Consider the following 57671-nt stretch of genomic DNA (forward strand, 5'->3'; position numbering starts at 1 on the left):
GAGTGATATGCGGGAGACAGACGGCGGGTGCTAAGGTCCGTCGTCAAAAGGGAAACAGCCCTGACCTACAGCTAAGGCCCCCAAATCGTATCTAAGTGGGAAAGCATGTGGGACTTCCAAAACAACCAGGAGGTTGGCTTAGAAGCAGCCATCCTTTAAAGAAAGCGTAACAGCTCACTGGTCTAAACAAGAGGTCCTGCGGCGAAGATGTAACGGGGCTCAAGATACGTGCCGAAGCTTAGGGTGTGCCATTTATATGGTACGCGGTAGCGGAGCGTTCCGTAAGCCTGTGAAGCGATCTGGTAATGGGTCGTGGAGGTATCGGAAGTGCGAATGCAGACATGAGTAGCGATAAAGAGGGTGAGATGCCCTCTCGCCGAAAGACCAAGGGTTCCTGCGCAAGGCTAATCCGCGCAGGGTGAGCCGGCCCCTAAGACGAGCCCGAAGGGGGTAGTCGATGGGAACCACGTTAATATTCGTGGGCCTGGTGGTGTGTGACGGATCATGTGTGTTGTCATCCCTTATCGGATTGGGATGGCTTCGAAATGGTTCCAGGAAATAGCCCCACCGTATAGACCGTACCCGAAACCGACACAGGTGGTCAGGTAGAGTATACCAAGGCGCTTGAGAGAAGTGTCCTGAAGGAACTCGGCAAATTGCCTCCGTACCTTCGGAAGAAGGAGGCCCTCACTATGCGCAAGCACTTTGAGGGGGCACAGGCCAGGGGGTAGCGACTGTTTAGCAAAAACACAGGGCTCTGCTAAGTCGGCTTCAAGACGACGTATAGGGCCTGACGCCTGCCCGGTGCCTGAAGGTTAAGTGGAGGGGTGCAAGCTCTGAAATGAAGCCCAGGTAAACGGCGGCCGTAACTATAACGGTCCTAAGGTAGCGAAATTCCTTGTCGGGTAAGTTCCGACCTGCACGAATGGCGTAACGACTTCCCCACTGTCTCCAGGACATGCTCAGCGAAATTGAATTCTCCGTGAAGATGCGGAGTACCCGCGGTTAGACGGAAAGACCCCGTGCACCTTTACTGCAGCTTCAGAGTGGCATTAGGAAGAAACTGTGTAGCATAGGTGGGAGGCTTTGAAGCATCGGCGCCAGCTGATGTGGAGCCATAGGTGAAATACCACCCTGTTTGTTTCTGATGTCTAACCTCGTTTCGTAAGCCGGAACAGGGACCCTCTGTGGCGGGTAGTTTGACTGGGGCGGTCGCCTCCTAAAGAGTAACGGAGGCGCGCAATGGTGGGCTCAGGACGGTCGGAAACCGTCTGTTAGAGTGCAATGGCATAAGCCCGCCTGACTGCGAGACTGACAAGTCGAGCAGAGACGAAAGTCGGTCATAGTGATCCGGTGGTCCCTCGTGGAAGGGCCATCGCTCAACGGATAAAAGGTACGCCGGGGATAACAGGCTGATAACCCCCAAGAGCTCATATCGACGGGGTTGTTTGGCACCTCGATGTCGGCTCATCACATCCTGGGGCTGGAGCAGGTCCCAAGGGTTTGGCTGTTCGCCAATTAAAGTGGTACGTGAGCTGGGTTCAGAACGTCGCGAGACAGTTTGGTCCCTATCTGCCGTGGGCGTCGAAATTTGAGAGGAGTTGACCCTAGTACGAGAGGACCGGGTTGAACATACCTCTGGTGTACCAGTCGTTCCGCCAGGAGCGCAGCTGGGTAGCTATGTATGGACGGGATAACCGCTGAAAGCATCTAAGCGGGAAGCCTCCCTCGAGATAAGATTTCATAGAGCCGTCGGAGACCACGACGTTGATAGATCGGATGTAGAAGTGCGGTAACGCATGGAGCTAACCGATACTAATTGCTCTATTCGCGCTTGAGAGTCTCACACCATCAATGACAACACTGGGTCACCAGCTAGCCATCAGATGCGTGCGGATGATTACCCAAGTCGAACGCCAGATTGCCAATCCCCTCGCCGTCGAGGGATTGGTTCAAATACACCAGCACTCGGTGTTCCGAGAGGCTGGCAACCAAAACGTGCACGGTATCGATTTTAAAACCCCACCAAGGCGAAAGCCAAAGTGGGGTACCCAAGCATTCCCCAACGTATCGTCGCACCGGCTCCATTGCCTGGTGGCTATAGCGTCGGTGTCCCACCCGATCCCATTCCGAACTCGGCCGTGAAACCCGCCTGCGCCAATGGTACTATCGCTCAAGCGATGGAAGAGTAGGTCGTCGCCAGGCATTGAAGCCCGTGCGACGATACGAACAAGGAACGCTCAAAACCCATTCACCATGTCTCATACCCCCTTCGCTAACGCGAATGTCGCGGGGTGGAGCAGCCCGGTAGCTCGTCAGGCTCATAACCTGAAGGTCACAGGTTCAAATCCTGTCCCCGCAACCAACCCCTCACATACCACAACCGCCGCCCTCACGGGCGGCGTTGTCGTTCACGGCAAACGCCAGCAAATCCGACACCTTCGCCACCACCCGGCCTCGGGACCATGTTTGCCATGCGGGTAGATCGTCACACTCTCGATCAGCGTCGCAAGCACTGCCGTCGCCTCGGAACGGATAGTGACACCGTTCGGCGACGTCCGGAGCGCGGTCACCTTCTCGCTGAAGCGCTGCAGCAGGACCGGATGCGGCAGGATATCCGCGGGTTTGCGCGCCGCTGCGCCGACAGCCGCGCGAGTTCAGCTTCGCGGTGCGAGATCATGTCCATCAGGATGGGACTGACAAGGCCGCCCAGAAGATTTTGCGTGAGGTTGGAAAGCTCCACCTCGAGTTGTTGACGCCGGACCTGCCCGGCTTCGTCCGCGTGGCTGTCCAGTCTGACCAACCGCGCTGCCTCTCGCTGAAACTCCTCGACGAAGATCCGCGCGTGTTCCTCCGAAAGGAGATGGCTTTGCAGGATGGCGAGGGTCGCCGTCTCGATGGGTTCCTTACGAACGGAAATCGTGTTCGTGCAGGTGCCACGTTCCTTCTGGCCGGCACACCGATAATAGTCCTTGCCGCTTATCGTGTAGCTCGACCCGCAAATCGAACATCGGATGAGGCGCGATAGCAGATGCTTCGCGCGCGGCTTGCCCGCCTGCGACGCTGAACTCGGCTGGCGCCGGCGTCGGGTCATTTCCGTCGTGCCAGCCCCGCGCTGCCGGCAGTTTACGCCCATAGCGGCGCTCGTCTCGCGTGGCATGATTGCATCAAAGCCGCTACAAATAGCTGGCAGGCGAGGCGGGGAAGGCGTGTTTTGCGGGGTCACAGGTCGGGGGCCGGTACCCCGTCCAGGGAGCCCGTCATGATCGATGGTTGCGCGCTTCGTCCTCACCCCTGACGTGCCGAAGGTGGCGACCTGTCACGGAGGCGAAGGAGGCGCGGGGATCGGGCATCGCCGGGCGCAAGAGCGGCGACGTTTCGGTGTCAGCCGCCACCGTGTCATTGCCGCTCAGCGTCAGAGGCGAAGGGCGCGCGGGGATCGCGGCATCGGCGGGCGCAAGAGCCGGCGATGTTTCGGTGTCGGCCGCAACCGTGTCATTGCCGCCCAGCGTCGCGATCGCGGCCGGCGGGCTCACCACAATGGGTACGTCGATGGTTCGCACCACCGGTGGCGGAGCCGGCTGATAATAGTCGCGCCATGCGCCATAGGCCGCGTAGAATTCAACGAACGGGCGGTCGAGCGGTAGCAGAGCCGTTCGGGCGAAGGCCGGTAGATCGTCATCGGCGACCTGACCGACCTGCGCGATCTCCACGCGTGCCACCGCGCGAAAGGCCGCCCGCATCGCCGGCTGCGCGTAGAAATTGTAGATGCGCGTCTGATTGTCATCATAGACACGCTGCCACTCCCACCAATCGGGCGCCTGCCATTCCCGAATGTAGGCTTGGTAGTAGCGACCGATCACGGCGGCATGCGTCTCGATCCACGCATTATAAGGCTCGACTACCCCGCCACCTGCCCGGTCGCAGCCGAGCGCGGCGAGGTTCAATGCGTCGCGCAGATGCCAAACGGCGGCCTGATCGGTATTGTCGAAATTGGGCGTGAAATCGGTGCCGTCGGCGCGCTTGGTCGGACTCTTCATGCCGATATAGCCACCTCCCGGCATCGGCGGGGGGGGGGGGCGGAGTTAGCGTCGCGACAACCGGTGGCGGCTGCACGGGAGCGGGCGGCGTGGCGCAGCCGGACATGGCGAGAGCCAGTCCGCCTATGGTTAGACTCATTCACAGCCAGAACGCGATGGCGGTTGCGATTGCCACGGCTGAGAGGAAGTTGACGGCGAGCTTGTCATAGCGAGTTGCGACGCGGCGAAAATCTTTGAGGCGGCAGAAGGCATTCTCCACGAGGTGGCGAGCGCGGTATCGCTCGTTGTCGTAGCGGACGGCTCGTTTTCGGTTGCAGCGTCCCGGAATGACGGGCGTGGCACCTACCTCACGGAGCGCGCGGCGGAGGCGATCGGCGTCGTATCCCCCATCGACAAGCTCAGGACAGGTTTGTCGCCAAGCAGGTATCGCATACGCCCGGCGCGTTTGAGCAGAGCGGGAGCAGCCTTGATGTCGCTGACGTTGCCCGGCGTCAGCATCAAGGCATGGGGACGGCCGACGACATCGGTGAGCGCATGGATTTTGGTGGTCCAGCCGCCACGCGATCGTCCAACCGCTTGCGTCGAGCGCCCTCCTTCGACACGCTCAGGGCAGGCTCTTTTGCGCCAAATGCCGCACGCTGGATCTTGATGTACGTGCTGTCGATCGCGGTGCTCTTGGTCACCACGCCTGCGTCGACCAGCGCCGCGAGCAATTGCAGCCAGAACCCTCGTTGCGACCAGCGGTTGAAGCGCCCTTCGACAGGCTCAGGACAGGATTGTAGATCGTCGTCGGCGGGCCATAGTCTGCCGGGCAGTCGCACCAACGACAGCCGACCTTCAACACGTGGACGATACCCGAGATCATCCGCCGATCATCCACCCGACGGGCACCAGGCTGGTTCTTTGGCAGGTGCGGCTCGATTGCTGACGTTCGCAACAATTGGGCTCGTTGTGTATGCAGATGGCATGGAACCGGACAGATATCGAGGATCAGACCCTCTATCGTGGGGCCTTGAGATCGGCTGTGGCGTCGTGCTGTTCCTGTTCCTCGGGGCCTACTGGACGGTGTTGTCGGGCTTCGCGGTTGCTCCAAAAGCACGTTGGATTGCTGGCATGGCGATCATCGCGCTAGCTGCTGGCCTACTCGCTAAAGGGGTTTCGGCTCTCACTCGAAAGCTAAGGCCTCGCTGCTGATCGAGGCACCCACGTATACCCGTACGCGCTGCAGTTGCGTTCTGGCGACGTCCGCTTTCCTCTCCTTTTAAGCCGTCCAGGCAACTGATCGGCCGCTGAGCGGTGCCGTCCAGCCCGATGAACGAATGGCTGAAGTTGGGAGGCGGGGAAGGGCACCTGAACGTCTGCTCATGGGTCCCCGCGGTCGGGATCAGCCGAAAGCCTTTCGACCCATTCCGGCCATTCGGTAGATCGGCGAGGCATCCCCAAACGGTCAACGCGTTTTGGGGGGAGATCAGGATGTAACCCGCATTCTCTAAACGACTAACCCGCTGCAAAGCGAGAAACCTCAACGAGCCGCTGATGCGCTTCCCGAAAGCTGCGGCCGGTCATCAGGTCATCCATCTGCGTGGCGAGATGCGTCCGTCCGTTCTGGAGCGCCCAGCGGCGCAGTCCCCACATGCCGGCCCACCCAACTACCCCGCTCACTAGGGTCGTGATGAGCCACGCACTGATGCCGATCGGAGCCAGCATGTCCGTGCCCCACAGCAGCCGGACGGACACGGCCGTGAATGGGGAGCCACAGCACCCACCAACTCGCGCCGACCATCCAGCCGGATACCAGCTTGATCCGGTGCAGCCGGGCCATATGCCCTTCGGTTTCAACGATGGGAGCGGCTACATCAACCCGCACGGCATGGGTGAGACCGGCTACTCCAAGAGCGATCATGGCTGCCCCGAAGAAATTGATGAGCAGCCCGTTGGCGAAGAGCAGTCCGGGTCGCGCCAGTAGGTCGCTCCACACCATTCCTCCCGCAAGGGCGATGATGATGCCGGCACTGATCTGGACGATCTGCCATTTGGTGAGAGCGCCGACGCTGTGCCTCGCCTTGCGCACAGCGAGCGTGCTCGGCAGGATCATTTCGCTGTTGTGGTCCTCAAGCGCCGCCATTGCAGCCTTCAGCGTGTCGGCATTCATTAGCCTATTCAGGGCCGGTACTTGCCGGTCCGCGGGTACACCCTTGCCCTTGGGAGCGTCGACGACGGTATCGGAAGTAGTGCGCCATCAAGGGGCCTTCGATCATGACATAGGCAAGTAGCCCCGTCGCCATCCCAGCTGCGAAATGAAGGGAGATAGCCAGTGTCGCGGAGAGGTGAAGGTTGGCCGCAATCATTGCTGTCACCGACATGGCGAGCGCATGCCAAAGATAGATGGAATAGCTCGCATCTCCAAGAAGCCGGAGCGCAGGCACATCGGTGATACCTGCGGGACGCCGTTCATAGGCAAGCATGGCGGCAACAGCGGAGAGCGCGGGCAAGCCATAACGCGCCGCCTTCGGCCATTCCAACGGCAGAGCCCGCGCGAGTACGAACAGTGCCAAGGTCGCCACGACGAAGATTGGTCCGGCAACCGCGCGCGCGAACATCGCGTTCCGCCAGCACTGCGCCAGCCACATGCCGCCGAGAAATTCAACGATATGGGGATCCGTATAGAAATGTAGCAGGACGTGATCGCTATCGATCAGAGGATGCAGGAGCGCGAGCGCAAGCAGCACGATCGTCAGCGCCGCGAGCTGTATCTGGCGTCGCAGCCAGAGTGCGGCGCCGAACAGCAGGTAGAACCCTGCTTCGTAGTTAAGTGTCCAACCCGGAACGAGCAGAGGCCAGACCTGACCATTGCTAGGTGAGACCGTCGGCACGAATGCGTAAGACGTGACGATATGGGCAATCGTGAGCCGGACGGCCGGGAAGAGCCCGGCGATCGCGCCGGCGAGCATGACGGACGTCACGATCCAGTAGCTCGGCACGATTCGCCTAGCGCGATCGGCGAGAAAGCGGCCCGGACGGCTCGTCGCGTCCGTGATCGCCCACATCAGGAAACCGCTAAGCACGAAGAAGAGGTCGACGCCTGCTTCACCGGCGACGAACGAAAGTCCCGCCCGGTCGGCCGCGTGATACGCTACGACACTGCACGCGGCGAGCGCACGCAGATATTGGAGACCGAACAAACGCTTCATTGCGGCGCAGCATAGGCTATCGTTGGTACGGCGTGACGCCCTCAAAGGATCGGTGCGTCGCGTGGTTCGGCTCCGGTGAGCGGAAAAAGCCAGGAATTCTGCGGTGAGCTCGAATGCAGCACGGTGCTTCCCGATCCTGTCGCCGGCACGCCTGCGTGGGGAATCGTGGTGCGGTGCGACAGTGCCAAGACAGATGTGCCTGATTGCGCTCACCGACGATTGAGACGGGAACACACGTGCACATCGTCTACTACATGCCGTCGGCAATTTTGGCGATGATCTGAACGAACTGATCTAGCCGAGAGTGCCGCCAGACAATGTGCGGGCAGCGCCGATACCGTGCTAATCGGCATCGGCAGCCTGCTGGACGAGGCCCGTTTCCGCGATGTTAAAACCGCCGACAAGCGGGTGTACGTTCTGGCTCGGGCGCCGCCTATGGTCGACTGCCCGACGATTACGCCCGCTGGACCTCTTGCGCAGTACGCGGCCCGCTGACCGCCAGCGTGGTCGGGCGTCCCGAAGCGTCCGTGACCGACCGCGCGGCCCTGCTGGCCAGATTGCCTGATCTCGTTCCGCGGTCCGCCCCAGCCGGACGAGATCCTGCTCATGCCCCATCACCGGACGTAGGTGAACAGTCGCTGGCAGGCCGCCGCCGAGCAGGCCGGCATGACCTTCGTCGATCCGCAATGGAAGCCTGGTCGCATCCTCGCCTGCTATGGCCGTGTCAAGCTGATCGTCACCGAGGCGATGCCCCGCGCGAGTCGTAGCCGACACACTGGGACCGGCGAGAGGATGTTCGAAAACATGGGTGATCGCGGGAGCGGTACCTTAATCTGTCACGAGATGGATGCTGGTGGCTGTTCCCCGATAAGATAGAAGAACGGGCCGAGTGGTGGGCAGCGACGACGAGCTGATCACGGCGACCGTCGATCTGGCGAGGCCAGACGTCGGCGCTCAGGCGGGCGGGCTCATCCATGCCGCGATCAGTGCCTCCGCGTTCGCGGGGGCGACGTGACCGTTAGATAACGCGATAACACAATTAAGGTCGGGCTTGTCTTCAGCCGAAATAAACCAGCATCAGAGCTGAACAAACGGCCAGTTTTGGACCGCTGCTAAGGAAGCATGAGCGACCGCAATTGGGTCCGTGTAGCGAGACGCAGCGTCTTCGATGCTATCCCTCATTGACGGCGTCCCGCATCTAAGACCATCGGGTGGCCCATGACCAAGAGCAAGGGACGCACCGGCGCGCACGCGCGCGCCAATATTCAACCTGCACCAACAGCTGCCGAGCTTGAGGCAGCTAAGCGAGAGGCTGCGCAGATAGAAGGGCGGCTTGCCAGCCTGGCGTCGGGGCATCCATCGGTGAAGATATGGAAGGCCCGCCTTCGTTCAGCCCAAGCAGTGATCGCCCGCGCTCCGCGCGACTGAAAGACGAGCGGCTTGGCCATTGCGACTGTCCACCTGCGGTAAGTGGGCGCGACGGCGCCGCTGCCCGTATCAACTGCTTGCACTCGCCTGCCGAGCCAGCGAGGATCGGGTATCAGCACCGGGAGCGTCCTCTATGCGTCGTCGAACTTTCCTTGCCGCCTTGCCGGGGGCCGTAGTGTTGCCGCGCATTGGCATGGCCCAGGATGATCGACCCGCGCGCGGGGTCGCAGGAAAGCAGGGTGTCCCGGGACCGGGACAGGGCGGTGCGCCTCAGCCGGCGACCGCCGCGCTTCCGCCGCGCTGGATCGTCGGCGAGGACCGCTTCCGTCGCCCCGACGTAGCAGCGGGGGATCGCCCGGTCGGCGCGAGTTTCGCCTCGCGGACCGCCGCATACGGCCTCAACGGCGCTGCCGGTACCGCACATCCGCTGGCGACGCAGGCCGGGATCGACATCCTGCGCCGAGGTGGATCGGCGGTCGATGCAGCGATCGCGATCAATGCGTGCCTGGGTTTCTTGGAGCCGACATCGAGTGGCATCGGCGGCGACGCCTACGCGATGATCTGGGATCCGAAGCAGCGCAAGGTCGTCGGGCTGGCCGGATCAGGCGCGTCACCGCGTGGCCTGAGTCTGGAAACGGTGCGGTCCCGGGCACGCGGCGGTGCCCTGCCGCCGCTGGGCGCCGTTTCCGTGTCGGTGCCTGGTGCGGTGGACGCCTGGTGGACGATGCACCAACGCTATGGCCGACTGCCTTGGGCGCAGCTCTTCGAGCCCGCGATCGCGCACGCCGAGGCGGGCGCGCCGGTGCCGGACATCATCGCCTATTACATCCGCCGCAGCATGGCGGCATTTCGTCGGCCGGGTAACGGCATCGAGGAGACTGCGAACGCCTTCCGGACCTATGGCCTCGCGGACGGCAGAGGCCCCGCGATCGGGCAGGTGTTCCGCAATCCCGATCTCGCGCGTACCTATCGCGCGATCGCAGCGGGCGGGCGTGACGCGTTCTACACCGGCGAGATCGCCCGTGTCGTCGATCGCTACTTCAAGCGGATCGGCGGCTGGCTGCGCTTCGAGGATCTGGCCGCGCATCGGTCGGAATGGATCGAACCGCACCAGACGGGCTATCGCGGCGTGGAGGTGCATGCCCTCGGCGCCAACACGCAGGGCATCGCGACGCTGCAGATGCTGAACATCCTGGAGACGTTCGATCTCGGTGACGCAGGCTTTCAGTCGCCGCTGTCGATCCATTTGCAGGCGGAAGCCAAGCGGCTCGCCTATGAGGACCGCGCGCGCTTCTACGCCGACCCGCATTTCAGCAAGGTGCCGGTCGAGTGGCTGATCTCCAAGGAATACGCCCGCCAGCGCGCGAAGCTGATCCGCCCTGACCGGATCCTTGATCCCCTCCATCCCGGCCAGGCGCCCAGCCACGGCGACACCACCTATTTCAGCTGCGCCGACAAGGACGGCATGATGGTGTCGATGATCCAGTCGAATTTCCGCGGCATGGGATCGGGGCTGGTCGCCGATGGTCTCGGCTTCATGTTCCAGGATCGCGGGCAGCTTTTCAGCCTTCGGGATGGCCACCCCAACATATACGCGCCCGGCAAGCGGCCATTCCAGACGATCATCCCCGGGTTCGCCACGCGTGGGAGCGATCCCTGGATGAGCTTCGGTGTGATGGGCGGCGACATGCAACCGCAGGGGCAGACGCAGATCATCGTCAACCGCGTCGACTACGGGCTCGAGGTCCAGTCGGCGGGCGATGCGCCCCGCTGGCACCACGAGGGCTCGTCGCAATCGATGGGGGAAGACGGTGCCGGGCTGGGGGCGCGTGGATTGCTGCGGCTGGAATCGGGTGTGCCTGCCGTCACGAAGCAGCGGCTGGCCGAGATCGGCTGGACGATCGGCGAGCCTGATGGTGGCTTTGGCCGCTACGAATGCGTCGAGCATCGCATGGACGGTGCAACTCGCGTGTATGCCGCGGCAAGCGAGATGCGCGCCGACGGCTGCGCTTTGGCATATTGAGAGGATGACGATGCGCCACCTGATCCTTGCCGCTCTGGCTGCCGTGGCAACGCCCGCGGGCGCTGCGACCTACGAATTGAAGGCGACGCCGCAGACGGTCGCCTGGGGGCATTACGATGCGACCGACAAGCCGGTGCTGACGATCCGCTCAGGCGACACTGTGGTGATTCATACGTTGCTGACCAACAGTCCGGCGGGTCTGGAAAAGGCCGGTGTCGCGCCCGCGCAGATCGAACCTGCGCTTCGTGCCGTCTATGACGGCGTACCGGCGAGCGCACGGGGGCCCGGCGGCCATATCCTGACCGGACCCATTGCGATCTTCGGAGCGGAACCCGGCGATATGCTGGAAGTGCGCATCCGCAAGGTCGATCTGGCGATACCCTATGCCTATAACGCGTTCCGGTACGGGGCGGGGTTCCTGACCGACGATTTCCCCTATGCGCGGATGAAGATCGTCCCGCTCGATGCCAAGCGCATGGTCGGCTTGTTCGCGCCCGGCGTCGAAGTGCCGCTGGCGCCGTTCTTCGGCAGCATGGGTGTTGCGCCGCCACCTGCGTTCGGCCGCTACGACAGCGCGCCACCGACGATCAACGGCGGCAACATGGACGACAAGGCGCTCGTCGCGGGGACGACATTGTTCCTGCCCGTCTTTGCCCCCGGCGCGTTGTTCCAAGCCGGCGACGGTCATGCCGCGCAGGGCAATGGCGAGGTCGATATCACAGCGCTGGAGACCTCGTTGACCGGCACGTTCGAGTTCGTACTGCACAAAAAGGCGGCGATCACCTATCCGCGGGCCGAGACGCCCAAGGCCTATATCGCGATGGGCTTTGACGACGATCTCAGCCATGCGACACGCAAGGCGCTGCGCAACATGATCGATTTCCTTGTCGCGGAGAAAGGTATGACGCGCGACGATGCCTACATGCTGATCAGCGTCGCAGGCGATGTCGAGATCACCGAACTCGTCGACCGCAACAAGGGCGTCCACGTCGTCTTGCCCAAGGCGCTGTTCACGAGGCGCTAGCATTCACGGCTTGCAGTTGTCCGTGAAACCGCGGGCCACGAGAGAGACCTACCGCTGGACCGGAACGATCGATGCTAATTCAGCTTGAGAAACGACCTCGATTTATCCTGCTCGAGGGGCGCACGCCGATCCAGCGTCTGACCAAGTTGGAACAGGCGCTCGGATGCGGGGGCTGGACATCCGGTTGTGGGGCAACCCGCGACCGTTAGCCGCCAAAGGGCGCTGCCATCTCACCCGCGAAGCGCCCGACCAAGCTCTTACAGCGCCCGCTAACTGGCCGGCTTGATTTGAGGAATCACACCGGCAGCTTGTTGCCGTTCGATTGCTCGGATCAGGGCGTCAACCGGGTCGCGATCCTCGTGGAAACCGGCAAGGCGGATTTTGGTCATGTCGGAGATCACATCGGCCTCGGTGCCGAAGATGAAGTCTCCAAAGCTCCACCCCACTGCCTTCGTGAAATCGGTCTGGAGTAAGCCCGCGCATATCTGCCGCCATACGGGCTCGAGGGCAGGCATATGGGTAGCGAGTGCGAACGGGATAGGCTCGCCAGTCTCGATACCGAAATGCCGGGCAACCTTTTCCCACATGCGCCGCCAGCGGAACGGCGGGTGAACGTAGTTGAACGCCTGGTCCGCCGCTTCACTGGCAGTAGCGGCCCACAGGCTCGCGCGCGCCAGCGCATGTGCATCCGTCACCTGAACTAAACAGTCATCGTAGGTCATACGGGAGCCCGGGAAACGGAACGCTGCCCCGTCCGCGGCTGACAATGCGGCGTAGGTGCCGATCACCGTCGCGATATTCATGGCATTGCCGGCTGCGTCACCAACGACAACGTCCGGTCGCAGGATCGACCATTCCGGTCCACCCGCGGCGCGACGCCGTTGTAGCTCGCGTTCCTGCGTAAAATAGAAGTTCGGCCCGATCGGTCGCGGGTTTTCGTCCTCATAGAATGGCGTCGTTACTGGTCCGAGGTGAACGCCGTAAACTTTTGCCCCCTGATAGAGCACCACTCTCTCGATCGGGGCGCTGGCCGCCTCCAAACCGTCGAGCAGGTTGCGGAGCATGGCCGAGTTGCGCTCGTCCTCCTCCGCCAGGCCGCCGCCCGGGCCATAGGCCGCATAAAAAACGTGGGTGACATTGCCCACGTTCGCCAGTGCAGTTCGGCTTGCCTCAGCGTCGCTAAGATCGGCAACAACATCACCATGACGACGCGACAGGGCTACCCCATGCCAGCCTTCCGTTCCGGCGATCTCTTCGAGCAGAGCCTTGCCGATGATGCCGCCTGAACCGGCGACGAGTGCAACGTTGGTCAAAAACCTGCTCCAGGATCATTGCGGGGAGCCTAACGGAACGATCCGCTCCGCCAAACTATCCAACCAATCGGTTCTGGCGGTAACGTACTCAAGGCGATGTGATGCCAGCCGCAGCACCTTGACGAACGAACGACCGGAACTGAGAGAACGGACGGTTGTCACCACTGACCGCTTTTGGGTCGAGCCTTCCAACGCGCGAAGAGCACAGCTTCCGAATAGGCCAAACATATCTTGGCCGCGGCTTTGCCGCGATAGGTAATGCGGTGCTTCGCCCGCTACATGGGCAGCAGACCCGCATCCTGATAGTTTGCGATAATTTGGTCAAACAGCGATAAATCAGCGCGGCTCCTTGCCATAAGCTGCGCGCCTGAGACTGCTGCGAAGATGGCGCGCCCGCGTGGCTTAGCGTGACCGGCGTCCACCAACTTTGCTTCGGTCAGGCGGTCGGCGAGCCATGCGACATTTACATCTGAAAATGCTTGGATCTCGATCCTGATCGGCTGGGGCAGCTCGTCATATTCAGCCGCCATGAAGCTTGCGAGGCACATGCGGTTGTCGTTCGTCAGCGCCGTACGGAACGTTTCGGGATAGCGTTTCAGGCAGACGAAGGGATCGCCGGTCTCAACGGCAAGGGCCTCCAAGGCGTCGGCATTGTCCTCGCGATAGCGCTTGGCGACCGCGGCGCCGAGATCAGCCTTGCTCGGAAAATGATAATAGATGCTCGCGGCTTTGATCCCGACGGCGTCTGCGAGGTCGCGGAAATTCAGCCCACCATAGCCTCGGGCCTGGGCGACGAGGCGTGCTGCGGTCAAGATCGCGTCTTTGGAATTGGATCTCATCTCTTCGCCTCACCGGTGCGTCTACCATCTGACAGGTAGTCGTTGACGATGCCAGAGGGGAGAAATAGATGCTTTATGCCTACCATCTGGCAGGTAGAATGTGGAGATGACTATGTTGATGATCTATGATTGGTACAATGGGCCCTATCCCTCGCGCGTGCGCATCGCTGTCGCCGAACTCGGACTTACGTCGCACGTCAATTTCACTTCGGTTGACCTTTGGACGGGTGAGCACAAACGCCCCGAGTTTCTCGCGAAGAATTATTCGGGCACGCTGCCCGTCCTCCAAATCGAGGACGGCACGTATCTCGCCGAATGCACCGCGATGACGCAGTATCTGGATGCTCTTGGTGATGCCCCGCGGCTGACTGGCACGACAGCGCGCGACCAGGGCATGATCCACATGATGAACAAGCGCGCCGAGATCGAATTTCTCGATGCGATCAGCGTCTATTTCCATCATGCCACGGCAGGTCTGGGACCCGACGTCGAGCTCTATCAGAATGCGGAGTGGGGCGTGCGCATGCGCGACAAGGCACTACGCGGCGCGCGTTATTTCGACGGGGTCCTGAAGGATCAGCCGTATGTCGCGGGGAACGCCTTCTCGATGGCAGACATCACGGTGATTGCCGGATTCGTCTTCGCAAAGATCGTTGGGCTGCAGATCCCGACCGAGCTTGATAGCCTTCATGCCTGGCATGCCCGGATGCTGGAACGCTCAAGCGTACAACACTGGGAGGGGATGCATTTACTCAGCGAAGCAGCAGACCTATCGCGGCCGGCGGTCTAACAAGCATAGCGGGGAGTGACCCACGCAGTATCAGCGGGCCGCCAGCACACCTCATGCAGCCCTCATCTTCGTGCTCTGTTGCGGTTCTCGCGGCAGCCTCCGCGAGCCCGACTATCCGTTTCACGCGACCGCCCATGCTCCCCATATGATGATTTCACGTGCACTTTCGAGAGCGCGCCGTCTCGGGAGCTCTCGGGGATGTGCTGATGGGACGCTCACGTAGCGGAACAATCGATCGTTACATCCGCTGGCCCATATTCGAGGGTTCAAGATGTCCGATCGCTTTACCGTCCTGCTTCAATATGCCCTGCCAAAACAGCGCCTGACCCTTCTAGCTGGTCGTATCGCCAGAGCGCGGGGCGGTGCGATGACCACCAGGCTGATCCGCTGGTTCGTCGCCAGATACGGGGTGGATATGAGCGAAGCTGAAAATCCGGACATCGCCAGCTATGCCAGCTTCAATGACTTCTTCTCGCGGCCTCTGAAGAAGGGCATTCGCCCATTATCGCATGCTGACTTCGTCTGCCCGGTAGATGGCGCGATCAGCCAAGTCGGTGCAATCGACGATCATCACATCATGCAGGCCAAGGGACACCGGTTCACCACGACCGAACTGATCGGCGGCGACGGCACATTGGCAGCGGAGTTCCGTCATGGCAGTTTTGCGAACCTTTATCTGTCGACGCGTGACTATCACCGTATCCACATGCCGTGCGCCGGCAGATTGACCAGTATGAGCTACATTCCAGGCAGCCTTTTTTCAGTGAACGCTGTCACTGCACGCGGCGTGCCCAATCTGTTCGCGCGAAATGAACGTCTCGTGTGCGTATTCGAGAGTTCGGAGCACGGCACATTCGTGATGGTGCTAGTCGGAGCCACCATCGTCGGAAGCATAGCTACCGCTTGGCACGGCGCCGTCAATTTGAAGCGTACCGGCACGCCGACGGAATGGCGCTATGCCGATCAAGAAATTGCTCTCGAACAGGGCGAGGAAATGGGACGCTTCCTGCTTGGCTCGACGATCGTGATGCTATTCCGGCAGGGAACAATCGAATTTGATGAAAGCTGGATGCCAGCGCGGCCGGTGCGGCTCGGCGAACGCATGGGCGATCACCCGGTTTGATCCCGCTGGAAAATACGAGGGCAGCCGCTAAGGCACCTTTAAACGCTCAAAATCAGCGTCAAGGGAGCGGGACTTCATCTCATCTCGCGGTGCTGACGTCGCGTCCCGCACAACGCAGTCCATCAGGGCCTAGCTCGTCCTGGCAGATGCGCGACACCGGGCTGTGCCGTCCAGCGATCAGCTTTCTGCGGTCCCGATCCTTTAGCAACGTGAAATCGTCATAGACGGTGCCGGTGGGTGTCAGCGCCTGGACGTGGATCGTTCCGGCGCGATGATCGATGTCCAGCCGGTGATAGAGCTGGGTATCGGCGGCGAACCGGTCGGCAGTGCTTGGAGCCCGTGCGTTCAGCCCATACATCTTCGGCCCGGAGACCGAGACGATGTAGACCGGGCCCTGCGTCTCACCCGGCTTCGCTGCACCCGTCCTGCTAAAGCAGTGATCGTGCCCCTGAAGGACGAGGTCGACTTTGCGTGCCTCGAAGATCGGCACCAGCACGCGCTTGAATGCCTCAGTGTCGTTCGGCCGCGCGCAGGTGAAAACAGGCTGGTGCATCGATACGATTGCAAAGCGGTCGCCGCGCGATTTCAGCACCTGATCAAGCCACGTGGCCTGCGCGGCAACGGTGCCGTGTTCCAGTGCGGAGGTTCCGTCGAGCGCGACCAGCCGAACGCCTTGATAGTCGATATAATAGGTCGTCGCGCTCAGGCCCGGGGCACCATTGCCCGGCAGATCGAATTGCGCCGACCAATGCGGGCCGAGAGCGTGCACCGGCGCGCCGTCTGCACCCTTCTCCTCACGATATTCGTGATTTCCGGCAACCGGCATCTGCGGCACGGAGCCGAGCACCGGACCGCTCGCCATCGACCATTCACCCCAGTCATCATCGTGCCGGTTCTCCTTGCCCTGTGCGACGAGATCGCCGGCGTGCAAGACGAGCGCAACGTTCGGCGTCGCCGCATAGGCGGCGCGGAGCACCCGCGCGCCTTCGCTCAGGATCCGGTTCTGGATGTCGCCGAAATAGAGCATCGTGAATGGCCGGTCGCTCGCAGCAGCGGTTCGGAATTGACGCCACTCGCTCCACCCGCCGCTGCCCCGCACCCGGTACAGATAGCGGCTGTCAGGTTGCAGGCCCGTCAGCCCGACGTGGTGGTAGCGGTCGCTGCCGTTCTGCGTAACCAGCGCGGTACTCGTGCCGCGCCAGCGGTGCGCGCGCTGCTCGCTGCCGGGGCCGTCCAGTGCCGTCGCCAGCTCCAGCTCGGCATCGCGCATGGCATCGTCCGTCCGCCAGCTGACCGACATGGCGACCGAAGGATCGGACGCCGGAGTCAGGACGATCCGGTCGGGCCACGGCGTGGACTGGAACCGCACATGGGGGAGGGTGTCCGCCGAAGCATCGGCCACTCCCCCTCGACCGGGGCTGGCTTGTGCCGCGGCGATGCCACCGACCAGCAGCACCCCCAGCATTGCGGCGCGCGCGCGCCTCACATCGACACCCGCGCGCCGAACAGGAAGCGGCGGCCGAAGCTCTCGCGTTCATAGGGGCGGTCTTCCCGACCGAAATATCGGATGCCCGGCTCGTTGGTGAGGTTGTTGGCGTCCACACTCAGCGAAACCTGCCGGGTTAGCTGGTAGCGCGCGGAGAGATCGAGGCGGCTGGTCGGCTCCCAATACAGATCGCCGGTCGGTCCGTCGCTGATCTCGTCGAGCCAGCCGCTGCGATGCTGCCAGCTCAGGCGTACCGACGCGCCGTATTTCTCGTAGAAGCCCGTCAGCCCGAACAGGCGCTTCGAGGTGCCGGGAAAGCTTAGCTCGCGTGATGCGACGCTCGTGCCCGCAGGCGTCCGGAAACTGCCCCCCAGGAAGGTCGCGTTAGCCTCCATGCCCAAACCCGACAGCGGGCCGGGGAGGAAGGTGAACGGTTGGATATAATTGAACTCGACGCCGTACAGCTTGCCCTTTTCGCCGTTGGACATCGCCGAATAATTGTACCGCGAACGATCGAGGCCGGCGCCGTCGAAGCGGTCGTCGCCAACCGTCCGGGTTGCCGAATAGAGAACGTCCTTTACGCGTCGATAGAAGCCGTTGGCCGAAAGGATGGACGACTTGCCGAAATACCATTCCAGCGAGCTGTCGAATCCACTGGCCTGCTCGGGCTTGAGGAACGGATTGCCTCCCGACACGGTAGTGTTGACGTCGTTGATCGTCGTGGTCGCGCTCAGATCCGTGAAATTGGGCCGCGACGAACCGGTGATAAACGAAGCACGCGCCTTGAGCGTCGAGCTGAGGTCCACGTTCAAATGGAGGCTCGGAAACACGAAGGTGTAGTCATTGTCGAAGCGGATCGGCGCGACCGTACCAGCATTCAGCAGCAGACCGTTCGAGCGATTGCGGGTCTTTTCGACGCGTACGCCCGCCAGCAGATTGACGTTGTCCCAGGTCCAGCTGTTCTCGACATAGCCAGCGACGATGCGCTCGTTGATCCTGAACGCGCCGAGCGGATCGAACTTAGGCGAAGCATAATTCCCGCCTGCCGCATTTGCAGCGCTGATCGCGGCGAAAACTGCACGCGCCTGGTCGCCCAGTGCATGGTTGTCGATGAAATTGAAGGTGAACCCACGATCGAAAGCGGTGTTGACGGCGTTGCGCGTGATGGTCGACTGCGGATTCCACGCGACGCCGAGTGAAGCCGCAAGGACGCGCGGGTTTACCACCTGACCGATGGTGCCGTTGGGCAGCGTGTTCGAATAGCTGCCGGTCGCCATGAAGCGTCGATCGTTGAACTGACCGCCGAAGCGCAGCACCGCGTCGGCGCCGAAACTCGACCAGCGATAAAGCCCGTTGAACTTGCCGAGGTAATCCTTCGTCTTCTGTGTCGATCCGGAGATCGAGATGCGATCCTCATTGAAGGCATATTGGTCGAGCGCGCTCCTGACGCCGCCCGTGGAGTCGTAAAGCGTGACAGTAGGTAGATTGTTCTTCCCGACCGCATAGCCGAGCGACACGCGCTGGGCCGCGGACTGGCGTTGCTCGACCAGCGGACCGTCCGACGATGCTTCGGTCTCGGTATACCCCGCATCCCAATGCAGCTCGAAATCGCTGCCGAACGCGTGGTCGCCGTGGAGTACGTTATAGAATGTGTTGCGCCACGAACGCCCGTCCTGGAACAGACCGCGCACCTCGACATCGTTGAGTTTGCCGTTCTTGAAGTCTCGGGTTCCCTTTCCGGCCGCCGGATAGAAAGTATATTGGTTGCGCGTCTCGTGATCGATGAACTCGGAATAGAGTGACGTCGCGGAGATGCGGTGCCCAGGGGCGGGCTCATACTGGATGGTGCCGGACAGTGAGTTCGTTTCGCGTGTCACGACATAGGTGGCGGTGCGCAACTGCGAGATGCCCAGCGCATCGTAGCGCGGTTCGGCATTGTCGGTCTGTTGCTCGAACTGGAAATGCGACCCGCCGACGACGATCCCGATCTTGTCATTGGCCCAGCTTGCGCGACCGCCGAACTGCTCCTGCGGTCCATTGCCGACAGTGACGAAGCCAAGCCCGCCCGTAGCGTCGAAATGCAGGCCCGGATTGTCGAGCGGAGCATAGGTCTTGATGTCGACGCGGCCTGCCAGCGATTCCGCCGGCATATCGGCCGTCAGAGTCTTGTTGACGACCACGGAATTGATAATCGTCGACGGAACGGAGTCGAACCGGAAGACGCGGTCGCCCGCGCCCAGCACGTCGACACCGTTGAACGCCACCGTCGTCCACCGCGCAGGCGCGCCGCGCACCTGGATATAGCGTTCCTGACCCTGATCCCGCTGCACGGCGACCCCGGGAAGGCGGGACAGGGCTGCGGCCGCGGTCTGGTCGGGAAAACGCCCGATCGTGTCGGCGGCGATCACGCTGACGACGTTGGACGCGGCGCGCTGTTCGGCGAGCGAACGGCCGATGCTGTCCTTGATGGGATTGGCGGTGATGACGATTTCTTCGGCACCCGGCGTCTGCAGCTCGTCATCGGCGCTGCGCCCTGCGGCCAAAGGGGAAGGCGCACTCGCCTGAAGCGTGACGGTGCGGCCGTCATAGGACGATATGACGACGCCGCTTCCCGCGAGCAGCCGTTCCAGCGCCACGCGGGCGTCATAGCTGCCGCGAACCGCTCCGCCCTGGCGTCCGGCGAGAATATCGTCGGCGGCGAGTACCTGCATACCCGACTGTTGACCAAAGCTGTTAAGTGCCTCCCGCAGTGGCTGCGGCCCGATATTGAAGCCCAGCGATCGCGCATCTGCCGGCGTAGCAGAGATCGTAATACAGGCAGCCGCCGCCAAGAGCATGGCACGCGATGCAACATAACTAGGCATTCAAAATTCCCCCGTGCGTTTATCCGACACAGTGAGGATGCTTGAATTCTAAATTTCCGCCGCTTTTCTTGTTTCAGTTTAGTGACAAAGAAGAACGTCTACCTTGATAAGGTTATTGTATTGCCTTCCTGCATCACCCTTGCACCTGTGACTGTCGAAGCGGCCTGGGCAAAGGCGGGCACCTCGTTGCTCTTGAAGCGCCCTGTCAGCCTGACGCGGGCGAGTTCGGGATCGGCGATAATGATGCGCATCGATCCGTAACGATTGAAGCGGGCGGCTGCATCGGCCAGCGTTTCGGCATCAAGGATGATCAGGCCGTCGCGCCACGACAACAGCCGCGTGACGGCTGCTGCATCGAGCGTCTCCGGCTTAGGAGTCGCATCCGCCCATGTTGAGCCATCGCGCGCGAAGCGGAGGCGTTCGCCCTCCTGCACGCGTGTGCGCCGCTGGTCGTCCCCACGCCATACCTCGACAACGCCCTCGCTAACGATCACCTCGATGCCGTCGTCCAGGTCCGAGACGGCAAAGGCAGTGCCGACCGCGCGAACCTGGACGTCTCGTGCCGAGACAAGGAATGGCCGCGCCGGGTTGGGCAAAACGTCGAACCAGGCTTCCCCTTCCTTGATCACGACGCGCCGTTCCGCATCGGACATATCGGTTACCAGCGCGCTGCGACTACCGATCGTTGCGATCGATCCGTCCTCCAACGCGACGCGCCGGACCTCCCCGATGCCGCTGCCATATCGCGCGGTGCGCAGCAGCGGGAGCAGGGCTACGCCGCCGATGACGCTGGCGGCCAGCGCTCCGGCGCCGACGAGTAGATTACGACGGGTAGGCGTCTTGTTGACGTGCGCCGCTATCTCACTCGGCGGGCCAGGGAAGAGCGCGATTGCTGTCGCTATAGGCTGGTTGATAGCAGATCGTAGCGGCAAGGCGCGCTCCAGCGCGCGCATGCCGGCCTGAGCACGAACGAACGCGCCTCGGTGGCGCGTGTCGGCATTCAGCCATTGCTCGAGGTAAATAGCGTCAGCCTGAGCAAGCCTGTCTTCGGCCACGCGAACGACCCACTCGCTGGCCTGCCGGTCGATATCATTTCCAGCGTCGGGCATCGGGTTCCAGATGTTCATTCGCGTGGCGCCTTGCAGGGCTGGTCCAGGCTTTGAGAACAAGCCTCAGCCCCTGCGCGGTACGTTTTTCCACGACATTCTCGGTGACGTCCAGTCGCCTGGCGACGGACCGCTGCGAAAGATTCTCGATCTTGCGCAGGACGAAGACTTGCCGACATATCGCCGGCAGATCGTTGATGATGGCATGAAGGCGTTGATACTCGCGCTTGCCTGCGGTCACATCTTCGGGCGAAGGTGCCTCATCGATTGCTTCGAAACCATCAAGATCGGCCAGGTGCAGGATATGGACGACCTGCTGGCGACGAACATGCTCACGCAGGAGATTACGCACGGTGGTGAAGAAGTAGGAACGGGGATCGGTCACAGATTGGTAGTCGGGCAACTGCGACAGGCGGCAATAGGCTTCCTGGATGAGATCGTCCTCTTCCAACCCTGCCGGAAGACGGCGGAGCCAGCCCCGGACACCAGCCTCGTGAGGTATGATGCAAACCGCAAGCCAGTCTATGACATCGGCGTGGCGGGAGCATCCATGAGTATGTGCCATCGAGAACCGCCTAGCGGCGCACCGTGAAACTAATGTGGCACTGCTTTGGTATGGATGAGCATAAGGCCTGAACGAACTTCCGGTGCTGGCGAGGAGGCGAGGCGCTCTGAGCGACCACTTTTGGGTCTTGGGAGCCCACACGCACGACTTGGCTAAGGCTTACAGTCCACCGAACAGAGTGAAGCATTCACGCTCGAGCGGGACTTAAACCACCTCCTTGCCCAAGCCCGCGACCAAAGCGTCGAACACAGTACGGAATCGTGCGCTGGTTTTCAGGTCTTCGTGCATGACGATCCAGAGTGGCAGGCGCAGTGCGATCGCGGGAAGAACCCGAACCAGCGCCCGGTCGCGCTGCGCGATCGCGGACTGGCACAGGCCGATGCCGAATCCGGCGCGAATGGCGGCAAGTTGGGCAAGGTTGCTGTCAGTCCTGAGCGCGAAGCCTTGCCGATCGAGCGGTGACAATTGCTCGGCCATCGCGCGCAGCGCCGGCGTTTCGGCATCGTACCCGATAAGATCATGCGCGGAGAGGTCTGCCATGCTCGCCGGCGTCCCGCGCTGCTCGAGATAGCTGCGGTGCGCGTGGAAACCGATCTCGACCGGAGCCAGCCGGCGCGCGAGCAGCGCGGTCTGCTTCGGCTCGGTCATGCGAACGGCAATATCCGCCTCGCGAGCGAGCAGATCATCGACACGGTCCGACAGCATCAGCTCGATGACAAGCGCCGGATGGTCGCGCCGCAGCCGCGCCAGGATCGGCGGCAGATGTTCGACGCCGACGACGTCGCTGGCGCTGATCCGAACCGTGCCGGCGACGCTGCCGAGCGTTCCGCTCGCGGTGCGCAGTAGCGCGGCCGCCGTGGTGGCCATAATCTGCGCGTGCGATCGAAGTGAGTGGGCAAGGTCAGTCGGATCCAGCCCGCGCTGAGAGCGCACGAACAGGTCGGCGCCCAGCGCCGCCTCCAGAGCATCGACATGGCGAGCAACGGTCGGCTGCGTCAGTCCGAGGCTGCGAGCAGCTGCCGATAGCGACCCCTCGTTGAGGACCGCCAGTAAAGTCCGGTATAGGGCCCAATCAGGATCGCCGTTCATCGATAAACGTATAGCAGGCCAACGATCTTCGGCAATTTTCGAGTTTCCCGCCGCCGAGTACCTGTGTTCCACAAGAACGGAGACAGACGATGACCCAGCAGATCACGGTATTTGGATATGGCGCAGTCGGGCAGCCGATCGTTGGCCAGCTCGTGGCACGAGGCGACCGCGTTCGCGTCGCTACCCGCCGACGGCCAGCGAACCTCCCGGTGGGCGTCGAGCATATGATTTGCGACGTGCTCAATGCCGGCGACGTCCGCGCTGCGCTCGAGGGTGCCGCGCAGGCGGTGTTGGCAGTGGGTTTCGCCTACGACGCGCGGCTATGGCGCACCGTGTGGCCGCAGACGATGACGAACATCGTCGAGGGCTGCGCTGCGGCGGGTACGCGACTGGTGTTCATCGACAACCTCTACCAGCTCGGCCCGCAGACGGCGCCGCGCACGGAGGATATGCCGATGACCACGGTCGGCGAGAAACCGGTGATCCTGGCCGAGGTAGCGCGCATCTGGCAGGCGGCGCCCGGGCGCGTGCGCGTGGCGGCGCTCCGCTGCACCGATTTCTACGGCCCTGGCGTTGCGGTGTCGCATCTCGGGGCACTCGCCATCGGCGAAGTCGCGAAAGGAAAGCCCGCGCAGCTTTTGGTCCCTGCCGATACGCCGCACGACTTCGCCTACGTGCCCGATATCGCACGCGCGGCGGTGATCCTGCTGGATGCACCGGACGCAGATTTCGGTCAGATATGGAACATGCCCTGTGCGCCCACCCGCACGCCGCGTGCGCTACTGGCGATGGCGGCCGCCACGCTCGGCGGCAAGCTGCGGGTCTGGAGTGTGCCGCTGGCCTTGCTCCGTCCGCTGGGTGTGTTCTACCGCTTCGCCAAAGAAGTTGCCGATGTCGGCTTCACTTGGGATCGCCCCTATGTGATCGATGGCGGGAAGTTCGCTCGCCGCTTCGGTTTCACCGTGACACCGTTCGAGATCGGCGTGCCGGCGACCGTGCGCGCGTTTGCGGACGGTCGATGACTGGGCGACGGGCGTTAGGAACGAGGCGAATGGTGACTATGCCCGACTGGATAATGGCAAGCGCAGGAGTCGCGCTATGTGCTGCAGCCGCCAACGCGGCCGCTCCGCAAGCGGCAGCCGGATTGGAGCCCGTCCAGATGCTGACGCAAACGCCGGTCGCTTCCCCGGCCGATCACCCGTTTAGAGGCACGATTGCGCTGGACGTGGACGCGCGCGATGTGGCGCACAGGATATTCGTGGTGCACGAACGCGTGCCGGTGCAGCGTGCGGGCGCGATGACCTTGCTCTACCCGCGCTGGGAGGCGGCAAGCCACGGGCCGAGCCTCACCGTCAGCGAGCTCGCCGGACTGGACGTGTCGGCAAACGGGCGACCGCTTGCGTGGCGGCGGGATGTGATCGAACCGCACGCCTTTCACCTCGACGTTCCCGAGGGCACACGGACGATCGACGTGCGCTTCCAGATCGTCGCGGACGACGATCGCCTCTCCGCGGACGTGGTGGCCATCGCATGGCAGCACCTCCTGCTGTACCCGGCCGGCTGGTATGCGCGCAACATCGCGGTAGCGCCGTCGGTCCTGCTGCCGACCGGGCTGAAGGCATTGACGTCGCTCGACGTCACCCCTGCCGAGGACGACAGGGTCCGCTTCAAGACGGTCACTTTGGAGCAACTGCTCGACGCACCGGTTCTCGCCGGACGTTACACCGCACGCGTGCCGCTCGCGAAGGACGGCGCAGGCGCTGTAACGTTCAACCTGACCGCGACCCGACCCGACGATCTCGCGATCCCTGCCGAGCGCATCGACGATTTGGGTCGGATGGTGACGCAGGCGCGCGCGGTGTTCGGCACGCCGCCATTCGGCCGCTATGAGGTGCTGGCGCGGATGAGCGACGACGGCTCCTCGGGCGGTACCGAGCATCGGGCGTCGGCCGAGATCGGCATGGCGTCGTCTTACTTCCGTGACTGGGCCGGACAGCTCAACAATCGCGACATCGTCGCGCACGAGTTCGTCCACGCCTGGAACGGGCTCTACCGCGTGCCGGCCGACCTGTGGGCGCCGACGCCCAACGTTCCTCAGAGCGGCAGCCTACTCTGGATGTACGAGGGGCAGACCGAGTTCTGGGCGCGCGTACTTGCCGCGCGCGCCGGGCTGCGGAGCCGCGGCGAGACGCTCGACAAGCTCGCGCTCGACGCGGCCGAGGTCGCCAACCGCCCGGGGCGGGCGTGGCGGCCATTGTCGGACGACGTCAACTACCCGTCGTTCATGCTCCACCAGTCGGTTCCCTGGCGCGACTGGCAGCGGCGCAAGGATTATTATCTCGAAGGCGTGATGCTGTGGCTCGACGTTGATTCCATGCTGCGCGAGCAATCCCAGGGGCGGCGTGGTGTCGACGATTTCGCGCACAACTTCTTCGCTGGCGCCGAAGCGCAGAGTCCTGCCCGCACCTACACTTTCAGCGATCTCTGCGCTGCCTTGTACCGGGTCGCACCGTTCGACTGGGCCGGCTTCCTGAATCGCTGGATCGACGGACATGGGAAGATGGACACCTCCGAAGGGCTCGAGCGGCTGGGATGGAAGCTCACCTATACCGCCGAGCCGACTCCGACATTCGAGCAGAACGAGCAGGAAGTCGCCGGTGCGGACCTCTCATACTCGATCGGGCTGACGGTCGCAGATGACGGCAGGGTCCGCTCGGTCGCGTGGGCGGGACCGGCGTTCCGCGCGGGCATGGCCCCAGGGGTTCGCATCACGGCGATCGCGGGCGCGCCCTACACGCGCGGTGCGCTCCAAGACGCCGTGCGCAAGACGGTCACGACTCCGGTGGCGCTCACCTGGGAGCAGGACGGGCGCTCCCTGACACGGACGATCGATTATCGGGGGGGACTGCGATACCCGCGCCTGGAGCGCATCGCGGCGCGTGCGGATGGGCTGGCATCCTTGCTCACCGCGCGATGAGCAACGCCTTCTTCCGCATCTCTTGAAGGGTGTGAGAACACCGGCGGTCCAACTGAAGCCGTCTAGTGTGACATACGAGTTTCTAGATCGGCCGCGAATGGTTTGGGCGCCCCGTAGCGTCGAGTTTGCGCAGAGATCGAGCTTGTGACTATCCGGGAACCAGCGAACCTATCGCAGGTTGCTCTGTGTACGAGGCGTCGCGATTTTGCGGGAAGGTATCCGGTGGCACAGGAAGTCGAACTGAAGTTGGTATTGGACGCCGCGGCGGCCGATGCCTTTGCTGGGGCCGACCTGGTCGATGGCCCGGCGAACACGCGGCAAATGCACGCGGTTTATTTTGACACACCTGATCTGGCCCTTTCGCAGGGCGGCGTCTCGTTGCGCATCCGCCAGTCCGGCGATGCGCGGACGCAGACGATCAAGGTCGCGGATGCGAAGGCGGCGGGCCTCTTCGCGCGGTCCGAATGGGAAATGGGGGTGGCCGACATGACTCCGATCGTCGACGACCGGACCCCCATTCCGACGCTGCTCGGCGACGAGGCCGGCACCGTCGCTCCGATCTTCACCGTCGCGGTCGAGCGCCTGACGTGGATGGTCGACAGCGGCGAGGCGTCGATCGAACTGGTGTTGGATCGTGGTTACGTTGCCGCGGGTGACCGCCAGTCGCCGGTCTGCGAGCTCGAGCTGGAGTTAAAACAGGGAGAGCCTGCTGCCTTGTTTGCGCTGGCCAAGACAATAGGGGCGCATTTTCCGGTCCGCCTCGGCGTCGTGACCAAGTCCGAGCGCGGCTACGACCTGCTTCGTCCCGTATCCAAGGCGTTCAAGGCGGATCGGGTCGCGCTGAGCCGGACCGCATCCGCAGCGGACGCTTTCGAGGCAGTCGCCGGCTCGTGCATACGTCAGTACCGCCTGAACGAAACCATCCTGCTCGACCAAGCCGACGCCGAGGCACTGCATCAGGCGCGCGTGTCGTTGCGCCGGCTGCGGTCCGGATTTTCGATCTTCAAATCCCTACTCGATGGCAACGAGGTGCCGCATTTCCAGAACGAATTGCGCTGGCTGGGCTCGGTGTTTGGCGAAGCGCGCGACCTAGACCTGTTGCTGGCGAAGGCGAAGCCCGGCACCTCCGTAGTCGAGGAGCTCAACCGGGCTCGCTATGCTGCCTATGCCGCGGTCGACGCCGCGCTGGGCTCGGACCGGGTTCGCGCCCTGATGCTCGATCTGACGGAGTGGCTGGCATGCGGGGCGTGGCGCACCGCGCCATCGACACGCGATGCTCGAGACGCGTCGGCGAGGCAGTTCGCGGCGGAGACGCTGCACTCGCTGCGTCGGCGCGTCAGCAAGCGTGGGCGGTCGCTTCCCACACAGACGGACGAGGGACGGCACGAAGTCCGCAAGACCGCCAAACGGCTCCGCTATGGCGCGGAGTTTCTCGGTTCCGTTTTCCTGGGCAAGAAGCGCGCACGTCGCTACCAAAAATTCGTGGGGGTGCTGGAGAAGCTGCAGGATCAGCTCGGCGCACTGAACGATATGGCGACGGTGCCGACGGTTCTGGACCGGTTGGGCCTGCGTGACGAGCCTGGCGCGAAGAGGCTGCTGGCGCATCGGAAAAAATCGAAGCTCATCGACGCCGCGGCCGAGGCGTATGACGATCTCCACGATCGCAAGACCTTCTGGGACTAGGGGCGGGGATCAGCCCCCGGCAAGCGGGACGAGTGTCGTGCTGATCGTCTGATCGTCTGATCACTCATGGTAAGTTCGATGATGATGCGGCTACGCCACTGGCGGGGATAGGAACTACGCTCGCGCTGGTCGGCGGGCATGTTCTAGCTGGTGAACTGGCGACCGCGTTTGTCACACAGGGTTAAGATGCGCGCCGTAGCGCCCGCCTATGAAAAATCGAACCTTAAGGCTGTGGTCCCAGAGCATGGTGGCGCGACTGATGATACCCGTCGCCATCATGTTGGGATTGGTGTGCCTTCTGGGCCTGATCGGACACGGTACCAGAGGACGTGTTCAGACTGCGCGCGACGCGGCGAATGCCGGCCAGATCGTTCGGATTAGCCTGATCGAGGTGCGGTCGATCAGCCGCTCGTTGCAACGCGACGCGCTAAATCTGTTGCTCGAACGCAATCCTCGCGAGCTCGCGATCATCCACGGGAAATTCGCGAAACGGTCAATCCAGATGCGGACGCAGCTTGGCCAACTGGTTCGGAGCGCCAGCGCGGGGCTGAGTGCACGGAGTCCATATATAGATAGTCAGACAATCGTATTACGTCAGTTGGCGATCATGGCCGACGACGCCACGAAGCATCGCCAGAGTCGGGCGTGGACCGTCTTTCGCGATGACGTCCGTCCCAACGAGCGGATGGCATCCAAGATCGCCGATACCCTCATCGCTGGACAGGAAGTCGAGGTCGAGCGTCTGTTCCGCACCGCCCATGATCTGGAGAAGCAGGAAGTAGCGATCAGTATCGCGGCGGGCATTATCCTGTTTTCTCTAGCCGCATACGGCACGGTGCTGATCATCCAGAGAACCATCGTTCGCCCGTTGCTGGACATCGAGCACACGTTGGCGGTGATCGCCGGAGGTGATGCAGAAGGCCGCACACCGCACGGGGAACGACACGATGAGATAGGCCGGATGTCGCGAGCGATCGAGGTCTTTCGTGCCTCGGTAGTGGCGCGCGGGCGGTTGGAAGCTGATAATGGCCGGCAGCGCTTGGCAGAGATTCAGCGCGAACGTCAGGTTGAAGATGCGCGGCGTACGGCACAGATAGCCGAGGCTGAACGTGACCGTATCGTCCGGCAGGCCGCAACCACGTTGGAAGGAGAGATAGCGAATGTCCTTGCCGAACTTCGCGGAGCGGCCGGACAATTGTCCACGACATCGGGAGAACTCGAGGATCATTCGACCGACGCAACCCGCGAACTGAATAGTGTTAGCGTAGCCGTTAGGCGAGCTATCGATGGGGCGACGGATATCGCTGCGGCAACGAATCAGTTTACGGGCGCGATCAGTCAGTCCAGCCAGAGTACACGTTTGTCTGCCGATCTCAGCGCAAGGGCTGCGGACTGCGCGGCCCGGCTCGCACAAGATATGACGGACGTCCAGAATGACTCCCGTGCAATTGGTGCAATCGTCGGAGTTATCACGAGTATTGCCGCACGAACCAAGCTGCTCGCGTTGAACGCCGCCATGGAGGCGGCCCGCGTCGGCGAAGCCGGAAAGGGCTTTGCAGTCGTTGCCGACGCAGTGAAATCGTTGGCCGCGCAAACCGCGGAAGCTACAGGTGAAATTGCCGAGCAGATAGCTGGCATGCAACGCGGCACCGGGGCAGCCTACGCCGGCCTGTTGCATATCCGCGCTATGGTCGAGGAGATGGCTCGCGGCACCGATGATCTCGCTTCGAGCATTGGCGAACAGGCGCAGAGCGGTCAGGTCATCAGCCGTAATGTGGATGGAACCGCTACAGACCTGGACCTGATCGGGCGTCTGGTGACAGATGTATCCGTCGCGACACAGAGCACTACGGGGATGGCAGCTAAGGTCCGCATGGACTCACGGTTGGTCGAAGACGGCGCATCGTCAATCGACGCCGCCCTGTTGCGCTTCTTTGGGAAGTTGCACGTAACTTGAGCCTACGCGCCGTCGTTCCGGAGCATCGAACAGGCGCGGCTTAGCGTAGACCGCTGCCCTCCAAAGCAAGGACCGCAGCCCGCATTGCTACAATCCATCGGTTAGTAGCTTGAGTACCGCGTTGACCTTCGGAGCAAGCTGTCGACTTCTCCGCCATACAGACGAAGCAGAAGGCCGACGGTTGCCAGTTCCGGAAGGATCTTGACGAGTTCACCATTATCGAGGTCGTCCTTGATCAACCACGTCGCAAGTTGGGCTATGCCGAACCCTGTTCTTACCGCTCCAACCTGAGCTTCTGCACTTCAAAGGACGATCCGGCTTCGCATCGGGCGCTCCTCGACCCGCCCGCTCTCGCGGGCAAACCGCCAGTTGATAGTGCTGCCCAAGTCCATTGTGGAATTATTGTCCGGCTATGCACGAATTCATGCCGCACGACGCACGTTTTTGTCGCGCGTAGAGAGAGCGCCGTTCAGGAGCTTTGCCAATGTCGTCACCCAGCCAATCGATCCAAGCCGCACCGCCCGGCGCCACGCCCGCGGGGCATGGCCTCGCCGTGCTACTGCTGGCGATATCCGCGTTCGTGATCGTTACCACCGAGTTCATAATCGTCGGGCTGTTGCCGAGCCTCGCGCGAGACCTTGGAATCTCGATCACGGTTGCTGGACAACTCGTGACGCTGTTCGCGTTCACCGTGATGCTTGCAGGGCCGTTCCTGACTGCGATGCTGTCGCATTTCGAACGTAAGCGTCTATTCGTCGTTATCCTCGTGATTTTCGCCGCCGCCAACGCGCTCGCGGCGGCCGCTCCGGACATCTGGGTGCTCGGCCTGGCGCGGTTCCTGCCCGCGCTGGCCCTGCCAGTGTTCTGGGGCACGGCGAGCGAGACCGCGGGTGAACTGGCTGGCCCTGAGAAAGCGGGCAAGGCCGTCGCCAACGTCTATCTCGGCATCTCCGGCGCGATGGTGCTCGGCATTCCGCTCGGCACGCTCGCGTCGACCGCGTTCGGCTGGCGCGGGACGTTCTGGCGCCTGTCCGGGCTGTCGCTGCTGATGGCTGTGCTGCTGCTGGTGGTCATGCCGACGCTGGCGAGACCGGCACGCGTTAAACTGGCCGAGCAGGCGCGGATACTGAAGGACCCGTATTTCCTCGGGAACGTCGTGCTGTCGGTGATCGTCTTCACCGCGATGTTCACCGCCTACACCTATCTCGCCGACACCCTCGAGCAGATGGCGCATATCCCGGCGAGTCAGGTCGGTTGGTGGCTGATGGGCTTCGGGATCGTCGGGCTCGCGGGTAACTGGCTGGGCGGGCAGTTCGTCGGTCGGGGCCCATTGCTGGTGACGGCGATCACGTCGCTGGTGCTGGCGATCGGGATGGCCGCGACGACTCTGATCGTGGGCTCGCCTGTCTGGCTCGTGGTCGCGCTGGGGGTCTGGGGCATCGCCAACACCGCGCTATATCCGATCTGTCAGGTGCGCGTGATGCAGTCGGCGAGCCACGCGCAGGCGCTGGCCGGGACGCTCAACGTGTCGATGGCCAATGCCGGGATCGGTCTCGGCGCGATCATCGGCGGGTCGGTGATCCAACACATGGGCCTCGGCGCGGTCGGGTATGTCGCTGCCGCGATCGCGCTCCTCGCGGTGCTGGTCACGCCGGTGGTGAACCGGTTGAAGGTCCGGAGCGCCGGCTGATGGACACGCTGGCCCCAGACCTGGCGGGACATGCCGCCCATGCGCGCGTGTTCCAGCCCGGGCGGCTGACACTGGGCTTCATCGCCCCGCTCGAAGCCTATCCAAACGCGCCGTGGCCGACGCTCGCGGATCATGCGGCGCTGGCGCGGAAAGTCGATGCGCTCGACTTCGCTGCGATCTGGCTGCGCGACGTGCCGTTCTACGATCCGGGCTTCGGCGATGTCGGGCAGGTCCTCGATCCGATGGTCTATGCCGGCTGGCTCGCCGCGCAGACCACGCGCATCGCGATCGGTACGGCAGGGATCGTCCTGCCGCTTCGCGACCCGCTGATCGTCGCCAAGCAGGCGGCCAGTGTCGACCAGCTGTTGGGTGGGCGGTTCCTGCTCGGCCTCTCGACCGGCGACCGTCCGTCCGAGTTCGCGGCCTTCGACAGCGATCTCGGCAACCGTGCCGATCGCTACCGCGATGCGATCGGCGTCATTCGCGCGGCGACCGAACAGTCGTTCGCCCGCCATGCGTCGCGCCACTACGGCACGCTCGACGGTACCATCGACATGGTGCCCAAGCCTGTCGGACCGCGGCTGCCGATCCTCGCGATCGGGCGAGCGGGACAGACGCTGGAATGGCTCGGCGAGAACACCGACGGCTGGATATGGCATCTGAGCGATCCTCAGCGTTTGCCCGACGTACTCGCGCGGTGGCGGACGGCTACGGCCGGCGGGGCGTACAAGCCCTATGGCTATGGCGCGATGTTCGACCTGCTCGCCGATCCCGACGCACCTATGGCATACGCTGCCGGCGGTATCCGCAGCGGCCGTAACGCGCTGATCGAACTCTGGAAACGCCAGCGTGACGAGGGCGTCGCGCACGTCGCGCTCAACCCCAAGCCATCCCGGCGCCCGTTCGCGGACGTCGCCGACGAACTCGCAACGCATGTCCTGCCGCATTTCCCGACGGACGCGCGTTGAACCCCCCTTGCTGACAGGATCTCCCCCATGCCCAAAGTCTCGACCACGACCAACTACGCGACGCGCGACGACAGCATAGCCATCAACAGCTACACGACGGTGTTGCGCCGTCCCCGCGTGTCGCACGACGTGTTCGCGACCTATTGGCGCGACGTCCACGGCCCGTTGTGCTCGCGCATCCCGGGTCTCGGCTGGTACGTCCAGAACCACCTGAACCGCGAGCAGGACGCGCATCTCTGGCCAGCGATCGCCGGCATCGCGCCGTTCGACGACTATGAACTCGACGGCGGCGTCGAGATCGGCTTCGCCTCGAAGGCCGACCAGGATGTGTTCAATGCGGCGAGCCACATCCTGTTCGCCGACGAGCAGAACATGTTCGCCGCCACCATCGCCTATGCGCTGCCCAACGGATCGCGCACGCTGGTCGACCGTATCGCCGACCCGATCCCCAATGGCGACGACGGCTTCGACCGCATGCACGTCCACTTCGGCGCGGCGGATAGCGACGCCGCGACGTTCGCGACGTTCATGACTGAGTTCGCCGAGACGCTGGCCGGCGACCCCGCGGTGCTGAAACTGCGGCTGCACCTGCCGGACCGGTACGACAACGCCGAGCCTGCGCCGCCAGCGCCCAACGTCGATCACCTCGTACCTGACGAGCGCGCGTTGATCGCGGTCGTGGAACTGGCGTTCGAAAGCCCGCTGACGCGTCGCGCGTTCTTCGAGTCCGACACCTTCACGGCAACGCGGGCCGCACAAAAGGCGCACGTCGCGCATGTTTCGGCATTCGCGGTCAGCGGCGTCTACACCTACGTCCGCGACAAGCATCTGACCACCGCAGGCTTGCGCGGGAGCCGTCAGGCCCAGCTGATCGAGCGGCTCGGCGCCAACAACCAGGTCGCCGCCGACGTGCGTGAGTTGATGCGGACGGGCTCGGTCGGCTAGCGGGCTTCGCGGCTACACGCTCTGCCGTTCAATCTGCCGCTATCGGAACCAATCCGTCGTCGTTTCATGGAGTTATAGGGGGGAGGCTTCCTACATGAACGAACGTCCGAACATCGGTGGCGGGGAACTGGCTTGGAATGACGGGGAGTGGTTCCAGCGGGCCATTCGCCGCGAGTGTCGTCGAAAGCACGACCTTCTAGCAGGCCAAGGAGATAGTCGCTCATGCTCAAGCAGCAAACTGGCGACCAAACATTGTCAGTTCTCGCAAGCTGACGGGAGGACGCCGAAAGCGGGTCGAAATCGGCGAATCTTCAAGTGCACCCATGCTGAACGCACGTCAGTCCAGAGTGACCGCGGGTTCCTGAACAGCCGATCGCCGCCTTCGCGAATAATGCCGAGCCTATGCTCGCGCGCTTCATCCAGCTCTTGGGGGTTCCTTGAGGTCCGGAAAAGCGGCCGACCGCGCCGCTTAAAAGCAGGGCACGCGGTCGGCAGGTTCAGGCGATCATGAAAACTGTATGCCGCCATCAATCATCACCGACTGGCCCGTCATATAGTCGCTGTCGGGGGACGCCATGTATGAGACCAGCTTCGCCACGTCCTCAGGCACAGAAACCCGGCCCATCAGGATCGCTTCCGAATATTTCTTGAGCGCTTCGCCGCGCGGAATGCCTTCCTCGGCTGAGAGCTTTTCATCGATCAGGTCCCACATTCCGGTACCGACAATGCCTGGGCAGTAGGCATTCACGGTGATCTTGTGCTTTGCCCATTCCATAGCCGCCGCCTGGGTCAGGCCGCGTACCGCGAATTTGGACGCCGAGTAATGTGCGAGCATCGCAAACGGCCTGAACGCGACAATCGACGCGGCACCGATAATCTTGCCACCCTTGCCTTGCTTGATCATCTGCTTGGCAGCGGTCGTGTAGGACAGGAAAGCGCCGCGGGCGTTGATGCCCATCACCAGGTCCCATTCCGCCGGGTCCATCTCCAGCAACGGCGTAACGCGCGCGATGCCTGCATTGGCGACCATGACGTTCAGTTCGCCCTGGTCCGCCACGACCTTGTCGACCATGGCCGTAACCTGCTCAGGCACCGACACGTCCGCCAGAACGGTGGTGATCTTGCGGCCCGAAGCGCGCAGTTCCTCCGCAGTCGCCTCCAGCGTGTCGGAATTGGCGGGAATGTCGTTGAGGGCGACATCATGGCCGTCAGCGGCCAGTCGCACAGCGATCGCCTTGCCGATGCCCTGTGCGGAACCCGTGACGAGCGCGACAGAATTGGTGACCTGCGTGACCATGCGAAATCCTCTTGGTTATGATGTCCGACTAGAGATGGCTGTGCGCAGGCGGCGTGGTAAGGCATCGGTTTTATCGTTCCGATGCGTTTTGGAGATCAAATATCAAACTGCACCACGTGCGCTATTTTGATGCCGTCGCCCGTCATGCAAGCCTGCACGGCGCGGCACGTTCGCTGGGGATCGCACAGTCCGCGATCAGTCGAAGTCTCCGCGAACTTGAACAGCATCTGGGCGTCACGCTTTTCGAACGCGGCCGTAATGGTGCAACACTAACCGAGGCGGGGTCGCGTTTCTGGCTGCGCGCCAAGCGCATCCAGAATGAAGTGAGGCGTAGCGAGGATGAAGCGGCGCAGGATCAGGGCGTGCAGAAAGGCAGTGTCGTTATCGGTATGTCGGCCAGTGCGCAGATCCTGTTCATTCCCCGGATCATCGGGCGATTTCGCGAGCGATGGCCGCTGGTGCGACTGACGATCCTGGATGGCCTTGCCGAAGATTTTGAGATGCGTCTGCTTGATGGCACGCTGGATTACTTCGTCGGCGCCGGCGGCGACGAAGGTCTGCATGCTAGTCTCGCGGCGGATACGGTCCTGGAGATACCGCGCATCATCGTGACCCGACGCGAGAGTCGTTGGCGGAACGCCAGTAGGTTGAGCGACCTTATCGATGCGTCCTGGGTCCAGGCGGGTTTCGCCGGCGCCGAAGCGGACCATCTGGATACCGTCTTTGCCGCAAACGGCCTTGTGGCTCCGACGCCAATATCGATCGCGCCATCGATGCTGACCACCCTCCTGCTCCTTGAGGCCGCAGATGCGGTGTCTCTCGTTCCGTCCGTTTGGACAGAACGGTGGCCTGCTGCCGATGCATTTGCTCGTCTACCGATCGTAGATCCGCTGGGCATGATACGTCTGTCTTGCGTGCGGCGGCACAGCCTGCCGCTGACGCCAGCGTCGCAGTATCTGCTTGATCTGTTGTTGGAAGCTTTCTGAATGGAAACGGCGGCGGCAGACCGGCGAAGCCGCAAACATGAACGACCGGCTGAGTTACTGCTATGCTCGACGCATTAGCCATTTGTATTTGCTGATGCCTGTTCAGCTGGTCGGACTGGAAGGAACTGTGGCGTCGAACCGCGTTTTACCGGGTAGAGATTGTACGAGGCTGAGATCGCCGTCGTGGCCGCGGAAGATCTGCCGGGCGAGCGCCAGACCCACACCCGTGCCTTCTGTCTTGGTGGTGAAGAAGGGGCGGAAGATGTCGGCTTGGCTTGCAGCTGGAATACCAGGGCCGGCGTCGGTCATCGTGAACCGGGTTTGGCCGACAAGGGCGGAGATGGTGAGCGTGACCCGCGCATCGGGCGAACCGTGCAACGCCTCGGCTGCGTTCTGCAACACCGCCCAGAGCGCTGCAGTCAATTGATCCGGGTCGGCCAGCAGATAGGCCGGTGCATCCAGGAGATCGGTCGTAAACGCGATCGTCGGCCATCGCGTCGTAAACAGCGCCGCCAGATCGCTGACGAATCCAGCGAGAGGGATTCGTTCCGTCGAGGGGGCGGGCAGCCTCGCCAATGCACGGTAGCTTTCGCCGAAACGGTGCAGGCTGGCGGCACGGCGCGCAACGGTCTCGACCGCGTCGCGCACCTTGGGCAGCATCGGGTCCGGATCGTCGAGCATCGCCACCGCGGTCTGGGCTAACGAGGCGATCGGGGTGAGGGCGTTGACGATCTCGTGGCTCAAGACCTGGACGAGTTCGCGCAATGCGGCAGCCTCGGCGGCCTTCAGTTCGGCGTCGATGTCGATCAGCGCCCCGATCCGCGTCATCCGCCCTGCGAGCGCGAGGTCGCCGGTGGCGAGCGCGAAACTCCGGATGTCGCTGTCAGGCCCGATCTCGATGGTGGTGGTGCGTCCTGGGCGGGTGTCCGCGAGCGCGGTAACGAGTCCCTCAGGCGGATCGGCGACGAGGTCGCCTGCGCCGAGCAATCGCCGCGCGGCACGGTTGACGGCGCGCAACCGGCCGTCGTCGAGCGCGACCAAAGGCGCAGGCGACAAATCAAGATACGCGTTCAGGCGCCGCCGCTCCTCTTCTCCGGCAGAAGCGGCCGGGATTGGTGGCGCTGGCGTTGGCGAGCGCTGACCAGCGTCGACCAGGTCGAGTGCGGCGATCCAGATCGCGATCATCGCGGCGAGCAGTGCGGTGGCGTACAGACCGCGTGTGGCTGCAACCGCACCACCGGCACCGGCTGCTGCTATCACCAGCGCGCGTACCGCCGCGCGCGTCCGGTCAGAGGCCATAGCGCGCCATCCGCCGGTAGAGCGCCGCGCGGGTCAATCCGAGCTGAGCGGCGGCGCGGCTGACGTTGAAGGCGTGGCGTTCGAGCGCTGCGGTGATCAGCGTTTCCTCGTTCCGCGCGAGCGACAGGTCGGGTGCGAACAATTGCGGCTCGATGGCGCCGGGCGAAAGCAGGAGGTCGCCGATCGCGTGGGTCTCGCCATTGCCGAGCAGCACCGCACGTTCCATCGTCTGACGCAAGCCGCGGACGTTGTCGGGCCAGCGATCCGCCGCGATCGCCTGCATTGCGTCTGCGTCGAGTGGTCTGAGCGGCTTGGCGTGGCGGTAGGCGAACAACGCGAGGAAATGGCGTGCGAGCAGCACCGCATCGCCCGCGCGATCAACGAGCGGAGGGAGGGCGATTTCGATCGTTCCGACCCGGTCAAGCAGGTCTTCGCCGATCGCCCCTCGAACGCCGGTGCGATCCAGTCGCGTGGTCGCGATGACCCGGATGCCATCAAGCGCAGACAGTAGAACGCCGTTGAACGCACGAGGCAGTCGGTCGATATGGTCGATCACCAGCAACCCGCCAGCGGCCGCTGCCGTTCGCTCGGCGATGACGGCGGCGTCCGCAGTCTCGGCGTCCAAGGTGACGAACGGTAGGCCGGCGTGTGGCGAGGCCTGATGGATCAGCCGGGCGATCAGCGTCTTGCCGGTGCCCGCGGCGCCGTGGATCAGGATCGGCGCTGCGGTGGGTGCGACGCGAGCGATCAGGTCGCGCGCGCGCGCGATCCCGGCACTTTCGCCGAGCAGGATGCTGTCGTGAACGGGCGGGGTCGCCGCGCTTTCCAGTTTTGCGCGGCGAAGTGCAAGCCCGCGTTCGACCGTGGTCAGTAGGCGTTCGTTGTTCCAGGGCTTGATCACGAAATCGGTTGCGCCGTTGCGCATCGCCCGGACGGCGACCGCGATCCCGCTATGCCCAGTGACGACGATCACGACCGCGCGCGCGTCCGCCGCGATCAGCCGGTCGAGCATCGCGAAACCCTCCTCGCCGGTGGTCCGGCCGCGCGCGAAATTGAGGTCAAGCAGGATGACGTCGACCCGTTCGCTCGCGAGCAGCACCCAGGCCACCTCCGGGTTCGCTGCGGTCGACACGCGCATACCGTGCCGCTCGAGCAACAGCCGCGCCGCCTTGGCGATGTCGGGATCGTCGTCGATGACCAGAATATGCGATTCGGTTGACATGGCCGTCATAGTGTCCGGAAACGGACAGTTGGTACAGTCGCAATGGCCGTCCCGCCAACTTCGCCTATAAACTCGTTGTCTAACAGTCGCTTAGGTTTGCGGTGTTCGATCCCGTACACTGTCCGCATGACAGAGACGACCCTGCCAGGAACGGGCGCCGCGATGGACCGGCGTATCGAGCGGCCGCACGCCAAGCGGCGCAAGCGGATCGTGCGCGGTGCGCTTGCGCTCGTGGCGGTGGCTGCGGCGGTGCTGCTGTGGCTGCTGATGCCCGGCGCCAATGCGCTGACGGTTGATGCCGCCGCGATCCGTACCGGCAATGTCGTGCGCGCACCGTTCCGTGACTTCGTGCCGCTCCGCGCGGAGGTCGCACCCTTGCGCACCGTGTTCGTGACCGCGATCTCGGGCGGGCAGGTCGCGGAACTGGCCGCGAGCGACGGCGCGATGGTCGCGGCCGGCACCCCGCTCGCTCGTTTGTCCAATCCGTCGCTTGAACTCGACGTCGCCAGCCGTTCCGCCGAGATCGTCGGGCAGTTGAGCGCGATCAGCGGTCAGCGGCTGTCGGTCCAGAATACGCGGCTGGATGGCGCGCGCGATCTGGCCGAGGCCCGCAACGCGCTGTCCAAGGCGCGCACTCTGCTCGCGCAGAAGCAGGTGCTGTACGACAAGGGCATCATCACGCGTGCCGCGATCGATCCGGTGCGCGAGGATGTCGGCTATCAGCAGGCGCGTGTGTCTGCGCTCGATCGTGGGACTGCCGAGGCAGGGGCGACGCTCGCCGACCAGTCATCGGGGATCGCCGCGACCGCACAACAGTTGCGCGAGAGCCTCGCGATGGTCCGGGCGAGCCTGTCCGCACTGGTGCTGCGCGCGCCCGTCGCGGGGCGGCTCACCGCCTTCGCGCTCCAGCCCGGGCAGACGCTCAAGGCTGGCGATCCGGTCGGCCAGATCGACTCCGAAGGACAGTGGAAGCTGACCGCGGATGTCGATCAATTCTATCTCGGCCGCGTTCGGTCCGGGTTGGCGGCGATGGCGGATATCGATGGGCGCAGCTATCCGATGTCGGTCATCAAGATCCTGCCGCAGGTCACCCAGGGCCGGTTTCGCGTCGAACTCGGTTTTCGCGGTACCGTGCCCGCGGGGCTGAACCGCGGCCAGACACTCGACGTGCGGCTCGTGCTCGGCGCGGACCGGCCTGCGATCGTGGCACCGTCAGGGGGCTGGCTCGATGCCGGCGGCACCACGGCGTTCGTACTCGATGGCCCCGGCGATAGCGGCGCGAAGGCCGTCAGGCGCGCAATCGTCACCGGCCGCCGCAATCCCGATCAGGTCGAGATCGTCTCCGGCCTCGCCCCCGGCGAGCGGATCGTGACGACCGCGCTCGGCACCTACACCCCCTTCCAGACCCTCCTCATCCGATAGGATTCGATATGATCCAGCTACAGGACCTCAGCCGCACCTATGCCTCGGACGAGATCGAGACGACCGCGCTCGGCGGCATCGACCTCGCCGTCGAGGCGGGCGAATTCGTCGCGATCATGGGACCGTCGGGCTGCGGCAAGTCGACGCTGCTCAACATCATCGGCACGATCGACCGGCCGACCGAGGGTCGATACCTTTTCGAGGGCGCCGACATCGCGCGCGCGCCCGAAGCCGAGCTCGCCAAGCTGCGTCGCGACCGGCTGGGCTTCGTGTTCCAGAGCTTCAACCTGATCGACGAACTGACGATCGCCGAGAACGTCGCGTTGGGGCTCGCCTATCGCACGATGCCCGCGCGCGAGAAGAAGGAGCGCGTGGCGGCAGCGATGGACCGGGTCGGCATCGCGCATCGCCAGCGGCATCACCCGCATCAATTGTCGGGCGGTCAGCAACAGCGCGCGGCGATCGCGCGGGCGATCGTCGGGGAGCCTCGGCTGATCCTCGCGGACGAGCCGACCGGCAATCTGGATACCGAGAACGGCGCGCAGGTGATGGACATCCTCGGCCAGCTCAATGCGGAAGGCGCGACGATCGTGATGGTCACGCACAGCCCGTCGCACGCCGATATCGCCAAGCGGACGGTGCATATGCTCGACGGCCGGATCCTGTCGTCGGCACGGCGGGCGGCATGATGCGCCGCTCGCTCCAGATGATCGTGCTGATGCTGCTCGTGATGGTCCTCGTCCGCCATCTCGCCGCGACCAAGCCCGGCCCCAAGCCCGTTAGCGACGCCTGAAGGAACCGCCATGTCCGCGCTCACCAGTCTCTATCGCTCGCTCGCTCACCACCGGTTGTTCGCGCTCCTCAACATCGGCGGGCTCGCGCTGGGGATCGCGACGTTCCTCGTCCTGTTCCTCTTCGTTCGGTTCGAGACCGGGTACGACCGCGTGCTGCCGCTACAGGATCGGTTGTGGGTGATCGAGGAGCGGTATGTGATGCCAGGCTATCCGGCCGACACCAGCCCGAACACGATGGGCAACGAACTCAAGATCCTGCAGGCGGACTACCCGCAACTGGTCGGCACGCGATATTCAAACACGGCCGCGACCGTGCAGCAGGGCGGGCAGGCGACGGCCGAGGATCTGGCCACGGTCGATCCGAATTTCTTTGATCTCATGCGCTTTTCCGCGGTCGAGGGCGATCCTGCGGCAACGCTTGCCGATCCGAACGGCCTGGTGGTCACGCAGAAGACCGCGCGGAAATATTTCGGAAGCCAGTCGGCGGTCGGCCGGACGCTGCAACTGTCGATCGATGGGACGACCTATCCCTACAGGGTCGGCGCGGTGCTGCGCGACATGCCCGACGACGTCACGATCAAGAGCGAGATGTTCGCGCAACTGGCACGGACGCGGTTCGGCAACGAACGGTGGGATCACTGGGGCAGCGCATCACTTACCACGCTGCTGCGGTTCCCCGATGCCGCCGCCGCGCGGGCGTTCGAGGCGCAATTGCCGGCGTTCCTCGATCGCCACGCCTATGCCGGCGGAAATTTGAAGAAAGGCGAGTATTTCCAGTCGCTGCGGCCGCTGACCGCGATGCATCTGTATAGTCCGGGTGATCGCGCGATCGTCACGACATTGGGTGCGGTCGGGCTGCTGACGTTGCTGATCGCGATCGTGAACTACGTCAATCTGGCCACTGCCCGTGCCGGGCTGCGCGCGCGCGAAGTGGCGATGCGCAAGGTGCTGGGGGGGACCCGGTGGTCGCTCGTGCGCCAGTTTCTGGGCGAGGCGCTCGCGACCGTCGCGGTGGCGGCGCTGATCGGTCTCGCGCTCGCCGAGATCGCGCTGCCGTTCATCAACGCGCTCGGCGGGACGACGCTGGCGATCCGCTACGTCGGATGGAACGGCGTGGTCCTGCCGCTGGTCCTGCTGGTCCTGAGCATCGCTTTGGTCGCGGGGCTGTATCCCGCGTTCGTGCTGTCGGGGTTCCGCCCGGCCGCGGTGCTCGCGTCGACGCGGGCGCCCGGTGGTGGGCGCAGCGGCACCCGGCTGCGCAGCGCGCTGGTCGTCGTGCAGTTCGCGATCGCGATCGCGTTCGCCATCGCGACCGGGGTCATGCTCAAGCAGACCGAGCATATCCGTGACGCCGACCTCGGTTTTCGCCGTGATGGTTTGATGATCGTGCGATCGCTGATGAATGGCGGGATCGATTCACCCCAGCGCGCCGCGATCCTGCGCAGCCTCGCGTCGGTACCGGGCGTCACCGGCGTCACGGTCGCCAACAACGCGCCGGGCGACCAGAGCACGACCAATTTCTCGGGGTACGGCCGCGCAGGAGCGTCCGGCGGCAAGATATCCTTGATGGATGTCGGTACCGGTCGCGACTATTTCCGCGTGTACGGCGCGCGTCTCGTGGCGGGCCGCCTGTTCGACGCCGCGCATGCCGACGACCGCGGCCTGTTGACGCCCGCCGAACGCAAGCGGGCAGGGCCCAACGTGGTGATCAACCGGACGGCGGTGACCGCGCTGGGCTTCGCGTCGCCGACGGCGGCATTGGGACAGGCGATCAACGACGGCGAGCGGGACTCGACGATCATCGGCGTGGTCGACGATCTGCGCTTCAGGAGCCCGCGCGACCCCGTCACGCCGGTCGCCTACACCTACAACACGGTCGACATCCTCTCGCCGTTCGCAGCGGTCCGCTATGCCGGAGCCGACGCGAAGACGATGATGGCGGCGCTCGAGGCGGCGTGGAAGCGCGTCGTGCCGGGCGTTCCGTTCGAGGCGCGCTCGGTCGAGGACAATCTGTACCAGCGCTATTACAAGGCCGATGCGCAACGCTCGCGGCTGTTCACGATCGGTGCGGTGCTAGCGATCCTGATCGGCTGCATCGGGCTCTACGGCCTGGCGGCGTTCGACACCGCGCGGCGCGTCAAGGAAATCGGTATCCGCAAGACGCTCGGCGCCTCGACCGCCGAGGTGCTGCGGCTGTTGATCGGGCAGTTCCTGCGGCCGGTGATCCTCGCCAACCTCGTCGCGTGGCCGCTCGCCTATGTCGCGATGCAGCGCTGGCTCGGCGGGTTCGACGACCGGATCTCGCTGTCGCCGATGTTCTTCGTCGGCGCCTCGCTCGCCGCGATGCTGATCGCGAGTGCCACTGTCTTCGGCCAAGCGTGGCGTGTCGCCCGCGCCGAGCCCGCGCGCGCGCTGCGCCACGAATAGGGGCCGATCGATGTTTCTGACGCTGTATCGCTCGCTCACCCGGCATCGCCTCTACGCGATCCTCAACATCGGCGGGCTCGCGCTCGGGATCGCCGTGTTCCTGGTGCTGTTCCTCTTCCTCTTCGTCCGCTTCGAGACGGGATACGACCGCGTGCTGTCGGGATGGGAGCGCGTCTGGATGATCGAGCGCACGCTCCAGTTTCCCGGCAATCCGAAGGTCGAGATTCCCTCGCTGCCGCCGATGTTGGCCCAGATGAAGGCCGACTATCCTGGCACGACGGGTGCGCGGTTGCTCCAGTACGACGTCGCGGTTCAGAACGGTACGGTCAGCGTTGCGCAAACGATGGGACAGGTCGACCCGGCCTACTTCCAGCTCTTCCCGTTTCCGTCGGTCGAAGGCGATCCGGTTGCCGCGCTCGCGCGACCCGATGGCATCGTCATAACCACCGCCGCCGCGCAGACGTATTTCGGCCACGGCTCCTCGATCGGGCGAACGCTGACCGTCCTGTTCGATGGTGCGCCCCATCTGTACCGGGTGGGAGCCGTATTGCGGCCGCTGCCGGGCAACATATCCTACGCTAGCGACCTGTTCACGCCCATTCCGGCCGATGCGACGGCACAGCGCGGCAAGGGGTTCCGGACTTTCTTGTCGTTTCCCGACGATGCCGCCGCCGCACGCGTAGCGCGCGACCTGGCGGCGTTCGTCAAACGCCACCCCGATCCTGATTTTCCGGTCGGCATGGTTGATATAGCCAAGACCGGCATCGTGCCGCTGGCCGGCGTACATCTTGCTGCGGACACCGTGGGGACAGTGGTTACCGTACTCGGCACGGTAGGCACCGTCGCGCTGCTGCTTGCGGTGATCAACTACATCAATCTCGCAACCGCGCGCGCCGCGCTACGCGCGCGTGAGATTGCGCTGCGCAAGGTCGTCGGCGCGACCCGTGGAGCACTCGTCGTGCAGTTGCTTGGCGAGGCGTTGATTGCGGTGACCTTGGCAACGCTGATCGGGTTGGCGCTCGCTGAAGTCGCGCTGCCTTTTGTGAACGCCACCGGCGGCACCACCCTGGCGATCGTCTACTGGGGATCGGACTCGATATTGGTCCCACTCGCGCTGTTGATCGTGACGGTGTCGGTTCTTGCCGGGTTCCATCCCGCCTTCGTGATTTCGCGCTTTCAACCCGCGGGCGTGCTGGCGTCGGCGCGAACGCCAGGCGGCGATCGTCCGGGCGCGCGGTTACGTAAGATGCTGGTCATTTTTCAGTTCGCGATCGCGATCGCACTGATGATCGGCACCGGAATACTCGTCGCGCAGACGCGGCACGTCCAGAACGCCGATATCGGTTTCTCGCGCCACGGTTTGATCATGGTGCCGGGATATGGTGCCGCGGCCGTTGATCGCGTGCAACGCACAGCGCTTGCCACTGCAATCCGCACCACTTCAGGGGTTGTAGCCACCACGACCAGCGGAATCGCACCCACTGGTGGCAGCTATTCGATCAGCGCCATGCACCGTGCCGGTGCGACCGACGAACCGCCGATGATCCTCCAGGCGACCGTCGGCGAGCGGTTTTTCGAAACCTATGGCGTCGCGCTGCTCGCCGGTCGCCGATTTGACCCACGCCGCTTCGCGATCGATGAGGAGCAGGACGATAAGGGCACGAAGACGCGCGACCACAATGTCATCCTCAACCGCACGGCGATCCAGCGTCTGGGCTTTGCAACCCCCGCCGCCGCCGTCGGACAGGTCATCGCACAGGGCGACCGGACGGCGCGGATCATCGGCGTCGTCGGCGACATGCGTTTCGCTACTCCGCGCGAGCCGCTGAATGCCGTCTCGTACAGCTATCGAGCGGATGGCGGCACAGCCCCGGTCCTCGTCATTCGCACCAATAGCGACGTCGCGACGATGCTGGCGCAGGTCGAATCGGTATGGCGTCGCCTCGCTCCGAATGTGCCGTCGGGCGCAATCACGGTCGACCAGAAACTGTACGATTCCTTTTATCGCCAGGACGTTCAGCGGTCGCGGCTGTTCACGACCGGCGCGGTGCTGGCGGTCGCGATCGGGTGCCTGGGGCTTTATGGCTTGGCGGCGTTCGACACCATGCGGCGGGTCCACGAGATCGGGATCCGCAAGGTGCTGGGCGCCTCTACCCGCGACGTGATGCGGCTGCTGCTGGTTCAGTTTCTCAAGCCGGTCCTCCTTGCGAACGTGATCGCGTGGCCGATCGCGTGGTTCGCGATGTCGCACTGGCTGGGCGGGTTCGACGACCGGATCAACCTGTCGCCGGTCTATTTCGTCGCCGCCAGCGCGCTCGCGCTCGTCATTGCCGCAGCGACGGTTGCCAGCCAGGCATGGCGCGTCGCCCGGGCCGAACCTGCGCGCGCGCTTCGTCAGTCCTAGGAGATGAATCAGGTATGGTTCAGGCCGGGAACGCTAACGCATGCCAAATTGTGCAACGACCGTGAGTGCTTTTGGGTCTTAGCCAGGTTCAAGTGGCCGGGTTGCTAAGGCTCAGTTCTCGACCTGCGGGAGGACGCTTCGGGAAGGAGTAGACGGGAACAGGTTTTAGGAAGCGAGCTCGACCTTGCTCGTCAGCGCGATGGGTTGCGCCGCCTGTTACCAAATGGGGAAGGCGCCATTCTTACTGCCATTCTCTCGCGAGGAGTCGATTGATCAGCGCCTCGCCGGCAACAGCGCCTTCTCGATGCGCGCGGCGACCCCCACGCTGCGCCCGGCCAGGTTGGGAACGCTGTAGTGCATTGCCGTGCCGAGAACCTGAGCCGCCTGCGATAGCGTCAAGCCGTAGTCCTCCCGCAGCCACTGGATCATGCCGGTGCTGGCGAACTTGAGTGCCTCGTCGAGCGAGCCTGCCTGCCCCAGCACCATGATCTGCGTTGGCGACTCGACGCGCGGCATGGACACCGCGCGGCCCTTGATGACATCGACCGTGACGGTCACGTCCATCGAGGTTTCGAGCGCATATTGCGTCGTCTCACCATCGCCCTGAAGCGCGTGCGCATCGCCGAAATAGAGCAATGCGCCTGGCTGCTGAACGGGCAGGTAGACTGTATTGCCCTCCACGACCTCGTTGAAATCCATATTGCCGCCGAACCGTCCGGTATCGCCGGTCGAGATCGCTGGCATCCCGAACCCGGGCGCGACCGCCAAGCCGCCGAGCATCGGCTTGACCGGCACCGAATAGCCGGCAAGTGCGCCCTCGGCCTTTTCAGGGCGGGCGCGACCGACCTCACGGTCGAGCAGCCACTTCACCGGCCTGCCCAGCTTCCCCGCTTCCGGAACCAGCGACGTGCCCAATGCGCGCCCGACCACCATATCAAGGCTGTCGGCCCAGTCGCGATTGAGCTTCAGCCGGCGGATATGCACGACCAGCGTGTCGCCGGGCTGCGCGCCCGCGATGAAAAACGGCCCGGTCTGCGGATTGCCGAACAGCGCGCGCGTATTGCCACGCTCGTCCACGCCACCGGCGTCGATCGTGGTGGTGTGGATCGTGTCACCCGGCCGCACGACGAGGACCGGGCGACGATCGGCGTTCCAGGTGTTGGAATAGTCGGTCGGGATGAAATCGATCGTGCGCGGTCCGCCGCTGCCGTCAGGTACGCGCCATCCCGAGACCGCATGCGACGCCCTAGCGGCGGGATCGTTGGTGTCCGGCATGTCGGCCGTGCCGGTAAGCTCGCTCCCCCGCAGTCGCACCGCATAGGACGATACGCGGCCCTGTCCGTCGGTGGCGGTCAATGCCATCCGGTCGCGGGTCAAGCGCCCCTCGATCCTGTCGCCATCGATGTCGCCGGTCACACCCTTGTCGCCGCGCTCCAGCGTGAGTGTCGAAAAGGCGGGATTGCCCCAAAGGTCGGTGCGGACGATCCAGGTTTCAGCGGCCGCCAAAGGCACGACCAGGATTGAAACGGAGGCAGATAGAATTAGGGCGACAAGGCGGAATGCAGACATGGTGAAGGATACTCGCAAGGATGGGCCAGCGGCTCGAGTTACCGTCCGATGCTCCCGCGAGAAAACCATCGATCGGTGAATGACGGGGCTGATCGGTGAACGACCGCCGCTTCCGTGGTAGCCTGGCGAGATGATGGCGTGTCGTATCCTTTGCCTGCTTCTGGCCCTGTGCGTCGCCCTGCCAGTCTGGGCGATGCCTGACCCGCGATGGAAGCAATGCGATCCCGGCCGGCCCTCGCTATGCCATCCCGTCGTGCCCGAGCATATGACGCTGACGATGCCGGTCACGACGCTGTCTACGGTCGTGTCCATCTCGCCGGACGAGACCAATGCGCCGCTGTCGGTCGATATCGATGCGATGGCGAGCACCGAGGTCCTCTGGAACGGATCCCTGATCGGCCGCAACGGCGTACCGGGCGCAGACCGGGCGTCGGAGACACCGGGCCTTTATACCGCCAGCATACCCGTACCTCCACGCCTCGTCCGTCCGGGTAACAACCACGTGACGATTCTCCTGTCAGCGCATCATCGCTGGTTTCCGGTCGGTCGGCCGATCCACCGGCTGAGCATAGGTACGCCGCGTGATGCCGAGGCGTACACACTGCGACATTACCTGCCTACGTTGATGACGCTCGTGGTGCCTGCGTGCGCGCTCCTCTTGCTGGGAGTCTTCCTGGTCCTCGGACGGATCGGCAGATCGGTCCTGCCCGCCATGACGATTCTAGTTCTGGTCGTCGTGCAGGGGCTGATCGAGGTCAGCAAGATCGCGATCCCCTATGCCTACCCGTGGCATCTCGCGCGCCTGACGGTACTTGCTGGGCTGACAGCAGTCGTGGGCCTGCTTCTTGTCGCGCTGACCTGCCGCGTCTTCCTGCCCTCCCGGACTCGGATGGTAAGCAGCGGCGCAGCGGTGGCGATGGCGGTTCCTTTCCTGATCCTGCCCGGCCTCGATCGTCAGGCACTGGCTGTGCTCGTTGTCGCGCTGCTTGCCATCGCGGCAGTAGTGGCACCGGCAACGATGAGGCGGGATCGCAGGGCCGCGATGCTACTCGTTGCGGCCATATTGCTCGCCATATGGGCCTGCCGCGCCGGCCCGAACTTTCTCGATACCGTCTATTACGTGACGGCTGCTGGCGCCGCCATCGCGCTCGGTATGATAGCGGTGCTGCGACCGGTTCAGGCGAACGACACTCCTGTGCCTGCCGGTGAGCCGACCGTCACCCTGCGCGATGGCGCGCGCCACCACATCATACTTCCTTCGCAGATCGTTTTTCTGAAAGCGGATGACGATTACTGTACCCTCCATCTGGCTGATGGACGGGAGATCATGGTGACGATGACGCTCAAAACCGTCTTGGCGCTTCTGCCGACCGGTTTCATGCGTATCCATCGCAGCCACGCCATCAATGTACGACATATGTCTGGCACCCAGCCTGGGCCGGGTGGTCGCGCAGTGAGACTCTCCAGCGGAGCAACCTTGCCAGTCGGGCGCACTTATGCGGCCAATTTACGCGCATTTATCGAGGATAGCTCAGTCGAGGCAATTTCCAATTTTTGATCTTTTGGGAAAACGGCGTCGCGGCGGCCGCACTATCGACCGCCTAGCTCGCTGAAGCAGCCGGCCGACTGCCATCGCCGACGCCAGTCACGGCAGGTAGATACGAAGGCCCTATAGACGGCCTTTGCCAATCAAATGCTTTACCCCCTTCCGGGCCATAACCGGCACCTCGATCACTTTCTCGGGGCTATCGCTGCCACCGTCGATCCAGTCTGTTTCGGTTTAACGTAGCGGTCCAGCCAGTCCGTCATCTGCCACAACGTTTCCTCGGTCGATTCCAGCGCGCGATAGCCGTGCGGCTCGTTGGGCAGGACGACGTAGCGTACCGTCGCGCCATTGCCCTTCAGCGCCGCGTACATGCGCTCGGACTGGATCGGGAAAGTGCCGCTATTGTCGTCCGCGCCGCCATGGATCAGCAGGATCGGTGCCTTTATCCGGTCGGCGTAGGTGAACGGGCTCATTTCCGTATAGGTCGGCGTCGCCTGCCAATAGGTGCGTTGTTCGGCCTGGAAGCCGAACGGCGTCAGCGTGCGGTTGTAGGCGCCCGACCGCGCGATGCCGGCGCGGAACAGATCGGTATGCGCGAGCAGATTGGCGGTCATGAACGCGCCGTAGCTGTGCCCGCCAACCGCCATGCGGCTGCGGTCGCCGACACCCAGTTTGACCACCGCGTCGACTGCGGCCTGCGCATCCTGCTGCAACTGTTTGACGTAGGTGTCGTTGGCTTCCACGCCGCCTTCGCCGATGATCGGCATCGACGGGTTGTCGAGGATCGCATAGCCTTGCGTGAGCAGGAACAAGTGGCTGATACCGCGTGGGCGGACGAACCGGTTGCCCTGGTCGACCGTCTGCCCGGCGACCTTCGCGTCGGTGAACTCCGCCGGATACGCCCATAGCAACGTCGGCAGTGGCCCGTCGCGTTTCGCGTCATACCCGGCGGGCAGATACAGCGAGCCCGACAGCGGCAGTCCGTCGGCGCGGGGATAGGTGATCGTGCGCTGCGTGACGCCGGCAAAGAGCGGGGCGGGATCGGCGAAGGCGGTGACGGCCTTGGCGCTGCCGCCCTTTACGCCGCGGATCATGTAATTGGGCGCAAGCTTCGCGCTCTCGCGCCGCGTCAGGATGCGCTGGCCGCGCTCGTCAAGCAATGCGACGACCGTTTCGTAATAGGGCGCCTTGGCCGTCCACAGCCGCGTCTGTTCGCCGCCGGCGACTGGCATGGTCGCCAGGAAGGGGAACGCCCCCGCCTTGGTTGCGCCGTCGCCGGTGACGTACACGCCGTCATGCGCTGGCGTGAAGCGCATCACCGGCTTGCCGGCGGCGTTGTCTTCGACCATCGGTTCGCCGGGATCGCCATATTGATCCTGATAGTTGAGCGTCGATACCATCCGCGTCTGGCCCGGTCGCGATGGCGCAACGGCCAGACGATGCTCGGTGCGCGTGCGCCATTCGCGGTCGATCACCATCGCAAAGCCATCATCGCCCCAAAGGGTTTCTGCATAGCGGGCCGGGGTCTGGGCGAGTTCGACCGGCGCCGCATCGAACGGCGCGGCTTGCATCATCACCTTGTCGTGGAACGCAATTTTTGCGCGCGGATTGCCGCCGTCGAGTGCCTCGGCCCAGACGAGCGTCGCTGGCGCATCGGACCGCCACATCGCCTCGCGTGGACCCTTGACGGTGGCGTCGAAATCGACCGGCAAATCGTCGGCGAGCGGGCGATCGACCAGTGTCTTCACCGGTTGGCCGCCGATCGTCGACACGGCGATCTCGGTCGGGAAGAAACTGGCGGGCAGCAGATAGGAATAAGGCCGCTTGAGCCGCTCAGTCAGCAGGTAGCGACCGTCCGGGGAGACGCTGAAATCGGTGATCAGACCCAGCGTTCCAATCGGCTGCGCAGCGCCTGTGAGATCGATCCGGACCAACTGCCCGGTGAAGTAATGATCGAAGAGCGCTTCGTCATGCGCATCGCCGAGTAGATCCTCATAGGTCCGCGCCGCCGAGGTGCGGCCGGCGCTTTCCTGGATCACCGGGCCGGCCGGGGTGCTGCTCGCGACGGGCGCCGCGCCGCGACCGGTGGGCACGGTATTGGCGACCAGCGCCTTGCTATCCGGCATCCAGGCGAAGGGCGTGCCGAACGTGCCGTTCAGCCCTTGAGCGACGGCGCGGGCGCTGCCGTCGCGCTCGGCGATCCACAGCGACAGGCCGTCGGTTCCTTGCACGTAGAAGGCGAGGCGGGTGCCGTCGGGCGACCAATCGGGCGCGGCGAAGCGCAAGCCGGCGGGTAGCTTGACCGCGACGGTCTGCCCGGAGCCCACGTCCTTGAAGCTGAGCGCGTTCAGCCATTGCACGCGGACCTCGGCCTGACCGTTGGTGGCGGGATCGATGCGGTAGCCGCCCAGCCGCAGGATCGGTTTCGACAGATTGGCGATCGACGGCAAATTCTCGCGCCCCAGGATGGCGAGCGTGCGGTGATCGGGACTGACGGCGACGCCGGGGGTGGGCGGTGTCTCCAGCGCCTTGGCGATCGCATCGGGCGCGCGATGATAGGCGCTGCCGCCGGGCGCCTGAGCGAAGGCGGTGGTGGTGAGGAGCAGGGCAATCAGGCAGGCACCGGCGCGCATTCGAATTCCTTTGTCTCTATCGTCAGGTCGTCTGGTGCGAGGGTTCATGAGGCGTTGACAATAAGTCGAAAGGCCGGAGCTTACGTGAGTTTCGTCGTGGGGCAAGTTGTCGATCAGAGCCTTGGGATCTCTTCAGCCCCAACATGAACGAGCGTCGAAAGTCGAGAAGGCTGCCCGTCCTCCCAGCGTCGGCATTTCGGCGACCGCAGATGCGGCCGCCGATGGCGGCTTGACTGGCTGGTCTTGTATTTTCACCCCACGGCCAGCATTTCATTCCCAGTTCGGTGCCTAGGCTGTTCTTCCACTAATTTAGGATCCCGTGGCCGAACCCATGCGCTCCGGGCGTTGCCATTGAGGGACCAGCGATGGATGAGTTTGCACGCATGATGAGTATGGAGGGTGTGCGTCCTCTCGATCACGCAAAGGAAAATTCTCGCCGTCTCGTTAAACAGCGATCTCCAGTCCCCAGCCAAGCCTTAGTAACACCGCCGGAATTGGGGCCGGGTGGCTACGCATGGGTTACAGGAACTCGTGCGCGCACAGCGCTTGAGACGGCGCTCGAGCGCCTTGCCAACGAGATCCGAAATGGACGGCGTGGCTGGGCAACCGGCATTCTTCAGGATGGCAGGACGGTCACATTGCCTGCTTCGTCAGGAGCGGCATCGCTGCTTGGCACCGCAGATCGCCAATCGCTGCGCCTTATGATTGTCGGCGGCGACGGCTGGACCTTCGTGATGCATCCGATGATGGGGGTTGCTACGCTCGATGACGATCCTGCTCAATCCGAATGAACCGGCGTCCGGAGATGGCATGTGGGTGGAGCTGCCCGAACGACCGCAGCTGAGTCTGAGCGATTGCTTGCTGTTTCTGCAATCGGCTTGGCTATCGCCTCGCCGATATCAATCACTTGCAGATATCAGCGCACCGATTGATGTCTTCGAATACGGCTTGGTCGCGACCGGGACTTGACGGTGCTCGATGGGGAAATCGATCGTGTCGCCATAACCGGACGCAAAAATAAAGCGGACGCCGAGCTGGCGCAAGCGTTCGGCGATCGGCCAACTCGTCTCGGTGCCAAGGTTGATGTCGAGAAGCGCGAAGCCCGGTGTTTCCGATTCCAACAGGCGCAAAGCCTCCTCCACGCTGCTGGCCACGAGTACGCTTTCGGCGCCCAGGTCGATCAACAGCTGTTCCGCCTCGAGGGCAATGATCATGTTGTCCTCAACCAGCAGCGCGACGCCCGCGATCCAGGATTGCGCGATCTTCTCCCGTAGGCTGATGGGTAGGGCAGGTGGCGTGTCGTCGCCCTCCCGGATGAGGGTTGCCGGTACGACGAAACGCGCGCGCAGCCCGGTTGGCGCGTAGTCGAGGCTCGCTTCCCCGCCGAGTTCGTGCGGGATTGACCGCTCGATGATCGTCGATCCGAAACCGCGCCGCGTCGGCGCTGCGACTTCGTTGCCGCCAGTTTCGGTCCAGCGGAGGACAAGATCTCCTTCTGGCAGAAGATCCCAGGTAATCGCGACATTGCCCTTTGCACAGGCAAGTGCGCCGTGCTTGGCAGCGTTGGTCATGAGTTCGTGAATGACGAGTGCGACAGTCGAAAAGGCTTGCGGCTGCAGCAGCGTCGGAGGCCCGGTAAAGGAAATCCGTGTGGCATCGTCGCCGAGAAAGGCGCCCGCCTCGGTCGCGATCAGCGCGGCGAGCGAGCCTGGCCCCCAGTTCTTGGCGGTAATCTGGTCGTGTGCCCGCGCCAACGCATGGATGCGGTCGCCCAGTATTGAGGCGAAGGTATCGACGTCCTGCGCGCTCAACCGGCTTTGCGCCACCAGGCCACGGATCAGCCCAAGGATGTTGCGCACGCGGTGGTTGAGTTCCGCTATCAGCAATTCCTGCTTCTGCGTCGTCGCCCGACCCTCCGTTGCCGACATGCCCGCGTTTTGCAGCACGATCTCGAGCAGTGTGACGCGCATCATCTCCGCGGCGGCGAGCTCGGCCGTCGTCCAGATCGTCGACTTGCCGCGAACGATCTCGCGCCATGCGGTGAAGCTCTTGCGTGGAGAGAGACGCGGTCCGTCCGGACCTACTTCGTGCAGTTTGTCAGGGCGGCCGGCCCAGGTGACGGCATGCGCCGTCTCGTGCCGGAAGAAGACCAGATAATCCTGTGTCAGGCGCGAGAGGGGAAGGACGAGGAGCCCGGCCGCCCGGTCGACGAAATCTTGGGCCGGCGGATACACCCGCCCTAGCTCCGCGGTGGCAAATATCCGGTCAGCAGCGCGGTCTTCCAGGAAAGGGCGTAAGCTCGTGCATTCCGAGACGGTGGGGGTATCGCCTTTCAAGGTCACCACCCCATCGACATAGATCGCGAACCCGTCACACGGGATGAGGTCGGCGACATCGGCAGCGAGATGCGCGACGGTACGCTTCGCCGCCCCTCGCTCGACCACCGTTGCAATCAACTGCCGGCGAAGATCGCGAGCGTGCATTTCATATGATTCGATCTCGGCTCGCTCGCGCTTTTCGATGAGCAGCGACAGGACTTCGCCAAAGAGTTCGGCGGTAGTCCGCTGCTCGAACCCGACGTGGCGCCGGCCGCGGTGGTGACACGAGATCAGTCCCCATAGCGAGCCGTCGCGCACCAGCGACACCGTCATCGTCGCGCCCACGCCCATGTTCTGAAGGAATTCGATGTGCATCGCGGAATGCGTACGCAGCGTGCTCATGGACAGGTCGATGGGGCCCGCTGCAGATCCATCCAAAGCAATGAGCGGACTGGGCTGGGCATCTACCTCGACGAGGATTCGGACCGGATTGCGCACCAATAATGCGCGCGCCTGTTTTGGAATATCACCGGCCGGATAGCGCAGGCCCAGGAATGGCTCGAGCCCGTTGCGTGCGCGTTCTGCCACCACTTCGCCCGATCCGTCAGGATGGAACCGATAGATCATCACCCGGTCGAAGCCGGTAAGTGCTTGCATGAGTCGTGCAGCTTCGGGAAGGAAATCGGCCTGTCCCTTGATGCGCGCGAGCATCGAGCGGACCATCGCCCCGGCGTTCAGATCACTTGGCGTAGCGCTTGGTTCGGCCTCGACGATGATCAGGTCCTGCGATCGGTGGATCGCGAGATCATAGTATCGACCGTCGTCCAGAAGCTGGACGCCAAAGCTTCGCTCGACACCGTCCGGGCCGATCAAGATCGACAGCCGGTTGCGGATAGCGTGGACGGCCTCGCTCCGGATGACGTCCTGCAATCGCGCACCGAGCACTGCATTCAGGGGCAGGCAGAGAAAATGATCAATGTTCGCGGATACGTGCGAAATCGTCCAGTCGCCTGAAATCGCAAGCAGAAATCCAAATGACTGGATCAAATTGATGTGCTGGATTTGCTCTCGATCGCAACTGGTGAGATCAGCTGCGGACGCCGTGGGAGGTGCAAAATCGAGATTGGGCACGTAATCTCCTCAAACACCAATATTCGAGGAAAGCGCTGCATCGGCGAACAGCACCAACGTACTGCACTACAAAGGTAAAGCACGCTATTTTAATCGACGGTAATATTTAAAATCGAGGGGCTACCCGAAGGGGGATGCGGCTACCTGCAATGCGGTGATAGCGACCGGCCAATGTCGCTAACCGGAAGCTGTCTGGGTTTAGATAAACCGGTAAAACCAGGCTCGTCTTCTCAAGGTACACTCAAGGTGAACCTGCCGATCGACTGACGGGAGCCCAAAGTCGCGCTGCCTCCGGTGATGGCGCATAAAGCTGAACGAACGTCCGATGTCTGCGTGGGCTTCGGACCAATTGAGCGTCTGCTATTGGGTCGCGGCTGCCGCCGGCTTGCGAAGAGCGGCTCGTGTTTTGTCAGCTCAGCGCTGAGCGATTGCAATCAGCGCAGTTGATGGGATCGGCAGGATCGTGCGCTCGCCCGCCATATTGTGTACCTCGGTAACCACCGCTGCCTTCTCCGCATCGCTCAAGCTCGTCCAGTCGGGGGACATCCCAAATAGCGTGTCAGGTTCAGCGAGCGCGGCGACATCAAGCGTGTAATCGTGGGTGACGTACTCGATTCGCGGGCACTGGTAGCCAGCCGCTACCAGTTCGCGCGCGAAATCCGCTGGCTCGCTGAGCGCCTGCACCGCCTCGGGCATTGTCATGCCCTCACGTTCGGGGAATAGCTTGCGACGGATCTGCCCCAGCAGCAGGAACGTCGCGGCACCGCGGTCCTGCCAGGTCGCAACCACGCCATATCCGCCAAGGCGCGTCACCCGGGCCATTTCGGCGAGCCCTTTTCGCCAATCGGGGAACATGATGACCCCGAAGATGGAAAAGACAGCATCGAAACTACCGTCGTCTAGGTCCAGCGCCTGTCCGTCCATCACGCGGGCGTCGACATTGGGCGCGTTCGCTGCCGCAATGCGTGCGACCATGCCGGGCGAAAAGTCGGTAGCGAGCACCTGTGCACCGCTTCGCGCCGCGCTCAACGCCAGCGCGCCAGTGCCGGCCGCGACATCGAGAACGCGGCTATGGGGCGTCAGCGAGACCCGCGCGAGCGCTGCTTCTGCAAAGCGAACGGTGAAGGGATGGGCAGTCTTCTCGTAATGCTGAGCGGCCGTGTCCCAATGATCACGCTTGGCGAACTCAGACATCTTGAACCTCCACGAATCACGTAACTTCATAAGTATCGTGATACGACATGCTTGCCAATCCCCTCCGACGTGCGAAGGATTATGCCGTGCGCACCGATAGCCGCCTTTCGCGAATGCTCCACGTGCTGCTCCACATGGCACGGCATGATAGCCCCATGACCTCCGACGTCATCGCGGGAATGCTGGATACGAACCCTGTTGTGGTTCGCCGCACGATGGCTGGCTTGCGCGACGCGGGATACGTGCGATCCGAAAAGGGGCATGGCGGCGGCTGGGTGATTGCGGCGGACCTGGAGCGGGTATCGTTGCTCGATGTACACCGCGCGGTCGGCGGGCCTCGGCTATTCGCAATTGGCAACGAGCATCCGAATGCCGACTGTGCGGTCGAGCAGGTCGTCAACGCAGCGGTGGAGGATGCCCTTCGAGAAGCGGAGGCGTTGCTCGTCGCGCGGCTTGGGGCGGTCAGCCTCGCTGAACTGGCGCGCGGCTTCGACGCGCAGTGTGCCCCGCGCTCTTAGGGTGCTACTCGCAAAGCGAAGTTCCTCCGGCCCAGTGTCAGCGTCGTGCTAATCCAGAGTGTATTCCGAACCTGAACCAGTGTCTGCTTTCGGGGTAGCGGGAAAGCGCCCTGGATGTCGACTATGGGTCTTCCCGCGAGCTATCCTCGTAGCGGTATCAGGCTGACAAACTGGTAAATAACCATACGAAGCGAGCGCTTACGTGCTTCGCTTCGGTTTCCGGGGCCTGGGTATCGGCAGCGCCGCCGCTGTGACGCGCAGCAGGTCGCCACGCCACTCGGCATCGTCACACCGAACGGGCTCGATTAGCATGTGCCGCCTGGCCTCTGGATAGGGCGGCGTCTCCGACACCGGCTCGACATGGAGGCGATCCGGTGCCGTCCGCTTCACGCAGAGCTGATCGTCGCAGATCGAGCCGATCATATTGCCGTCGACGAAGACGCCATACTTACCAAGCATCGACTTGGCAGACACCGCGCCGGCGCACGTCGCCTGTTCGAGCAAGTAGCCGATGTGCGTTGCTGCGTTGCCATACCATCGCCCCTAACAGACGAGCGCTCGCCATGGGCACTGATCCGAATATCGCCTGCGGCGCCGACCGCAATGAAAGAGCGGCCAGTCACGGGAGGCTGGCAGGTTAACCTGATCGTCCGCAAATGATGCTGTTGTCGGCTATGCGTACGCACCCGCGTCAGTGTCGGCTCGATCGATCGGTACTTCCCAACGAGGAGCGGCCGGCGGTCAGTCCATAGTAGCACGGAAAGCCCATTCCCGAAGACTGTGGCTGGCCCCCGACCACGTCACAAAGTCATGCGTTGCTGCGGGCCCGATCAAGGAACTTCGCCATGCCCTCGTTCGCCGCCCGAGCTAGGTCGCCTTCCAGCGCGTTGAAGCCATGATTGCCGCCCGGATACACGGCAAGCTCAGACGGATTGCCGGCCGCCTGCCAGCGCATGTGCATGAACAAACTGTCGTCCAGCAGCGGATCGATCGTGCCGACGGTGACGAATGCCGGCGGCAGGTTGCTCAAATCGGCATACAGTGCAGACACTGCGGGATTGCGCACGTCGGCGGTGCCCCCGTATGCGATCGCATAGCTTGGCATGTTGACGTGGTCGATAAAGGGCGTGCCGCTGGACGCGCGAGCGCTCGGGGTCAGCGACAGGTCGAACCAGCCGAACAGGAGATTGGCCGCGCCGAACGCTCCGCCCCGTCCCATGTCGCGCAGGCGCACCAGCGTCGAGACCGCGAGATTCGCACCGGCGGACTCGCCCCCGATTGCTAGCCAGGAAACGCCGAACTCGGTCTCGGCGTGGTCGATAAGCCACAGCGCCGCGGCAACGCAGTCATTGACTCCGGCGGGGAAGGGATCTTCCGGAGCCAGGCGGTACTCCACGGAGACCGAGGCCATCCCCGCGTCACGCCCGAACATTTCGAGAAGTCCGTCCCAGGTATCGTTGCTGCCGACGGTGAAGCCGCCCCCGTGGATATGCAGATAGACGCCGCGCGGGTTCTCGGGCGCGAGGATGCGTAGCTTCACCGGTCCGGCAGGCCCGGCGATCTCCAGCGTGCGCGCGCGCGGCGATTGCGGGAACGGCGGCAAGCCGGTTTCCCCCTTCGAATAGGGGGCCCGCGCGGCAGGAAAATCTTTCGGGGGAGTGAGCGATGCGAGAGTCGTCGCCAACCGGGCGTTGACGGCCTGCGTCTCATCCGAGATCGCGTCCGGCCGGAACAGTTCGTGAAGGGAATTGGAGCCGGCGCTATAGGTGGGGGTGGTCATGTCCGTCCTTGCTCATATATATAACAACGA

40 protein-coding genes, 1 tRNA gene, 2 rRNA genes and 1 pseudogene (1 of these 44 only partly in view) are annotated in these 57671 nt (G+C 63.5%); 23 read left to right on the top strand and 21 right to left on the bottom strand.

The genetic code is table 11. From position 1 onward, the window contains the following. From AC1MLZ_RS13125 to AC1MLZ_RS13135, 3 genes are all read left to right on the top strand, one after another. Positions 1 to 1839: ribosomal RNA gene (locus AC1MLZ_RS13125) — 23S ribosomal RNA — on the top strand; it begins 957 nt to the left of the window's first position. A 251-nt stretch (positions 1840 to 2090) separates the two neighbouring features. Then, positions 2091 to 2205 (top strand): 5S ribosomal RNA (rrf, locus tag AC1MLZ_RS13130). An 83-nt stretch (positions 2206 to 2288) separates the two neighbouring features. Next, positions 2289 to 2365, top strand: a tRNA-Met gene (locus tag AC1MLZ_RS13135). 204 nt (positions 2366 to 2569) lie between these two features. Here AC1MLZ_RS13135 and AC1MLZ_RS13140 read toward each other — a convergent pair. The 5 genes and pseudogenes from AC1MLZ_RS13140 to AC1MLZ_RS13160 form a co-directional block, all read right to left on the bottom strand. Beyond that, on the bottom strand, positions 2570 to 3160 hold the full coding sequence (locus AC1MLZ_RS13140) for a recombinase zinc beta ribbon domain-containing protein (RefSeq protein WP_480958854.1): 591 nt from the start codon (positions 3158 to 3160) through the stop codon (positions 2570 to 2572). A gap of 100 nt (positions 3161 to 3260) precedes the next feature. Next, positions 3261 to 4040, bottom strand: a complete 780-nt coding sequence (locus tag AC1MLZ_RS13145) for a hypothetical protein (RefSeq protein WP_480958855.1) — start codon at positions 4038 to 4040, stop codon at positions 3261 to 3263. A 139-nt stretch (positions 4041 to 4179) separates the two neighbouring features. Then, positions 4180 to 5001 (bottom strand): annotated as a pseudogene (locus tag AC1MLZ_RS13150) (IS5 family transposase). Positions 5002 to 5610: 609 nt separating this feature from the next. After that, positions 5611 to 6192 carry a hypothetical protein gene (locus AC1MLZ_RS13155; protein WP_480958856.1) on the bottom strand — a complete coding sequence of 194 codons (582 nt, stop codon included), beginning with the start codon at positions 6190 to 6192 and terminating at the stop codon, positions 5611 to 5613. Positions 6193 to 6196: 4 nt separating this feature from the next. After that, entirely contained in the window at positions 6197 to 7231 is a 1035-nt protein-coding gene (locus tag AC1MLZ_RS13160; RefSeq protein WP_480958857.1) for an acyltransferase family protein, read from the bottom strand. Positions 7232 to 8449: 1218 nt separating this feature from the next. On the opposite strand from AC1MLZ_RS13160, the gene AC1MLZ_RS13165 reads away from it, so the two are divergent. The 3 genes from AC1MLZ_RS13165 to AC1MLZ_RS13175 all read left to right on the top strand — a co-directional run bounded on the left by AC1MLZ_RS13165 (position 8450) and on the right by AC1MLZ_RS13175 (position 11706). Further along, positions 8450 to 8659, top strand: a complete 210-nt coding sequence (locus AC1MLZ_RS13165; protein ID WP_480958858.1) for a hypothetical protein — start codon at positions 8450 to 8452, stop codon at positions 8657 to 8659. 133 nt (positions 8660 to 8792) lie between these two features. Further along, entirely contained in the window at positions 8793 to 10682 is a 1890-nt protein-coding gene (locus AC1MLZ_RS13170; RefSeq protein ID WP_480958859.1) for a gamma-glutamyltransferase family protein, read from the top strand. Between the two features lie 4 nt (positions 10683 to 10686). Then, positions 10687 to 11706, top strand: coding sequence for an acetamidase/formamidase family protein (locus AC1MLZ_RS13175; protein ID WP_480958860.1), 1020 nt, complete (start codon positions 10687 to 10689; stop codon positions 11704 to 11706). 269 nt (positions 11707 to 11975) lie between these two features. On the opposite strand, the gene AC1MLZ_RS13180 is transcribed toward AC1MLZ_RS13175, so the two are convergent. Next, entirely contained in the window at positions 11976 to 13019 is a 1044-nt protein-coding gene (locus tag AC1MLZ_RS13180; RefSeq protein WP_480958861.1) for an NAD-dependent epimerase/dehydratase family protein, read from the bottom strand. Between the two features lie 275 nt (positions 13020 to 13294). Then, positions 13295 to 13831, bottom strand: coding sequence for a TetR/AcrR family transcriptional regulator (locus tag AC1MLZ_RS13185; protein WP_480958862.1), 537 nt, complete (start codon positions 13829 to 13831; stop codon positions 13295 to 13297). A 139-nt stretch (positions 13832 to 13970) separates the two neighbouring features. Between AC1MLZ_RS13185 and AC1MLZ_RS13190 the strand changes: the two genes are divergently transcribed. Together AC1MLZ_RS13190 and asd are read left to right on the top strand one after the other, a co-directional pair. After that, positions 13971 to 14648, top strand: a complete 678-nt coding sequence (locus AC1MLZ_RS13190; protein ID WP_480958863.1) for a glutathione S-transferase — start codon at positions 13971 to 13973, stop codon at positions 14646 to 14648. Between the two features lie 271 nt (positions 14649 to 14919). Continuing rightward, complete coding sequence (asd, locus tag AC1MLZ_RS13195; RefSeq protein ID WP_480958864.1) at positions 14920 to 15771, top strand: archaetidylserine decarboxylase; 852 nt, start codon at positions 14920 to 14922, stop codon at positions 15769 to 15771. A 79-nt stretch (positions 15772 to 15850) separates the two neighbouring features. Here the strand turns inward: asd and AC1MLZ_RS13200 are convergent, their stop codons facing one another. The 5 genes from AC1MLZ_RS13200 to AC1MLZ_RS13220 all read right to left on the bottom strand — a co-directional run bounded on the left by AC1MLZ_RS13200 (position 15851) and on the right by AC1MLZ_RS13220 (position 22881). Continuing rightward, entirely contained in the window at positions 15851 to 17257 is a 1407-nt protein-coding gene (locus tag AC1MLZ_RS13200; protein WP_480958865.1) for a purple acid phosphatase family protein, read from the bottom strand. Continuing rightward, positions 17254 to 20121 (bottom strand): TonB-dependent receptor, encoded by a 2868-nt coding sequence (locus AC1MLZ_RS13205; protein WP_480958866.1) that lies wholly within the window; start codon positions 20119 to 20121, stop codon positions 17254 to 17256. The genes AC1MLZ_RS13200 and AC1MLZ_RS13205 overlap by 4 nt, the downstream gene beginning before the upstream one ends. A 98-nt stretch (positions 20122 to 20219) precedes the next feature. Continuing rightward, positions 20220 to 21248, bottom strand: coding sequence for a FecR family protein (locus AC1MLZ_RS13210; protein WP_480958867.1), 1029 nt, complete (start codon positions 21246 to 21248; stop codon positions 20220 to 20222). Beyond that, on the bottom strand, positions 21211 to 21792 hold the full coding sequence (locus AC1MLZ_RS13215) for an RNA polymerase sigma factor (protein WP_480958868.1): 582 nt from the start codon (positions 21790 to 21792) through the stop codon (positions 21211 to 21213). Before AC1MLZ_RS13215 ends, AC1MLZ_RS13210 begins: the two co-directional genes overlap by 38 nt. A 204-nt stretch (positions 21793 to 21996) precedes the next feature. After that, positions 21997 to 22881: a LysR family transcriptional regulator gene (locus AC1MLZ_RS13220; protein WP_480958869.1), complete on the bottom strand. Its 885-nt coding sequence runs from the start codon at positions 22879 to 22881 to the stop codon at positions 21997 to 21999. Positions 22882 to 22970: 89 nt separating this feature from the next. Here AC1MLZ_RS13220 and AC1MLZ_RS13225 point away from each other — a divergent pair, with 89 nt between their 5' ends. The 7 genes from AC1MLZ_RS13225 to AC1MLZ_RS13255 all read left to right on the top strand — a co-directional run bounded on the left by AC1MLZ_RS13225 (position 22971) and on the right by AC1MLZ_RS13255 (position 33101). Then, a complete protein-coding gene (locus AC1MLZ_RS13225; RefSeq protein ID WP_480958870.1) occupies positions 22971 to 23903 on the top strand; it encodes an NAD-dependent epimerase/dehydratase family protein in 933 nt (310 codons plus the stop codon). A 29-nt stretch (positions 23904 to 23932) separates the two neighbouring features. Then, positions 23933 to 25858 (top strand): M61 family metallopeptidase, encoded by a 1926-nt coding sequence (locus AC1MLZ_RS13230; protein WP_480958871.1) that lies wholly within the window; start codon positions 23933 to 23935, stop codon positions 25856 to 25858. Between the two features lie 222 nt (positions 25859 to 26080). Beyond that, positions 26081 to 27541 (top strand): CYTH and CHAD domain-containing protein, encoded by a 1461-nt coding sequence (locus AC1MLZ_RS13235; RefSeq protein WP_480958872.1) that lies wholly within the window; start codon positions 26081 to 26083, stop codon positions 27539 to 27541. Positions 27542 to 27785: 244 nt separating this feature from the next. After that, positions 27786 to 29498: a methyl-accepting chemotaxis protein gene (locus AC1MLZ_RS13240; RefSeq protein ID WP_480958873.1), complete on the top strand. Its 1713-nt coding sequence runs from the start codon at positions 27786 to 27788 to the stop codon at positions 29496 to 29498. A 484-nt stretch (positions 29499 to 29982) separates the two neighbouring features. After that, positions 29983 to 31188 (top strand): MFS transporter, encoded by a 1206-nt coding sequence (locus AC1MLZ_RS13245; RefSeq protein WP_480958874.1) that lies wholly within the window; start codon positions 29983 to 29985, stop codon positions 31186 to 31188. Next, positions 31188 to 32156 (top strand): TIGR03571 family LLM class oxidoreductase, encoded by a 969-nt coding sequence (locus tag AC1MLZ_RS13250; RefSeq protein WP_480958875.1) that lies wholly within the window; start codon positions 31188 to 31190, stop codon positions 32154 to 32156. The genes AC1MLZ_RS13245 and AC1MLZ_RS13250 overlap by 1 nt, the downstream gene beginning before the upstream one ends. Before the next feature lie 27 nt (positions 32157 to 32183). Then, positions 32184 to 33101, top strand: coding sequence for an EthD domain-containing protein (locus AC1MLZ_RS13255; protein ID WP_480958876.1), 918 nt, complete (start codon positions 32184 to 32186; stop codon positions 33099 to 33101). 505 nt (positions 33102 to 33606) lie between these two features. Here the strand turns inward: AC1MLZ_RS13255 and AC1MLZ_RS13260 are convergent. Further along, the gene (locus tag AC1MLZ_RS13260; protein ID WP_480958877.1) at positions 33607 to 34398 is read right to left on the bottom strand and encodes an SDR family NAD(P)-dependent oxidoreductase; all 792 of its coding nucleotides are present in this window, start codon (positions 34396 to 34398) and stop codon (positions 33607 to 33609) included. Between the two features lie 116 nt (positions 34399 to 34514). On the opposite strand from AC1MLZ_RS13260, the gene AC1MLZ_RS13265 reads away from it, so the two are divergent. After that, positions 34515 to 35384: a LysR family transcriptional regulator gene (locus tag AC1MLZ_RS13265; RefSeq protein ID WP_480958878.1), complete on the top strand. Its 870-nt coding sequence runs from the start codon at positions 34515 to 34517 to the stop codon at positions 35382 to 35384. A 102-nt stretch (positions 35385 to 35486) separates the two neighbouring features. Here AC1MLZ_RS13265 and AC1MLZ_RS13270 read toward each other — a convergent pair whose 3' ends face one another. Together AC1MLZ_RS13270 and AC1MLZ_RS13275 are read right to left on the bottom strand one after the other, a co-directional pair. Next, the gene (locus tag AC1MLZ_RS13270; RefSeq protein ID WP_480958879.1) at positions 35487 to 36683 is read right to left on the bottom strand and encodes a sensor histidine kinase; all 1197 of its coding nucleotides are present in this window, start codon (positions 36681 to 36683) and stop codon (positions 35487 to 35489) included. Then, on the bottom strand, positions 36673 to 37914 hold the full coding sequence (locus tag AC1MLZ_RS13275) for a sigma-54-dependent transcriptional regulator (RefSeq protein WP_480958880.1): 1242 nt from the start codon (positions 37912 to 37914) through the stop codon (positions 36673 to 36675). Before AC1MLZ_RS13275 ends, AC1MLZ_RS13270 begins: the two co-directional genes overlap by 11 nt. A 117-nt stretch (positions 37915 to 38031) precedes the next feature. Between AC1MLZ_RS13275 and AC1MLZ_RS13280 the strand changes: the two genes are divergently transcribed. From AC1MLZ_RS13280 to AC1MLZ_RS13295, 4 genes are all read left to right on the top strand, one after another. Further along, positions 38032 to 39327, top strand: coding sequence for an efflux RND transporter periplasmic adaptor subunit (locus AC1MLZ_RS13280; protein ID WP_480958881.1), 1296 nt, complete (start codon positions 38032 to 38034; stop codon positions 39325 to 39327). A gap of 8 nt (positions 39328 to 39335) precedes the next feature. Further along, positions 39336 to 40016 (top strand): ABC transporter ATP-binding protein, encoded by a 681-nt coding sequence (locus AC1MLZ_RS13285; RefSeq protein ID WP_480958882.1) that lies wholly within the window; start codon positions 39336 to 39338, stop codon positions 40014 to 40016. 114 nt (positions 40017 to 40130) lie between these two features. Further along, complete coding sequence (locus AC1MLZ_RS13290; protein WP_480958883.1) at positions 40131 to 42548, top strand: ABC transporter permease; 2418 nt, start codon at positions 40131 to 40133, stop codon at positions 42546 to 42548. Between the two features lie 10 nt (positions 42549 to 42558). Next, positions 42559 to 44952 carry an ABC transporter permease gene (locus tag AC1MLZ_RS13295; protein ID WP_480958884.1) on the top strand — a complete coding sequence of 798 codons (2394 nt, stop codon included), beginning with the start codon at positions 42559 to 42561 and terminating at the stop codon, positions 44950 to 44952. A gap of 273 nt (positions 44953 to 45225) precedes the next feature. Here AC1MLZ_RS13295 and AC1MLZ_RS13300 read toward each other — a convergent pair whose 3' ends face one another. Further along, positions 45226 to 46464 (bottom strand): acetamidase/formamidase family protein, encoded by a 1239-nt coding sequence (locus AC1MLZ_RS13300; RefSeq protein WP_480961554.1) that lies wholly within the window; start codon positions 46462 to 46464, stop codon positions 45226 to 45228. Between the two features lie 322 nt (positions 46465 to 46786). On the opposite strand from AC1MLZ_RS13300, the gene AC1MLZ_RS13305 reads away from it, so the two are divergent. Then, on the top strand, positions 46787 to 48079 hold the full coding sequence (locus AC1MLZ_RS13305) for a LytR/AlgR family response regulator transcription factor (protein ID WP_480958885.1): 1293 nt from the start codon (positions 46787 to 46789) through the stop codon (positions 48077 to 48079). A gap of 173 nt (positions 48080 to 48252) precedes the next feature. Here the strand turns inward: AC1MLZ_RS13305 and AC1MLZ_RS13310 are convergent, their stop codons facing one another. Continuing rightward, on the bottom strand, positions 48253 to 50700 hold the full coding sequence (locus tag AC1MLZ_RS13310) for an alpha/beta hydrolase family protein (RefSeq protein ID WP_480958886.1): 2448 nt from the start codon (positions 50698 to 50700) through the stop codon (positions 48253 to 48255). A gap of 365 nt (positions 50701 to 51065) precedes the next feature. Between AC1MLZ_RS13310 and AC1MLZ_RS13315 the strand changes: the two genes are divergently transcribed. Continuing rightward, positions 51066 to 51491, top strand: a complete 426-nt coding sequence (locus tag AC1MLZ_RS13315) for a hypothetical protein (protein ID WP_480958887.1) — start codon at positions 51066 to 51068, stop codon at positions 51489 to 51491. Positions 51492 to 51599: 108 nt separating this feature from the next. Here the strand turns inward: AC1MLZ_RS13315 and AC1MLZ_RS13320 are convergent, their stop codons facing one another. Both AC1MLZ_RS13320 and AC1MLZ_RS13325 read right to left on the bottom strand, forming a co-directional pair. Continuing rightward, a complete protein-coding gene (locus AC1MLZ_RS13320) occupies positions 51600 to 54065 on the bottom strand; it encodes an HWE histidine kinase domain-containing protein (protein ID WP_480958888.1) in 2466 nt (821 codons plus the stop codon). Positions 54066 to 54563: 498 nt separating this feature from the next. Then, a complete protein-coding gene (locus AC1MLZ_RS13325; RefSeq protein WP_480958889.1) occupies positions 54564 to 55343 on the bottom strand; it encodes a class I SAM-dependent methyltransferase in 780 nt (259 codons plus the stop codon). Between the two features lie 86 nt (positions 55344 to 55429). On the opposite strand from AC1MLZ_RS13325, the gene AC1MLZ_RS13330 reads away from it, so the two are divergent. After that, entirely contained in the window at positions 55430 to 55861 is a 432-nt protein-coding gene (locus AC1MLZ_RS13330; RefSeq protein WP_480958890.1) for an Rrf2 family transcriptional regulator, read from the top strand. Between the two features lie 198 nt (positions 55862 to 56059). Here AC1MLZ_RS13330 and AC1MLZ_RS13335 read toward each other — a convergent pair whose 3' ends face one another. Beyond that, on the bottom strand, positions 56060 to 56365 hold the full coding sequence (locus AC1MLZ_RS13335) for a TfoX/Sxy family protein (RefSeq protein ID WP_480958891.1): 306 nt from the start codon (positions 56363 to 56365) through the stop codon (positions 56060 to 56062). Positions 56366 to 56669: 304 nt separating this feature from the next. After that, a complete protein-coding gene (locus AC1MLZ_RS13340) occupies positions 56670 to 57641 on the bottom strand; it encodes an alpha/beta hydrolase (protein WP_480958892.1) in 972 nt (323 codons plus the stop codon). Positions 57642 to 57671: the final 30 nt, after the last annotated feature.

The organism is Sphingomonas sp. PEI4 (assembly GCF_056679955.1).

Bases quoted from the DNA above. Each gene is read 5' to 3' on its own strand.
- AC1MLZ_RS13140 (WP_480958854.1), bottom strand. From the start codon at position 3,160: ATGCCACGCGAGACGAGCGCCGCTATGGGCGTAAACTGCCGGCAGCGC.
- AC1MLZ_RS13145 (WP_480958855.1), bottom strand. From the start codon at position 4,040: ATGAAGAGTCCGACCAAGCGCGCCGACGGCACCGATTTCACGCCCAAT.
- AC1MLZ_RS13155 (WP_480958856.1), bottom strand. From the start codon at position 6,192: ATGAATGCCGACACGCTGAAGGCTGCAATGGCGGCGCTTGAGGACCAC.
- AC1MLZ_RS13160 (WP_480958857.1), bottom strand. From the start codon at position 7,231: ATGAAGCGTTTGTTCGGTCTCCAATATCTGCGTGCGCTCGCCGCGTGC.
- AC1MLZ_RS13165 (WP_480958858.1), top strand. From the start codon at position 8,450: ATGACCAAGAGCAAGGGACGCACCGGCGCGCACGCGCGCGCCAATATT.
- AC1MLZ_RS13170 (WP_480958859.1), top strand. From the start codon at position 8,793: ATGCGTCGTCGAACTTTCCTTGCCGCCTTGCCGGGGGCCGTAGTGTTG.
- AC1MLZ_RS13175 (WP_480958860.1), top strand. From the start codon at position 10,687: ATGACGATGCGCCACCTGATCCTTGCCGCTCTGGCTGCCGTGGCAACG.
- AC1MLZ_RS13190 (WP_480958863.1), top strand. From the start codon at position 13,971: ATGTTGATGATCTATGATTGGTACAATGGGCCCTATCCCTCGCGCGTG.
- asd (WP_480958864.1), top strand. From the start codon at position 14,920: ATGTCCGATCGCTTTACCGTCCTGCTTCAATATGCCCTGCCAAAACAG.
- AC1MLZ_RS13205 (WP_480958866.1), bottom strand. From the start codon at position 20,121: ATGCCTAGTTATGTTGCATCGCGTGCCATGCTCTTGGCGGCGGCTGCC.
- AC1MLZ_RS13210 (WP_480958867.1), bottom strand. From the start codon at position 21,248: ATGAACATCTGGAACCCGATGCCCGACGCTGGAAATGATATCGACCGG.
- AC1MLZ_RS13215 (WP_480958868.1), bottom strand. From the start codon at position 21,792: ATGGCACATACTCATGGATGCTCCCGCCACGCCGATGTCATAGACTGG.
- AC1MLZ_RS13220 (WP_480958869.1), bottom strand. From the start codon at position 22,881: ATGAACGGCGATCCTGATTGGGCCCTATACCGGACTTTACTGGCGGTC.
- AC1MLZ_RS13225 (WP_480958870.1), top strand. From the start codon at position 22,971: ATGACCCAGCAGATCACGGTATTTGGATATGGCGCAGTCGGGCAGCCG.
- AC1MLZ_RS13230 (WP_480958871.1), top strand. From the start codon at position 23,933: ATGGTGACTATGCCCGACTGGATAATGGCAAGCGCAGGAGTCGCGCTA.
- AC1MLZ_RS13240 (WP_480958873.1), top strand. From the start codon at position 27,786: ATGGTGGCGCGACTGATGATACCCGTCGCCATCATGTTGGGATTGGTG.
- AC1MLZ_RS13245 (WP_480958874.1), top strand. From the start codon at position 29,983: ATGTCGTCACCCAGCCAATCGATCCAAGCCGCACCGCCCGGCGCCACG.
- AC1MLZ_RS13250 (WP_480958875.1), top strand. From the start codon at position 31,188: ATGGACACGCTGGCCCCAGACCTGGCGGGACATGCCGCCCATGCGCGC.
- AC1MLZ_RS13255 (WP_480958876.1), top strand. From the start codon at position 32,184: ATGCCCAAAGTCTCGACCACGACCAACTACGCGACGCGCGACGACAGC.
- AC1MLZ_RS13260 (WP_480958877.1), bottom strand. From the start codon at position 34,398: ATGGTCACGCAGGTCACCAATTCTGTCGCGCTCGTCACGGGTTCCGCA.
- AC1MLZ_RS13270 (WP_480958879.1), bottom strand. From the start codon at position 36,683: ATGGCCTCTGACCGGACGCGCGCGGCGGTACGCGCGCTGGTGATAGCA.
- AC1MLZ_RS13275 (WP_480958880.1), bottom strand. From the start codon at position 37,914: ATGACGGCCATGTCAACCGAATCGCATATTCTGGTCATCGACGACGAT.
- AC1MLZ_RS13280 (WP_480958881.1), top strand. From the start codon at position 38,032: ATGACAGAGACGACCCTGCCAGGAACGGGCGCCGCGATGGACCGGCGT.
- AC1MLZ_RS13285 (WP_480958882.1), top strand. From the start codon at position 39,336: ATGATCCAGCTACAGGACCTCAGCCGCACCTATGCCTCGGACGAGATC.
- AC1MLZ_RS13290 (WP_480958883.1), top strand. From the start codon at position 40,131: ATGTCCGCGCTCACCAGTCTCTATCGCTCGCTCGCTCACCACCGGTTG.
- AC1MLZ_RS13295 (WP_480958884.1), top strand. From the start codon at position 42,559: ATGTTTCTGACGCTGTATCGCTCGCTCACCCGGCATCGCCTCTACGCG.
- AC1MLZ_RS13305 (WP_480958885.1), top strand. From the start codon at position 46,787: ATGACGCTGACGATGCCGGTCACGACGCTGTCTACGGTCGTGTCCATC.
- AC1MLZ_RS13310 (WP_480958886.1), bottom strand. From the start codon at position 50,700: ATGCGCGCCGGTGCCTGCCTGATTGCCCTGCTCCTCACCACCACCGCC.
- AC1MLZ_RS13315 (WP_480958887.1), top strand. From the start codon at position 51,066: ATGGATGAGTTTGCACGCATGATGAGTATGGAGGGTGTGCGTCCTCTC.
- AC1MLZ_RS13325 (WP_480958889.1), bottom strand. From the start codon at position 55,343: ATGTCTGAGTTCGCCAAGCGTGATCATTGGGACACGGCCGCTCAGCAT.
- AC1MLZ_RS13340 (WP_480958892.1), bottom strand. From the start codon at position 57,641: ATGACCACCCCCACCTATAGCGCCGGCTCCAATTCCCTTCACGAACTG.